This is a genomic window from Stenotrophomonas sp. Steno-Z1, assembly GCF_056393175.1.
Window position 1 is genome coordinate 1 of sequence record NZ_JBWJPB010000001.1, and the last position, 56,816, is coordinate 56,816.

General features: G+C 68.2%; 49 protein-coding genes and 1 riboswitch (1 of these 50 running past the window's edge). Of the genes, 26 read left to right on the forward strand and 23 right to left on the reverse strand.

Features of this window, described 5'->3' with window-relative positions:
• Positions 1-432 precede the first annotated feature (432 nt).
• The 9 genes from leuB to ilvC form a co-directional block, all read right to left on the reverse strand.
• On the reverse strand, positions 433-1,497 hold the full coding sequence (leuB, locus tag AC06FD_RS00005; protein WP_478076693.1) for a 3-isopropylmalate dehydrogenase: 1,065 nt from the start codon (positions 1,495-1,497) through the stop codon (positions 433-435).
• Positions 1,487-2,065, reverse strand: coding sequence for a 3-isopropylmalate dehydratase small subunit (gene leuD / locus AC06FD_RS00010; protein WP_394164597.1), 579 nt, complete (start codon positions 2,063-2,065; stop codon positions 1,487-1,489). Before leuD ends, leuB begins: the two co-directional genes overlap by 11 nt.
• A complete protein-coding gene (gene leuC, locus AC06FD_RS00015; protein ID WP_478076694.1) occupies positions 2,065-3,486 on the reverse strand; it encodes a 3-isopropylmalate dehydratase large subunit in 1,422 nt (473 codons plus the stop codon). Before leuC ends, leuD begins: the two co-directional genes overlap by 1 nt.
• A gap of 34 nt (positions 3,487-3,520) precedes the next feature.
• On the reverse strand, positions 3,521-4,303 hold the full coding sequence (locus AC06FD_RS00020) for a methyltransferase domain-containing protein (protein ID WP_478076695.1): 783 nt from the start codon (positions 4,301-4,303) through the stop codon (positions 3,521-3,523).
• A gap of 9 nt (positions 4,304-4,312) precedes the next feature.
• Positions 4,313-5,866, reverse strand: a complete 1,554-nt coding sequence (locus AC06FD_RS00025; RefSeq protein WP_478047322.1) for a 2-isopropylmalate synthase — start codon at positions 5,864-5,866, stop codon at positions 4,313-4,315.
• Positions 5,863-6,960, reverse strand: a complete 1,098-nt coding sequence (locus AC06FD_RS00030; RefSeq protein ID WP_259207807.1) for a threonine dehydratase — start codon at positions 6,958-6,960, stop codon at positions 5,863-5,865. The genes AC06FD_RS00025 and AC06FD_RS00030 overlap by 4 nt, the downstream gene beginning before the upstream one ends.
• 156 nt (positions 6,961-7,116) lie before the next feature.
• Complete coding sequence (locus tag AC06FD_RS00035) at positions 7,117-7,377, reverse strand: ACT domain-containing protein (RefSeq protein WP_128095641.1); 261 nt, start codon at positions 7,375-7,377, stop codon at positions 7,117-7,119.
• Positions 7,361-9,094 (reverse strand): acetolactate synthase 2 catalytic subunit, encoded by a 1,734-nt coding sequence (gene ilvG / locus AC06FD_RS00040; RefSeq protein WP_394164594.1) that lies wholly within the window; start codon positions 9,092-9,094, stop codon positions 7,361-7,363. The genes AC06FD_RS00035 and ilvG overlap by 17 nt, the downstream gene beginning before the upstream one ends.
• 39 nt (positions 9,095-9,133) lie before the next feature.
• Positions 9,134-10,108, reverse strand: a complete 975-nt coding sequence (ilvC, locus tag AC06FD_RS00045) for a ketol-acid reductoisomerase (RefSeq protein ID WP_394164593.1) — start codon at positions 10,106-10,108, stop codon at positions 9,134-9,136.
• 655 nt (positions 10,109-10,763) lie between these two features.
• On the opposite strand from ilvC, the gene ggt reads away from it, so the two are divergent.
• The gene (gene ggt, locus AC06FD_RS00050; RefSeq protein WP_478076696.1) at positions 10,764-12,482 is read left to right on the forward strand and encodes a gamma-glutamyltransferase; all 1,719 of its coding nucleotides are present in this window, start codon (positions 10,764-10,766) and stop codon (positions 12,480-12,482) included.
• 523 nt (positions 12,483-13,005) lie between these two features.
• Here the strand turns inward: ggt and AC06FD_RS00055 are convergent.
• Positions 13,006-14,574, reverse strand: coding sequence for a BCCT family transporter (locus tag AC06FD_RS00055; RefSeq protein ID WP_478076697.1), 1,569 nt, complete (start codon positions 14,572-14,574; stop codon positions 13,006-13,008).
• Positions 14,575-14,819: 245 nt separating this feature from the next.
• Positions 14,820-14,921, forward strand: a riboswitch (TPP riboswitch).
• 113 nt (positions 14,922-15,034) lie between these two features.
• Between AC06FD_RS00055 and thiC the strand changes: the two genes are divergently transcribed.
• The 6 genes from thiC to AC06FD_RS00085 all read left to right on the forward strand — a co-directional run bounded on the left by thiC (position 15,035) and on the right by AC06FD_RS00085 (position 24,586).
• A complete protein-coding gene (gene thiC, locus AC06FD_RS00060) occupies positions 15,035-16,912 on the forward strand; it encodes a phosphomethylpyrimidine synthase ThiC (protein ID WP_259207567.1) in 1,878 nt (625 codons plus the stop codon).
• Between the two features lie 104 nt (positions 16,913-17,016).
• Positions 17,017-17,694: an ion channel gene (locus AC06FD_RS00065; protein WP_259207565.1), complete on the forward strand. Its 678-nt coding sequence runs from the start codon at positions 17,017-17,019 to the stop codon at positions 17,692-17,694.
• Between the two features lie 251 nt (positions 17,695-17,945).
• Positions 17,946-20,255 carry a winged helix-turn-helix domain-containing protein gene (locus AC06FD_RS00070; protein WP_478076698.1) on the forward strand — a complete coding sequence of 770 codons (2,310 nt, stop codon included), beginning with the start codon at positions 17,946-17,948 and terminating at the stop codon, positions 20,253-20,255.
• Between the two features lie 121 nt (positions 20,256-20,376).
• On the forward strand, positions 20,377-21,258 hold the full coding sequence (locus AC06FD_RS00075; protein ID WP_478076699.1) for a helix-turn-helix transcriptional regulator: 882 nt from the start codon (positions 20,377-20,379) through the stop codon (positions 21,256-21,258).
• 68 nt (positions 21,259-21,326) lie between these two features.
• Complete coding sequence (locus AC06FD_RS00080) at positions 21,327-24,203, forward strand: TonB-dependent receptor plug domain-containing protein (RefSeq protein ID WP_394164589.1); 2,877 nt, start codon at positions 21,327-21,329, stop codon at positions 24,201-24,203.
• 179 nt (positions 24,204-24,382) lie between these two features.
• Positions 24,383-24,586 carry a hypothetical protein gene (locus tag AC06FD_RS00085; RefSeq protein ID WP_394164588.1) on the forward strand — a complete coding sequence of 68 codons (204 nt, stop codon included), beginning with the start codon at positions 24,383-24,385 and terminating at the stop codon, positions 24,584-24,586.
• Positions 24,587-24,646: 60 nt separating this feature from the next.
• Here AC06FD_RS00085 and AC06FD_RS00090 read toward each other — a convergent pair whose 3' ends face one another.
• Positions 24,647-25,765 carry an HDOD domain-containing protein gene (locus AC06FD_RS00090; protein WP_259207556.1) on the reverse strand — a complete coding sequence of 373 codons (1,119 nt, stop codon included), beginning with the start codon at positions 25,763-25,765 and terminating at the stop codon, positions 24,647-24,649.
• Between the two features lie 152 nt (positions 25,766-25,917).
• Positions 25,918-26,454, reverse strand: a complete 537-nt coding sequence (gene ppa, locus AC06FD_RS00095) for an inorganic diphosphatase (RefSeq protein ID WP_259207554.1) — start codon at positions 26,452-26,454, stop codon at positions 25,918-25,920.
• A 220-nt stretch (positions 26,455-26,674) separates the two neighbouring features.
• On the opposite strand from ppa, the gene AC06FD_RS00100 reads away from it, so the two are divergent.
• From AC06FD_RS00100 to AC06FD_RS00120, 5 genes are all read left to right on the forward strand, one after another.
• Positions 26,675-27,151, forward strand: a complete 477-nt coding sequence (locus AC06FD_RS00100; RefSeq protein ID WP_394164586.1) for a hypothetical protein — start codon at positions 26,675-26,677, stop codon at positions 27,149-27,151.
• A gap of 44 nt (positions 27,152-27,195) precedes the next feature.
• The gene (locus tag AC06FD_RS00105; RefSeq protein ID WP_478076700.1) at positions 27,196-27,696 is read left to right on the forward strand and encodes a hypothetical protein; all 501 of its coding nucleotides are present in this window, start codon (positions 27,196-27,198) and stop codon (positions 27,694-27,696) included.
• A gap of 229 nt (positions 27,697-27,925) precedes the next feature.
• Positions 27,926-28,426, forward strand: coding sequence for an RNA polymerase sigma factor (locus AC06FD_RS00110; protein ID WP_449335936.1), 501 nt, complete (start codon positions 27,926-27,928; stop codon positions 28,424-28,426).
• 120 nt (positions 28,427-28,546) lie between these two features.
• The gene (locus AC06FD_RS00115) at positions 28,547-29,515 is read left to right on the forward strand and encodes a FecR family protein (RefSeq protein WP_478076701.1); all 969 of its coding nucleotides are present in this window, start codon (positions 28,547-28,549) and stop codon (positions 29,513-29,515) included.
• Positions 29,516-29,685: 170 nt separating this feature from the next.
• Complete coding sequence (locus AC06FD_RS00120) at positions 29,686-32,610, forward strand: TonB-dependent receptor (protein WP_478076702.1); 2,925 nt, start codon at positions 29,686-29,688, stop codon at positions 32,608-32,610.
• A gap of 92 nt (positions 32,611-32,702) precedes the next feature.
• On the opposite strand, the gene AC06FD_RS00125 is transcribed toward AC06FD_RS00120, so the two are convergent.
• Positions 32,703-32,960: a DUF2789 domain-containing protein gene (locus AC06FD_RS00125; protein ID WP_259207541.1), complete on the reverse strand. Its 258-nt coding sequence runs from the start codon at positions 32,958-32,960 to the stop codon at positions 32,703-32,705.
• 165 nt (positions 32,961-33,125) lie between these two features.
• Between AC06FD_RS00125 and AC06FD_RS00130 the strand changes: the two genes are divergently transcribed.
• Entirely contained in the window at positions 33,126-33,719 is a 594-nt protein-coding gene (locus tag AC06FD_RS00130) for a biliverdin-producing heme oxygenase (RefSeq protein WP_478047312.1), read from the forward strand.
• Complete coding sequence (locus tag AC06FD_RS00135; RefSeq protein WP_478076703.1) at positions 33,719-34,096, forward strand: YbaN family protein; 378 nt, start codon at positions 33,719-33,721, stop codon at positions 34,094-34,096. The genes AC06FD_RS00130 and AC06FD_RS00135 overlap by 1 nt, the downstream gene beginning before the upstream one ends.
• 120 nt (positions 34,097-34,216) lie before the next feature.
• On the opposite strand, the gene AC06FD_RS00140 is transcribed toward AC06FD_RS00135, so the two are convergent.
• Positions 34,217-34,444: a hypothetical protein gene (locus AC06FD_RS00140; protein ID WP_478076704.1), complete on the reverse strand. Its 228-nt coding sequence runs from the start codon at positions 34,442-34,444 to the stop codon at positions 34,217-34,219.
• Between the two features lie 41 nt (positions 34,445-34,485).
• On the opposite strand from AC06FD_RS00140, the gene AC06FD_RS00145 reads away from it, so the two are divergent.
• Positions 34,486-34,800, forward strand: a complete 315-nt coding sequence (locus tag AC06FD_RS00145) for a hypothetical protein (protein WP_449335932.1) — start codon at positions 34,486-34,488, stop codon at positions 34,798-34,800.
• 74 nt (positions 34,801-34,874) lie between these two features.
• Here AC06FD_RS00145 and AC06FD_RS00150 read toward each other — a convergent pair whose 3' ends face one another.
• Positions 34,875-36,902 carry a sodium-translocating pyrophosphatase gene (locus AC06FD_RS00150; protein WP_259207531.1) on the reverse strand — a complete coding sequence of 676 codons (2,028 nt, stop codon included), beginning with the start codon at positions 36,900-36,902 and terminating at the stop codon, positions 34,875-34,877.
• Between the two features lie 640 nt (positions 36,903-37,542).
• Here AC06FD_RS00150 and AC06FD_RS00155 point away from each other — a divergent pair.
• Entirely contained in the window at positions 37,543-38,046 is a 504-nt protein-coding gene (locus AC06FD_RS00155) for a hypothetical protein (RefSeq protein WP_259207529.1), read from the forward strand.
• Positions 38,047-38,140: 94 nt separating this feature from the next.
• Here AC06FD_RS00155 and AC06FD_RS00160 read toward each other — a convergent pair whose 3' ends face one another.
• Both AC06FD_RS00160 and AC06FD_RS00165 read right to left on the reverse strand, forming a co-directional pair.
• Positions 38,141-38,938: a hypothetical protein gene (locus tag AC06FD_RS00160; protein ID WP_259207527.1), complete on the reverse strand. Its 798-nt coding sequence runs from the start codon at positions 38,936-38,938 to the stop codon at positions 38,141-38,143.
• Between the two features lie 170 nt (positions 38,939-39,108).
• On the reverse strand, positions 39,109-40,368 hold the full coding sequence (locus tag AC06FD_RS00165; RefSeq protein ID WP_259207523.1) for a 6-phosphofructokinase: 1,260 nt from the start codon (positions 40,366-40,368) through the stop codon (positions 39,109-39,111).
• Positions 40,369-40,509: 141 nt separating this feature from the next.
• Between AC06FD_RS00165 and AC06FD_RS00170 the strand changes: the two genes are divergently transcribed.
• From AC06FD_RS00170 to AC06FD_RS00180, 3 genes are all read left to right on the forward strand, one after another.
• On the forward strand, positions 40,510-41,073 hold the full coding sequence (locus AC06FD_RS00170; protein ID WP_259207520.1) for an adenylate kinase: 564 nt from the start codon (positions 40,510-40,512) through the stop codon (positions 41,071-41,073).
• 326 nt (positions 41,074-41,399) lie between these two features.
• Complete coding sequence (gene mpl, locus AC06FD_RS00175; RefSeq protein ID WP_478076705.1) at positions 41,400-42,764, forward strand: UDP-N-acetylmuramate:L-alanyl-gamma-D-glutamyl-meso-diaminopimelate ligase; 1,365 nt, start codon at positions 41,400-41,402, stop codon at positions 42,762-42,764.
• A gap of 13 nt (positions 42,765-42,777) precedes the next feature.
• Positions 42,778-43,356, forward strand: coding sequence for an LON peptidase substrate-binding domain-containing protein (locus tag AC06FD_RS00180; protein WP_259207516.1), 579 nt, complete (start codon positions 42,778-42,780; stop codon positions 43,354-43,356).
• A gap of 102 nt (positions 43,357-43,458) precedes the next feature.
• Here AC06FD_RS00180 and AC06FD_RS00185 read toward each other — a convergent pair whose 3' ends face one another.
• Positions 43,459-45,459, reverse strand: coding sequence for a bifunctional DedA family/phosphatase PAP2 family protein (locus AC06FD_RS00185; RefSeq protein WP_259207514.1), 2,001 nt, complete (start codon positions 45,457-45,459; stop codon positions 43,459-43,461).
• Between the two features lie 102 nt (positions 45,460-45,561).
• On the opposite strand from AC06FD_RS00185, the gene AC06FD_RS00190 reads away from it, so the two are divergent.
• Entirely contained in the window at positions 45,562-46,224 is a 663-nt protein-coding gene (locus AC06FD_RS00190) for a protein kinase family protein (RefSeq protein ID WP_478047310.1), read from the forward strand.
• On the forward strand, positions 46,221-46,739 hold the full coding sequence (locus AC06FD_RS00195; RefSeq protein ID WP_478076706.1) for a DUF2867 domain-containing protein: 519 nt from the start codon (positions 46,221-46,223) through the stop codon (positions 46,737-46,739). Before AC06FD_RS00190 ends, AC06FD_RS00195 begins: the two co-directional genes overlap by 4 nt.
• A gap of 31 nt (positions 46,740-46,770) precedes the next feature.
• Here the strand turns inward: AC06FD_RS00195 and AC06FD_RS00200 are convergent, their stop codons facing one another.
• A complete protein-coding gene (locus AC06FD_RS00200; RefSeq protein WP_394164572.1) occupies positions 46,771-47,460 on the reverse strand; it encodes a hypothetical protein in 690 nt (229 codons plus the stop codon).
• Positions 47,461-47,569: 109 nt separating this feature from the next.
• On the opposite strand from AC06FD_RS00200, the gene AC06FD_RS00205 reads away from it, so the two are divergent.
• The 3 genes from AC06FD_RS00205 (at position 47,570) to AC06FD_RS00215 (ending at position 50,766) form a co-directional block, all read left to right on the forward strand.
• Entirely contained in the window at positions 47,570-48,388 is an 819-nt protein-coding gene (locus AC06FD_RS00205; RefSeq protein ID WP_449335924.1) for an SDR family oxidoreductase, read from the forward strand.
• A gap of 89 nt (positions 48,389-48,477) precedes the next feature.
• Complete coding sequence (locus AC06FD_RS00210; protein ID WP_478076707.1) at positions 48,478-49,428, forward strand: YiiG family protein; 951 nt, start codon at positions 48,478-48,480, stop codon at positions 49,426-49,428.
• A 345-nt stretch (positions 49,429-49,773) separates the two neighbouring features.
• Positions 49,774-50,766 (forward strand): YiiG family protein, encoded by a 993-nt coding sequence (locus AC06FD_RS00215; protein ID WP_259207502.1) that lies wholly within the window; start codon positions 49,774-49,776, stop codon positions 50,764-50,766.
• 51 nt (positions 50,767-50,817) lie between these two features.
• Here AC06FD_RS00215 and AC06FD_RS00220 read toward each other — a convergent pair whose 3' ends face one another.
• The gene (locus tag AC06FD_RS00220; protein ID WP_259207500.1) at positions 50,818-51,690 is read right to left on the reverse strand and encodes an ion transporter; all 873 of its coding nucleotides are present in this window, start codon (positions 51,688-51,690) and stop codon (positions 50,818-50,820) included.
• A 65-nt stretch (positions 51,691-51,755) separates the two neighbouring features.
• Here AC06FD_RS00220 and AC06FD_RS00225 point away from each other — a divergent pair, with 65 nt between their 5' ends.
• The gene (locus tag AC06FD_RS00225) at positions 51,756-52,985 is read left to right on the forward strand and encodes an acetylornithine transaminase (protein WP_259207498.1); all 1,230 of its coding nucleotides are present in this window, start codon (positions 51,756-51,758) and stop codon (positions 52,983-52,985) included.
• 60 nt (positions 52,986-53,045) lie between these two features.
• Here the strand turns inward: AC06FD_RS00225 and AC06FD_RS00230 are convergent, their stop codons facing one another.
• The gene (locus tag AC06FD_RS00230) at positions 53,046-53,657 is read right to left on the reverse strand and encodes an HAD-IA family hydrolase (RefSeq protein ID WP_478076708.1); all 612 of its coding nucleotides are present in this window, start codon (positions 53,655-53,657) and stop codon (positions 53,046-53,048) included.
• Positions 53,658-53,817: 160 nt separating this feature from the next.
• On the opposite strand from AC06FD_RS00230, the gene azu reads away from it, so the two are divergent.
• The gene (gene azu / locus AC06FD_RS00235; RefSeq protein WP_259207804.1) at positions 53,818-54,228 is read left to right on the forward strand and encodes an azurin; all 411 of its coding nucleotides are present in this window, start codon (positions 53,818-53,820) and stop codon (positions 54,226-54,228) included.
• A gap of 980 nt (positions 54,229-55,208) precedes the next feature.
• Here azu and hemL read toward each other — a convergent pair.
• Positions 55,209-56,498: a glutamate-1-semialdehyde 2,1-aminomutase gene (hemL, locus tag AC06FD_RS00240; protein WP_259207493.1), complete on the reverse strand. Its 1,290-nt coding sequence runs from the start codon at positions 56,496-56,498 to the stop codon at positions 55,209-55,211.
• A gap of 15 nt (positions 56,499-56,513) precedes the next feature.
• Positions 56,514-56,816 carry the 3' portion of a thiamine phosphate synthase gene (gene thiE, locus AC06FD_RS00245; RefSeq protein WP_449336481.1) on the reverse strand. The gene runs 333 nt beyond the window's last position, so 303 of the gene's 636 nt are visible here — the last part of the coding sequence; its start codon lies beyond the right edge, outside the window; the stop codon is at positions 56,514-56,516.

Below are 56,816 nucleotides of genomic sequence, written 5' to 3' on the forward strand. Positions count from 1 at the left end.
TCTACGGGCGTGGCTGCTTTTCAGCCGCGCAGGCGTGCCAGCACCGCGTCGGTGGCCTGCGTGGTGCTCACCGCCAGGTCTGAAGTAGAGCCGACCGTTGGTCGGCTGCACCGATACATCCCGTAGAGCCGACCGTTGGTCGGCTGCACCGATGCATCCCGTAGAGCCGACCGTTGGTCGGCTGCGCCGAGGCATCCCGTAGAACCGACCGTTGGTCGGCTGCGCTCAATCCCTGCGCGGAGAGCAGCCGACCAACGGTCGGCTCTACAGGCGAGGCCGCTTTTCAGCCGCGCAGGCGTGCCAGCACCGCGTCGGTGGCCTGCGTGGTGCTTGCCGCCAGGTCTGAAGTAGAACCGACCGTTGGTCGGCTGCGCTCAATCCCGGCGCGGAGAGCAGCCGACCAACGGTCGGCTCTACGGGCGTGGCTGCTTTTCAGCCGCGCAGGCGCGCCAGCACCGCGTCGGTGGCCTGCGTGGTGCTCACCGCCTGGCCCTTGGCAGCCAGGTCTGCAGTGAACACGCCGGCATCCAGCGCCGCATGCACGGCCGCTTCCACCGCGGCGGCTTCGTCCTCCAACCCCAACGAATGGCGCAGCAGCATCGCGGCGCTGAAGATGGTGGCGTAGGGGTTGGCAATGCCCTTGCCGGCGATGTCCGGGGCCGAGCCGTGGATCGGCTCGTAGATGCCCACCGCGCCCGGCTCGCCCAGCGAGGCCGACGGCAGCAGACCCAGCGAACCGGCCAGCATCGAGGCTTCGTCGGTGAGGATGTCGCCGAACATGTTCTCGGTGACGATCACGTCGTACTCGCGCGGCTTGGCCAGCAGGTGCATGGCCATCGAATCGACCAGCTGGTGCTCCAGCGCAACGTCCGGGAACTCGTCGCGGCCGATGCGCGCGGCCACGTCACGCCACAGGCGCGAGGTTTCCAGCACGTTGGCCTTGTCCACCGACGTGACCTTGCCGCGGCGGGTCTGCGCCAGGCGGAAGGCGCTGCGCAGCACGCGCTCGATCTCGCCCACGCTGTAGCTGCACAGGTCGCTGGCGGTATCGGCGGTGCGGGTCTTCTCGCCGAAATAGATGCCGCCGGTCAGTTCACGCACCACCACGAAGTCCACGCCCTTCAGCAGCTCGGCCTTGATCGGCGACGCGTCCAGTGCGGCTTCATGGGTGCGCACCGGGCGCAGGTTGGCGTACAGGCCCAGCGCCTTGCGGATCGCCAGCAGGCCCTGCTCCGGGCGGACCTTGGCATTCGGGTCGGACCACTTCGGGCCGCCCACCGCGCCGAGCAGAATCGCCTGGGCGTTGCGGCAGGCGTCCAGCGTGGCGGCCGGCAGCGGCTCGCCATGGCGGTCGATGGCGATGCCCCCGATGTCGTGTTCGCTGAAGTTGAAGGTGTGGCCAAAGCGGTCGGCAACGGCGCCCAGCACCGCGACGGCGGCGGCGGCGACTTCCGGACCAATGCCGTCACCCGGCAGTACGACGATCTCAGCGTGCATGTTCACTCTCGTAACGTTCGATTTCAGACGTGCGGCCCAACAGATAGCCCAACTGGTCCACGCCCTCCAGCAGGCAGGTCTGCGAGAAGCCGTCCAGCGGGAAGGGGTAGACGCGGCCATCGGGCGTGCGCAGCTCGCGCGCGGCGATGTCGATGGTCAATGTGTCGTCCGGGCGCTGCATCAGCGTCTGCACGTCGGCCTCGTCCAGCACGATCGGCAGCAGCCCGTTCTTCAGGGAATTGCCGCGGAAGATGTCGGCGATTTCGCTGCTGACGATCGCGCGCAGGCCCAGGTCGGTCAGCGCCCACGGCGCGTGTTCGCGCGAGGAGCCGCAGCCGAAGTTGCGCCCGGCCAGCAGGATGCTGCGACCGGCGTTGTGCGGCTGGTTGAAGGCAAAGCCCGGGTTGGGCGTGCCGTCGGCCTGCCAGCGCCAGTCGTTGAAGGCGTGCTTGCCCAGGCCGGCGCGCTCGGTGGTGGACAGGAACCGCGCCGGGATGATCTGGTCGGTGTCGATATTGGTCTCGCGCAGTACCACGCTGGTCGAGGTCAGGGTACGGAAGCCGCTCATCAGGCCACCTCCTGGGCGGCATACAGGTCACGCGGGTCGGACACCCGCCCGTTCACCGCTGCCCAGGCCGCGGTCATCGGCGAGGCCAGCAGTGTGCGCGAGCCCGGGCCCTGGCGGCCTTCGAAGTTGCGGTTGCTGGTGCTCACCGCCAGCTGGCCGGGTGCCACCAGATCGCCGTTCATGGCGATGCACATCGAGCAGCCCGGCTCGCGCCACTCGGCCCCGGCGGCGCGCACGATGGCGTGGATGCCTTCGGCCTCGGCCTGCCGCTTGACGATCTCCGAGCCCGGCACCACCAGCATGCGCACGCCCTCGGCGACGCGGCGGCCCTGCAGCACCTGCGCCACTTCGCGCATGTCGCTCAGGCGGCCGTTGGTGCACGAGCCGACGAACACCACGTCCACCGGCGTGCCGGCCAGGGTCTGCCCGGCGTGGAAATGCATGTAGTCCAGGCCCTTCTGGTCGGCGGCATCGTTGGCCGCCGGGATCGGCTGGTCCACGGCGATGGCGGTGCCGGGGTGGGTGCCCCAGGTCAGCGTGGGGCGGATGTCGGCGGCCTCGATGTGGACCTCCGCATCGAAGCGTGCGCCGGCATCGCTGCGCAGCTGCGACCAGGCCGCCACGGCGGCGTCGAAGTCGGCGCCCTTGGGCCCGCGCGGGGTGTTGGCCACCCAGTCGAAGGTGGTCTGGTCCGGGGCCACCATGCCGGCGCGTGCACCGGCCTCGATCGACATGTTGCACAACGTCATGCGCTGCTCCATGTCCATCGCCTCGATGGCGCTGCCGCGGAATTCCAGCACGTGGCCGGTGCCGCCATTGACGCCGATCACGCCGATGATGTGCAGCACCACGTCCTTGGCGCCCACGCCCACCGGCAGCACGCCGTCGACCGTAATGGCCATGGTCTTCGCCTTGCGCTGCAGCAGGCACTGGGTAGCCAGCACGTGGCCCACTTCGCTGGTGCCGATGCCGAAGGCCAGGGCGCCGAACGCACCGTGGGTGGAGGTGTGGCTGTCGCCGCAGACGATGGTCATGCCCGGCTGGGTGAAACCCTGCTCGGGCGCGATCACGTGCACGATGCCGCGGTTGGCCGACTGCAGGTCGAACAGCTCGATGCCGTGCTCGGCACAGTTGCGCGCCAGCATGGCCACCTGGGCTTCGGAGGCGGCGCTGGCGTAGGGCAGCTTGCCGTCGGGGCCGGCCGGCAGGGTCGGGGTGGAGTGGTCCATGGTGGCCTTGGTCCGATCCGGCCGGCGCGGTGCCAGGCCGCGCTCGCGCAGTTCGGTGAAGGCCTGTGGCGAGGTCACTTCGTGGATCAGGTGCAGGTCGATGTACAGCACGGCGGGCGCGCTGTCCGATTCGGGCACGACGATGTGGGCGTCCCACAGTTTGTCGTACAGGGTGCGGGGAGCTGGGGTCATGGAATGGCCTTGCTGTGTTCGTGTCAAAGATAGGTCAAACGGTGCGCAGGCGCGCATCGAAGCGCAGCCGCACGTAATCGGCGGTCCACTGGCCGCGCGCGTCGCACTGGGTGGGCTCGAGCAGCGCGACCGCGTCGTCGATGACGCGCTGGCGCTGTGTAGCGTCCAGGCCGGTCAGGAACGGCGAGGCAAAGGTGCGCAGCCAGCCGCGCATGCCGGTGGGCAATGCGGTGGGACGGGCCTGCATCTCGATGTAACGCACCTGGAAGCCGTGCGCGCGCAGGCGCTCGGCGTAGTCGTCGGCGGTGGGGAAGTGCCACGGGAACGCCGGCACTGCGTGGCCGTTGCTGCACAGGGCGGCCTGCAGCGCGCTGGTGATGGCCACCACGTTGCCGTGCCCGCCCATCTCGGCCACGAAGCGGCCGCCCGGCTTCAGCGCACGGGCAACGCCGGCGATCACCTGGTCGGCACCGCGCATCCAGTGCAGGGCGGCGTTGCTGAACACTGCATCGAACTGGCGGGTGAAGGTCAGGGCATGGGCATCCATGACATGTGCCTCGATGCCACGTGCGCGCGCGCCGCCGACCAGCTCCGGCGAGGCGTCCACGCCGGTGATGTGCGCGCCGCTGAGCGCCAGGTCGACGCTCAACACGCCGTCGCCGCAACCCAGGTCGAGGATGCGTTCACCGCGCTGCGGATCGAGCAGCCGCGCGACCGCACCGCCGAGCACGGGCACGAAGCCGGCGTCGATGGCGTAGTCGTGCGCGTTCCACTGCTGGCCGGCGTCGGGGGTGGTGTGGCTGTCGAAGGCGCTCATGCAGACTCCTCAGGCGGCGGCGCTGGCCGCGGGTTGTTCGGCGGTGGCGTTGCGCTGGCGCAGCAGGCGGTTGGCCACGTCCAGCCAGGCCAGGGCGGAGGCTTCGATGATGTCGCGGCTGGTGCCGGTGCCTTCGTACTCCACGCCGTCGTGGCGCACGCTCAGGTTGGCTTCGCCGCGTGCATCGGCGCCGATGCCCACGCTGTGCACGTGGTAGCTGTCCAGCATCAGCTGCACGCCGGTGGCGGCCGACAGCGCGCCGAACAGCGCATCCACCGGGCCATCGCCCTGCGAGGTCTCGGCCACGCGGTTGCCGTCCGGGTCGGACAGCTCGACCAGCGCATTGGCGCGGCTGCCCACGTCACTGATGGTCATCGAGGCCAGGCGGTAGCCGTTCTGGGTGGCGCTGCCCTGCATCAGCACCTGCAGGTCGGCATCGGTGACCACGCGCTGCTGCTCGCACAGCGCCTTGAACTGCTCGAACACGTGCTTCAGTTCTTCCTCGTCCAGCCAGAAGCCCAGCGCACGCAGGCGCTGCTCGACCGCCGCGCGGCCGCTATGGCGGCCCAGCACCATCTGCGAGGACTCCCAGCCCACGTCTTCCGGGCGCATGATCTCGTAGGTGCCGCGGTGGCGCAGCATGCCGTGCTGGTGGATGCCCGACTCGTGCGCGAACGCGTTGGCACCGACGATCGCCTTGTTGCGCTGTACCGGCATGCCGACCAGGCGCTGCAGTAGCTGCGAGGTGGAGACGATGCGCGGGGTATTGATGCGGGTGTCTTCCTCGTAGAAGGCGTTGCGGACCTTCAGCACCATGGCGATCTCTTCCAGCGAGCAGTTGCCGGCCCGCTCGCCGATGCCGTTGATGGTGCATTCCACTTGGCGTGCGCCGCCTTCGATGGCAGCCAGCGAGTTGGCCACGGCCAGGCCCAGGTCGTTGTGGCAATGGGCACTGAAGATGATGCGGTCGCTGTCGGGCACCCCGGCGATGACGCGCTGGAACATGCCGCGGATCTCTTCGGGCGTGGTGAAGCCGACCGTGTCGGGCAGGTTGATGGTGGTGGCGCCGGCGGCCACGGCCACGCGCGCCACCTCGATCAGGAAGTCTTCCTCGGTGCGGGTGGCGTCCTCGGCGGAAAACTCCACGTCATCGATGTAGCTGCGCGCCAGGCTGACGTGCTTGTGTACCGATTCCAGTACCTGCTCGCGGCTCATCCGCAGCTTGTGCTCGCGGTGCAGCGGGCTGGTGGACAGGAACACGTGCAGGCGCGCGTTGGCCGCGGCTTCCAGGGCCTTGGCCGAGGTTTCGATATCGGCGGCCAGGCAGCGCGACAGCACCGCCAGCGTCGGCCGGCGCACTTCGCGGCCGATCATCGCCATCGCTTCGCGGTCGGACTGCGAGCTGGCCGGGAAGCCGGTTTCGATGATGTCCACGCCCAGCTCGTCCAGCGCACGGGCCATCACCAGTTTCTGCTGCGGGCTCATGCTGCAGCCGGGCGATTGCTCGCCGTCACGCAGGGTGGTGTCGAAAATTCTAATGCGGGGGGAGTTGGGCGTGGTCACCAGGAGGTCTCCTCGACAGCGATGTCGGATGGGGTCACAAAGGAAGGGGAAGCAGCGGGAATCTTGGGTGGGGCGAGCGCGGTCGGCAGGGATAGTCGCGTTCGCTCGCTGGCGCGGCGGCGGGGTTTGCGCGGCGGGCGGGGGCGGATGTCGGCCAGCAACTGGGCCAGCACCATCGCGTCGATGTTGCCGCCGCTGACCACCGCGCACTTGCGCTTGCCGGCCACGCGGCGCCCGGCTGCCAGGGCCAGGGCACCGGCGCCCTCGGCGATGACATGTTCTTCCAGCGCCAGCCGCACCAGGGTTTCGCGCAGCTCGGCTTCGCGCACGATCACCACATCGTCCAGCAGCGCGCTGCACAGCTTGCGGGTCAGGAAGCCGGGGATCTTGACCTTGACCCCGTCGGCCAGCGTGGCCACCGGGGCGATTTCGCGGACATCACCGCGGATCGCGCGGGCCATCGAATCGACGCCCTCGACCTGTGCGCCGACGATGCGCACGCCCTGCGATTTCAGCGCCAGCGCCACGCCGGAGGCCAGGCCACCGCCGCCGATCGGCACGATCACCACGTCCGGCGCATGCGGCGCCAGCTCGATGCCCAGCGTGCCTTGCCCGGCGATCACGTCGGGGTCGTCGAATGCGGACAGGAACCGGTAGCCGTGCTGGTCGGCCAGCGCACGCGCGAAGGCGTACGCCTCGTCGTAGCTGGTGCCGTGCTGGCGCACGGTGGCGCCCCAGTGGGCCACGCCCGCGATCTTGGTGGCCGGTGCGCCGTGCGGCATCACCGTGATCGCCGGGATGTCCAGGCGATACGCTGCCCAGGCCACGCCCTGGGCGTGGTTGCCGGCCGAGGCGCAGATCACCGGGCGGTCGTCACCGCGCTCGCGCCCGGCCAGCAGCGCGTTCAACGCGCCGCGCACCTTGTACGAGCCGGTGCGCTGCAGGTTCTCCAGCTTCAGCCACACGCCGAAGCGCTCGGCGTAATGCAGCGGGGTGGGTGGCAGATAGCGACGCAGCCGCGCCTGCGCGGCCAGCACGTCGGCGACGCTTACCTCGCCTACGTCCGGTTCCTGCGGGGCACCGCTAGTGGGCATTTCGCCCCCGGCCACGGTGATCGCCGGCATGCGCTGCGCGGTGCCACGACGCCCCTGCGTGGTGCGACGCCATGCATCCTGCACGCGCACCACGTGTACATCCCCGTGCTTCGAGAAGAGACCTCCGTACCGGCACCGTGGAAACGGTGCGGGCGTTCATACCGATACTCCGGTACCGGGTTCCAGCGCGCTGATGCGCACCGAGACACAGTCGTAGATCTTCTCGATCTGGCGGCACAGGGTCTCCGGCGGACGGCTGCTGTCCACCACCATCTGCAGGTGCCAGCGGCCGTTGTCGGCCGCATTGGGCGCACCGGCGATCGCGCGCGGCGCGAAGCCGCGGCGTTCGGCCATGCCGATCACGCGCAGCAGCGCGCCCTCGGCGGGAACCAGCACCAGGTCAAGCCGGTATTGCATTGGGGAACTCCTGGGACTGATGGGCTGGATTGCTTTCCAGCATGGTGCTGTTGGCGTTGTTGGGCGGCACCAGCGGCCACACGTTGGCGCGGGCATCGATGGCCACGTGCAGCAGCGCCGGGCCCGGCTGGGCCAGCAGCGCGGCCAGGCCGCCCTCGACGTCGTCGCGGGCCTCGATGCGGGTGGCGGGAATGCCGAACACCTGGGCCAGCGCGGCGAAGTCCGGGTTGTCGGACAGGTCGATCTCGCTGTAACGCTCGGCGAAGAACAGTTCCTGCCACTGGCGCACCATGCCCAGCGAACTGTTGTCCAGCAGCACGATCTTCACCGGCAGGCGGCAGCGGGCGATGGTGGCCAGCTCCTGCACGTTCATCATGAAGCTGCCATCGCCGGACACCAGCACCACGGTGCGGTCGGGGCAGGCGAACTGCGCACCCATCGCCGCCGGCAGGCCGAAGCCCATGGTGCCCAGCGCGCCGCTGGTCAGGTGGTTGCGCGGGTGGTTGAAGCGGCAGTGCTGGGCCACCCACATCTGGTGCTGGCCCACGTCGCAGGCAATGATCGCATCGCTCGGGGCCAGCTCGCTCAGGCGCTTCAGCAGCGCCGGGGCGTAGATGTGCTTGCCCGGGGCGTCGTAGCGCGCGGCGAAGCGCTCGCGATGGGTGCCGCACCGCTTGCGCCAGGCCTCCTGCGAGGCCGGCGCGGTGGCAGCGGCGGTCAGCGCACGCAGCGCGCCGCCCACGTTGCCCGGCACGGCGATGTCGGCACTGCGCAGCTTGGAGATCTCATACGCATCGGCGTCGATGTGGATGACCCGCGCGAACGGGGCGAACTCGTTCAACTTGCCGGTGGCGCGGTCGTCGAAGCGCGCGCCCACCACCACCAGCAGATCGCTCTCCTGCACGGCCATGTTGGCCGCGCGGGTGCCGTGCATGCCCAGCATGCCCAGGTAGTGCGGGTGCTGTGGCGGCAGCGCGCCCAGCCCACGCAGGGTCAGCACGGTGGGGATGGCGCTGGCCTCCACGAACGCGCGGAAGTCCTCCACCGCATCGCCCAGCGCCACGCCACCGCCGGCGTAGACCACCGGCTTCTCGGCGGCGGCGATCGCGGCAATGGCCTGGGCCACTGCGTCGTCCTGCGGTGCCGGCGGCGGGCTCACCGTGGCCGGGGTGTGCGCCGGCAGGTGCGAGGCATCGGCGATCTGCACGTCCTTGGGCAGGTCGATCAGGACCGGACCGGGGCGGCCTTCGCGCGCAATGCGGAACGCTTCACGGACCACGCGCGGCAGGTCGTCCACCGAGCGCACCAGCCAGCTGTGCTTGACGATCGGCATGGTCAGCCCGAATACGTCCAGTTCCTGGAACGCGTCGGTGCCCAGCAGCGGGGTGGCGACCTGGCCGGTGATGCAGACCATCGGCACCGAATCCAGCATCGCATCGGCGATGCCGGTAACCAGGTTGGAGGCGCCCGGGCCGGAGGTGGCGACACAGACGCCGACCTGGCCGCTGGCACGGGCATAACCGTTGGCGGCCAGTGCCGCGCCTTGTTCGTGGCGGACCAGGATGTGCTTCAGCCCCGAATCCACCAGGGCGTCGTAGAACGGCATGATGGTGCCGCCGGGGTAGCCGAACAGCGTGTGCACGCCCTCGGCTTCCAGGGCCTGCGTCAACCAGCGTGCGCCGTTGCGGGGCGCGGTGCTGTGTGCGGAGGTGTTCATGCGTTGACCTTTACGAAAGCGGGTGGGGGAGCCGCGCGGTTACGCGGCTTGACTTTGCAACCAGACCATCTTGGCGCGCAGTTCCTTGCCTACCTTTTCGATCGGATGCTCCAGGTCGGCCTGCTTGAACTTGGTGTAGTTGGGCAGGCCCGCCTCGTACTCGGCCACCCAGTTCTTGGTGAAGGTGCCGTTCTGGATGTCGGTCAGTACGTCCTTCATGCGCGCCTTGGTACCGGCGTCGATGACGCGCGGGCCGCTGACGTAGTCGCCGTACTGCGCGGTTTCGGAGATGAACTCCAGCATGCGGGTGATGCCGCCTTCGTAGAACAGGTCCACGATCAGCTTCAGTTCGTGCAGCACTTCGTAGTAGGCGATTTCCGGCTGGTAACCGGCTTCCACCAGCGTTTCGAAACCGGCCTGGACCAGCGCCGAGGCACCGCCGCACAGCACCGCCTGCTCGCCGAACAGATCGGTCTCGGTCTCTTCCTTGAAGGTGGTCTGGATCAGGTTGGCGCGTGCGCCGCCCAGGCCGGTGGCGTAGGCCAGCGCGTAGTCGGCGGCCTTGCCGCTCCTGTCCTGGTAGACCGCCCAGATGCACGGCACGCCGCGGCCGATCTCGTACTCACGGCGCACCAGCGCACCCGGGCCCTTCGGCGCGACCAGCACCACGTCCAGGTCGTCGCGCGGCTTGATCATGTCGAAATGCACGTTCAAGCCATGCGCGAACAACAGCACCGCGCCCTGTTTCATGTTGGGGGCGAGCACGTCCTCGTAGAGCTTCTTCTGCACCATGTCCGGGGTCAGCACGGCCACCAGGTCGGCCTCCTTGACCGCCTCGGCCGGGGCCTTGACGGTGAAGCCGTCGGCCTGTGCCTTGACCTCGGTGGGACCGCCCGGGCGCAGCCCGATGACGACGTCGAAGCCGGATTCGCGCAGGTTCAGCGCGTGCGCGCGGCCCTGGCTGCCGTAGCCGACAACAGCGATCTTGATCTGGGGCAGGTCGTTGGTGCTCATGGGGGAGATCCTTTGGCGGAAAGAAAAAAATGGCCGACGGTCAGGGACACGTCGGCCAGTCAGGGGAAGGGGTGGCGCGCGCCATGCCACCAACGCACGCCGCCGCCGGGCAGGCGGTGGGCGTGGAAGCGGTGCTGGCGGGCTGGCGGGTCATGGCGGCAAGGGCAGTCGAAAAGGGGGAGGGGAGGAATCGAGGGGCTCTGAAACGAAAAAACCCGCACCTGGGTGGGTGCGGGTTTTGATGGATACCTGGCAGTCTTGCTTACACGCCGGTCCGTCCCGCACCTGTTGGTTGGGTAATAAGTACGAGGACGAGAAGCGAACGGATCGAGGCCCCGCCGGTGTCGGCGTGCTGGATGGATTCGCGGGTGGCTGTGCGCTGCAACATGAGATCGAGAAAACCACAGCGGTTTTGGCGCTGTCAACCTTTGCCGGCACATTTCCAACGGTTTCGCCTGCATCCAGCGCAAAGGCCCGTCGCACAAGGATGGTTGCGGCTGAAAGCGTTGTGGTGAACCGGAATTCACTATTTTCAGGGCCGCTTCTGCGCGGATTCCGGTCCGTTTCCCGAGCAGCAGCATGACCATTGTCGGATGCCATGGACGGGCCACTGCCGCCACTATCGGTGGGGCTACCACCCCTCCAGGAACCTCCCGTGCCCCGACGTCTTGCCCGCGGCCTGCTTGCCGCCGCCGTGCTGTGTGCCCTCCCCATTGCCGGCATCGCCGCCGACCGCATCACCGGCCACACCTTCGCCACCCGCTCGGAAGTGATCGCCCCGCACGCGATGGCGGCCACCTCCCAACCGCTGGCCACCCAGATCGCGCTGGACGTGATGAAGGGCGGCGGCTCGGCCGTGGACGCGGCGATCGCGGCCAACGCAGCGCTGGGGTTGATGGAGCCCACCGGCAATGGCGTCGGCGGCGACCTGTTTGCCATCGTGTGGGACCCGAAGACGCAGAAGCTCTACGGCTACAACGGCTCGGGCCGGTCGCCGAAGTCGCTGACCCTGGCCGAGTTCCAGCGCCGCGGGCTGAAGGAGATCCCGGCCGCCGGTCCGTTGCCGGTATCGGTGCCCGGCGCCGTGGATGGCTGGTTCGCGCTGCATGAGCGCTTCGGCCGCAAGCCGATGGCCGACAATCTGGCCCCCGCCATCCGCTACGCGCGCGAGGGCCACCCGGTCGCCGAAGTGATCGCCTACTACTGGGACCGCTCGGTGCCCAAGCTGTCGCAGTACCCCGGCTTCAAGGAACAGTTCACCGTCAACGGGCATGCGCCGCGCAAGGGCGAGCTGTGGAAGAACCCGAACCTGGCCAACACCCTGGAACAGATCGCCCAAGGCGGCCGCGACGCGTTCTACAAGGGCGATATCGCCCGCACCATCGGCAGCTACTTCAAGGCCAATGGCGGCTACCTCAGCTACGAGGACATGGCCAGCCACCACGGCGAGTGGGTCGAGCCGGTGAGCAGCAATTACCGCGGCTATGACGTGTGGGAACTGCCGCCCAACAGCCAGGGCATTGCGGCGCTGCAGATCCTCAACGTGCTGGAGGGTTACGACTTCTCGAAGATCGCCTTTGGCTCACCCGAGCATGTGCACCTGTTCGTGGAGGCCAAGAAGCTGGCCTTCGCCGACCGCGCCCGGTTCTACAGCGACCCGGCGTTCCAGCCGGCGCCGGTGGCCAAGCTGGTGTCCAAGGGCTACGCCGCGGAGCGTCGCGCGCTGATCTCGATGGACAAGGCGCTGCGCGAAGTGCAGCCCGGCACGCCCAGGCAGCTGGAGGAGGGCGACACGATCTACATGACCGTGGCCGACGCGGACGGCATGATGGTGTCGCTGATCCAGTCCAACTACCGCGGCATGGGCAGCGGCATGGCCCCGCCGGGGCTGGGCTTCATCCTGCAGGATCGCGGCGAGATGTTCGTGCTGCGCAAGGACCATCCCAACGGCTATGCGCCGGGCAAGCGCCCGTTCCAGACCATCATCCCGGGCTTCGTGACCAAGGGCGGCAAACCCTGGATGAGCTTCGGCGTGATGGGCGGGGCGATGCAGCCGCAGGGTCATGCGCAGATCGTGATGAACATGGTCGACTTCGGGATGAACCTGCAGGAGGCTGGCGACGCACCGCGCATCCAGCACGAGGGCTCGACCGAACCGACCGGGCAGGCCACCGCGATGAGCGACGGCGGCGAGGTCAACCTGGAAACCGGCTTCCCGTACGAGACGGTGCGCGCACTGATGCGCAAGGGCCACCGGGTGGTATTCGCCGACGGCCCGTACGGCGGCTACCAGGCGATCCTGCGCGACCCGGACACCGGCGTGTATTACGGCGCATCGGAGAGCCGCAAGGATGGGCAGGCGGCGGGGTACTGACCACGCGAGGCAGAGCCACGCCATGCGTGGCTGCGCCTTCCGCGCTCATTGTCATGGGGGCCGTTGGCTGAGGAATGTTGCTGCCGAGCATGGCTCGGCACTACCAGTGCAACGTCAACCCCAGCCCACCGGCCGTCACCCATAAAGGTCGCGAAACGCCCACGCACCATCACCCCCAGCCCCGACAATCGCGACGCATCCCAGGTAGAGCCGAGCCACGCTCGGCTGCTCGCCCAACCGCCCAGCCATGTGTCCAAGGGCAGGGTGCACGGGATCGCGAAACGCCCACGCACCATCACCCCAACCCCGACAATCGCGACCCATCCCAGGTAGAGCCGAGCCACGCTCGGCTGCTGTCCCCAACCGCCCAGCCATCTCCCCGAGGGCAGGGTGCACGGGATCGCGAAACGCCCACCCACCATCCCCCCAGCCCCGACAATCGCAACCCATCCCAGGTAGAGCCGAGCCATGCTCGGCTGCTTTCCCCAACCCCGCCCCACGCACGGGCCTCACGGCCACACCACTAAGGTGCCCGCGCCGCCTCGTCGCGCGTTTCTTCCTGCGCGGCGATCTCGCGCTCGATCCACTCGTCCATCATCCGTCGCGCCCGCTGGGCGCGGCGGCGCTGCAGGGCGTACTCGGTATCGAGTACCCGGTACAGCGACCACATCACCAGCAGCATTAGCAGCGCAAACGGCAGCGCTGCGATCGTGATCATGCCCTGCAACGCGGTCAGGCCGCCGGCCAGCAGCAACACCCCGGCGATCAGCGCGATCGCCACGCCCCACACCATGCGCCGTGCCAGCGGCGGATCGCCGGCTTCCTCGGTGGACATCGTCGCCAGCACCAGCACCGCCGAATCGGCCGAGGTCACGAAGAAGATCATCAGCAGCACCAGCGCGATCACCGACAGCACCGTCGGCATCGGCAGGCTGTCGAACATGGTGAACAGCACCGTCTCGTAGCCGTTGCCCAGCGCCTGGGCCAGGTCCACGTGCCCGAAGATCTGCGACCACAGCGCGGTCCCGCCAAACACCGAGAACCACAGGAAGCCCAGCACGCTCGGCGCGATCACCACGCCCAGCACGAACTCGCGGATGCTGCGCCCGCGCGAGACCCGCGCAATGAACGAGCCCACGAACGGCGCCCATGCGATCCACCACGCCCAGTAGAAGATCGTCCAGTCGGCCACCCACGTACTGCCGGAGAACGGCGACATGCGCAGGCTCATCGTCACCAGCGAATTGAGGTACGAGCCGATGGTGGTGGTGAACGTATCGAAGATGAAGCCGGTGGGCCCCAGCACCAGCACCAGGGCCAGCAGCATCGCAGCCAGGCCGAGGTTGAAATTGGACAGCCACTTGATGCCGCGGTTGACCCCGCTGGTGGTGGAGGCCATGTACAGCACGAAGGCCACCGCGATGATGGTCAGCTGCACCGGGATCGAATCGCGGATGCCGAACACCCGCTGCAGCCCCGCGGCGATCTGGATCGTGCCGAAGCCCAGCGTGGTGGCCACGCCGATGGCCGTTGCCACCACGGCCGCCACGTTGACCACCGTGCCGATCCAGCCACGGTGGTGGGCGCCGATCAGCGGCTGCAGCAGGTCGCTGATCAAGCCGCGGCCGTTGCGGTTGAACTGGAACCAGGCCATCGCCAGCCCGATCAGCGCATAGATCGCCCACGGATGCAGGCCCCAGTGGAAGAACGCATAGCGCATCGAGGCACGGGCGGCCTCCATGCTCTGCGGCGCCAATCCTTCCGGCGGCTTGATGAAGTGCGAGATCGGTTCGGCGGCCCCCCAGAACACCAGGCCAATGCCCATGCCCGCGGCAAACAGCATCGACATCCAGCTCGCGTTGGAGAAGTCCGGCTCGGCATCTTCGCCGCCGATGCGCAGCGAACCCAGCCGGCCGAACGCCAGGTACATCAGGAACGACAGGGTGATGAACACCACCAGCAGGTACAGCCAGCCGGTGCTGCGGATGATGTGGCCCAGGCCACTCTGCACCACGTCGTTGAAGGGGCCGGGCGCGAGGCCGGCGATCAGCACCAGGATGACGATCAGTGCGATGGAAATGCGAAACACCATGCGGGGAGTTTCTCCGTACGAATGAGGCGAGCCAATGCCTGCCGTCTCCAGCGCGACAACACCCGCTGGGGCGATTCAAGCCGGTCGATGCCGGGCGATGCGGAACTCCGCTGCGGACGGGAGAGGCCCTGCCGCGCCGCAGCATTCTAGGCCATGCACTGTCAGCGCATTGTTCACGTTCAAACCGGCGCCGCCGAGGCGCTCGTCGGGGATGCGCCAATCGCGTCGGTGTTGTGGTCTAATTCGCCCCGAAGCGGGGGTACCGCGGCCCAACGGCCACGGTTGAGATAGTCCCTTCGAACCTGATCCGGTTGACACCGGCGTAGGGATGCTTCGCAACAGGTGACGCATTGCGCCATCGGACCCCCGTCCGACGGCGGCCCGTGATGCGTCCGCCGTGCGCCGCCGCTTCGTCCCTTCCGCCACGTCCCGTGCGGAAACCGATCCAGGACGAAGCCAGATGAACGCACCGCACCCCACCTTGCAGCAGCAAGCCCAGCAACTCTCCACGTCGGTCACCCGGCCGATCCCGGGGTCGCGCAAGATCCACGTGCCCGGATCGCGCAGCGACGTGCAGGTCCCCATGCGCGAGATCGTGCTGACCCGCACCCCGACGCTGTTCGGCGGCGAAGAGAACGCACCGGTCACCGTGTACGACACCTCCGGCCCGTACACCGACCCGCAGGCCGCCATCGACCTTGCCGCCGGGCTGCCGGCGTTGCGCGCAGGCTGGGTGGCCGAGCGCGGCGATACCGAGCCGCTGGCCCGCTTGAGCTCCGCGTTCGGGCGTTCGCGCGCGCTCGACGCGCGCCTGGATGCGGTGCGCTTCCCGTCGCGCACCCAGCCGCGTCGCGCGCTGGCCGGCGCCAACGTCACCCAGATGCACTACGCGCGCCGCGGCATCATCACCCCGGAGATGGAGTTCGTCGCCATCCGCGAAAACCAGCGGCTGGAGGCGGTCCGCGAGGCGGCGCTGCTGCGGCAGCATCCCGGCGAGGCGTTCGGCGCCTCGATTCCGGCGCTGATCACCCCGGCGTTCGTCCGCGACGAGATCGCCCGTGGTCGTGCCGTGCTGCCCAACAACATCAACCACCCCGAAAGCGAGCCGATGATCATCGGCCGCAACTTCCTCACCAAGATCAACGCCAACATCGGCAACAGCGCGGTGTCCTCGGGCATCGCCGAGGAGGTGGAAAAGCTGGTGTGGGCGATCCGCTGGGGCGGTGACACCGTGATGGACCTGTCCACCGGCAAGCACATCCATGAAACGCGCGAGTGGATCATCCGCAACTCGCCGGTCGCCATCGGCACGGTGCCGATCTACCAGGCGCTGGAGAAGGTGGATGGGCGTGCCGAAGACCTGAGCTGGCCGATCTTCCGCGACACCCTGATCGAGCAGGCCGAGCAGGGCGTGGACTACTTCACCATCCACGCCGGGGTGCTGCTGCGCTACGTCCCGCTCACCGCCCGACGGGTGACGGGCATCGTCTCGCGCGGGGGCTCGATCATGGCCAAGTGGTGCCTGGCCCACCACAAGGAGAATTTCCTCTACACGCACTTCGAGGATATCTGCGAGATCATGAAGGCCTACGACGTGACCTTCTCGCTGGGCGATGGCCTGCGCCCGGGCTGCATCGCCGACGCCAACGACGCAGCGCAGTTCGGCGAGCTGGAAACCCTCGGTGAATTGACCAAGGTGGCGTGGAAGCACGACGTGCAGACCATGATCGAGGGCCCCGGCCACGTGCCGATGCAGCTGATCAAGGAAAACATGGACAAGCAGCTGCGCGAGTGCGGTGAAGCGCCGTTCTACACGCTCGGCCCGCTCACCACCGACATCGCGCCTGGCTACGACCACATCACCAGCGCGATCGGCGCGGCGATGATCGGCTGGTACGGCACGGCGATGCTCTGCTATGTCACCCCGAAGGAACACCTGGGGCTACCCAACCGCCAGGACGTGCGCGACGGCATCATGGCCTACCGCATCGCCGCGCATGCCGCCGACCTGGCCAAGGGCCATCCGGGCGCGCAGGTGCGCGACAACGCGCTGAGCAAGGCGCGCTTCGAGTTCCGCTGGGAGGACCAGTTCCACCTCGGCCTGGATCCGGAGAAGGCCAAGGAGTTCCACGACGAGACCCTGCCCAAGGACGCGCACAAGCTGGCGCACTTCTGTTCGATGTGCGGCCCGCACTTCTGTTCGATGAAGATCACCCAGGACGTGCGCGACTATGCCGCCGAGCATGGCTTGGGCGAACAGGACGCGCTGCAGGACGGAATGGCCGGCAAATCGGCGGAGTTCCGCGCGTTGGGCGCGGACGTGTACCGGCAGGCGTGATGGGCCGTGCCGGGGCGGCGCGCTCGTCGTCCCGGCACGCTCATGCGACCACCGCGGGCAACGCGCTAAGCTCGGCGGCAACCGGGGCAGGGAAGGGATCTGGCATGGCCATCGCACGCACCACCAAATGGCTGGCCATCGCCCGCCGGCATCCGTCGGCCTGGCTGCTCGGTGTCCAGTTGCTGGGCGTGCTGCTGTACCCGGCGATGGACGAGGCCGGGGCCAGCCGCGCGGTGTTCGGCGCGTTCGGCATTGCCGTGCTCGGCCTGGCGTTGTGGGTGGTGCGGCGCAGCCCGCTGGGCATGTGGCTGGCGTTGCTGCTGGCGATTCCCTCGGTGGTGTTTTCCATCAGCGGCGCCCTGTTGGGCCGGCCCGCACTCACCACCACCGCGCAACTGCTGGAATGCCTGCTGTACTTCTATACCGCCGGCAGCCTCACCGCCTACATGCTGCAGGACCACAAGGTCACCCGCGACGAGCTGTTTGCGGCCGGGGCGACATTCACCCTGCTCGCCTGGGCATTCGCGTTCGCCTTCTCGGTTTGCCAACAGTGGTACCCGGGCAGTTTCCTGGCCACCAGCGAAACCGAATTGCGCACCTGGATGGAGCTGCTTTATCTCAGCTTCAGCTTGCTGTCCGGGGTCGGTTTGAGCGACGTCGTGCCGGTGCATCCGCAGGCCCGGGCACTGGTCATGCTGGAGCAGTTTGCAGGCGTGATGTACGTGGCTTTGGTGGTTTCCAGGCTGGTCGGATTGACCATGCTTCGGCGTGGACGAAACTGAATCGCAGATAAAAAATTCGCGCCCGAAGGCGCGAATACTGAAGCGATTTATGTGAATTCGTCGGCGAGAGAGAGCCTGATGTTGTCCACGCGCACAGGCGCAGTTAACCGGCATAGGCTAGTATTCGCGCGCTTCAGTTTTTTTGCGGTTTGCGCTGATGGCATGTGCGGAATCTGGCGGTTCGTTCGATCGGTGTTCGGTTGCGATGGATGCTGCGTTCCTGTTGTTCTGCATTCACTCGTAGCACCGGAATGATCAGCCCCACTAGCGAGTCTCCCCCAGTCGATGTGATCAGGATCGGCGATTGCACCGTGACGTTGTCCTCCCGTGAGGTCAGCGTGCCGGGCGCGCGCCGTCCACGTCGGCTGACGCCCAAGGCATTGGGCGTGCTGAAGGCGTTGATGCGCTCGCCGGGGGCGGTGGTCACCCGCGATGAACTGTTCGCCGAGGTGTGGCCCGATACGCTGCCGACCAACGATGTGCTCACCCAGGCCGTCACCCAGTTGCGCAAGGCGTTCAGCAGTGACGATGTCACCGGCACGCCGTACATCGAGACCATCGCCAAGACCGGTTATCGCCTGCTCGTGCCCGTCACCGTGCAGGATGCCGTCGCGGCGCCCGCGCCGGACGCACTCGAAAGTTCCGCCGACGTGGTGCTTTCGAGTGCGCCGGGCGCGATCGATGGCGCCGCCTCGTCGCCGCGCAGTCGCTGGCGACGGATGCGGCGTTACGTGCTGCTCGCGCTGGGCATCGCCATGCTGATCGCGCTGTTGGTGATGACCGCGCTGCTGCTGCAACGGCCTGCGCCGGCCTCCGCCGGCAGCGGCGTGCTCGAGGATGGCAGTCGCGTGGTCGGCAGCCCGCAGCGGCCGTATCGACTGATCACCGCCACCGCCGGCTTCGAGACCTATCCCACGCTTTCCCCGGATGGCTCGCAGGTGGCCTACGAGGCCGACAGCAGCGCACGCCAGGGCAGCACGATCAAGGTGCAGACCTCCGGCAACGCCCCCGCGCGGCTGCTTGCCGATACGCCGGACGGTTACTCGGACCGCTTTCCGAACTGGTCGCCGAACGGGCGCGAGATCGCCTTTGCGCGCTTCGGTCCCGATGCCGGCTGTGAGGTGCTGATCGCCAGTGCCACCGGCGGCGCGGTGCGCCACGTCACCCGCTGCGACGGCACCGAACTGCTCAGCTTCGACTGGACCCCGGATGGCCGTGGGCTGGTGTTCGGCTCGCTGGCCGGCCGCTTCGCTCACCGTGGCATCCGCGTGCTGGATATCGCCAGCGGGCGCTGGACGCCGCTGGACTACCAGGTCGCCGAGGACAGCTTCGACTACGCCCCGCGCTACTCGCCGGATGGACGCTGGATCGTTTTCGTGCGCAACCCGCAGATCGGCGACCTCTGGCGCCTGCCTGCCGCCGGCGGGGTGCCCGAGCAGCTCACCGACGATTCGGCCGAGATCCGTGGCTGGGCCTGGCGCAGCGACAGCCGCCACATCGTGTTCGGCCGGCGCGTGGACAGCGAATCGCGGTTGTACGAGCTGGACGTGGAGACCCGCACGCTGCGCGATGTCGGCATCGACGATGCGCAGTCGCCGGCAGTGGCGCGCAACAGCGAAATGCTCGCCTTCGTCCACCGCAAGGCCCAGTTCGGCCTGTTCCGCGTGCCGCTCACCGACGGCCGACCGGGCCAGCCCGAGCGCCTGTTCGCCTCCAACGGCCGCGATGGCCAGCCCATGCTCGCGCCCGATGGCCGGCAACTGGTGTTCACCTCCGACCGCTCCGGCAACTACGGCCTGTGGTGGGCCGACCTGGGCCGCCCGGAATCGCTGCGCCCGGTCGAGGGATTGCGCCCGGAGACCCGGCAGGCCGCCGACTGGTCGCCGGACAGCACCCATCTGCTCGTGTCCGGCCGCGACGCGCAGGCCAATCCGATCATCTATGAGGTGTCCCCGCGCGACGAACAGGTGGTGGCGCTGCCGGTGCCGGTCGCGCAACCGCTGCAGGCCTTGTATGCCGCCGATGCCCAGCACCTGCTGGTGGTCGATCGCGACGAGCACGAGCGCATGCGGCTGTCCCTGTTCGACCGCCGCAGTACGCCGTGGAAACTGCTGGGCAGCATCGACGGGGTCTCGCAGGCGCGCTTCGATCCCTCCACCCGGCGCGTGCTGTTCACCCGGCTGTCGGCGGGCGGGCTGTGGTCGGCCGATGCGCAGCTCACTGCCGACAGCATCCAGCAGGTCAGCGATGACCGGCCATCGCGCTGGCGCTACCGCACTTGGACCGTGGCCCCCCATGGCAGCGTCGATTACCTGTCCAACCGCGCCGATTGCGCCACGCTGTTCTCGCGCATCACGGCCGGCGCGCCGGGCGTCGAGTACTGCCTGGACGGCGAGCGCCTGAGCGCCGGCAACGGCTTCAGTGCGCAGCGCGATGGCAGCGCCCTGTACGTGGCCCTGGCGGTCGCCGATGGCGCCGATATCGGCGTGATGACGCTGCCCGATGCGCCTGCCCCGGTGTTTTCCGCCATCTCCAACGCCTTGTTGCCAAAGGGAAAATAGTCTTCGTGATTCCTTCGTATCGGCCTCGTGTCGAATTCGGATGAATCTCGTTGAACCTTCCTGACCGCGCCGGCCTGATTTGGCAAAACGTTTGCCCAGTAACGGCAAACACGGTGCAGTCATGCGTCAGCTCTCCCTGGCCGATCGCGGCCAATCGCTTTCCCTGGACAAGATCGTCGACGACGGCGCGCTGCCCACCTGCCTGGGCGTGGCCCGGCTCGGCAGCCTGCAGACCGCCGGCACCACCTTCACCGTGTGGATGCAGCTGCGTGGCAGCGCCTGGGTGGAATCCAAGGAAGGCCGCTTCCGCCTGCGCCAGCGCGAGTGGATCGCCTTCGAGAAGGAATCCCGGCCAATGATCCAGGCCGGTCGCGACGGGCTGTGCATCGGGCTGAGCCTGACCCCGGATGCGCTGCGCGCGCTGGGCCAGCTGGACGACTGCAGCCTGTACGCCGGCCGCGGCAGCATGAGCCGCAGCGAAGTCCGCGTGGCCCTGCGCCTGTGGCGCGACGCGCTGGCCAGCGGGCAGCCGGCCCAGGCCCTGCGCCCGGTGCTGCTGCACCTGGCGTCGCTGCAGCGCGTGCTGGCCACCGGCGTGCAGCGTTGCCCGGGCCGCTCGCGCGTGCGCAAGCGCCAGGTGTTCGGCCGCATGCAGCGTGCGCGCCTGTTCCTGGAGGGCAACAGTCACCGCGTGGTGCGCATCGGCGAACTGGCCGAGCTGACCAACTTCTCCAGTTGGTACCTGTCCAAGACCTTCCAGAGCCTGTACGAGGAAAGCCCGCAGTCGCTGTCGGCGCGCCTGCGCCTGGAGCGTGCGGCCGACCTGCTGCGTGATACCGACATGATGATCGGCGAAGTGGCGGCCGCGAGTGGATTTGACAACTGCTGCAGCTTCGCACGGGCGTTTCGCGCGCGTTACGGGCAGTCTGCGTCAGGCTTCCGCGAGAGCGTGGGAATGCTGTCGCCAAAGTCGGCAAAGTCTCCGGTGGCATCCCGCAAATAATTAACCGTAACGCAGTCGTAACTTTCCGAGGCGTTTTAACACGCTACTAACGTACCTCGGAGAGATAAATGAATTTTCGTACTCCCGCAGTGCGGCTGGGCCTTCTGCCCGCCGGCATTGCGCTGGCGCTGGCGCCGAGCTTTGCCTCGGCGCAGGAAGCTGCCTCCGGCACCACTGACCTCGACCGCATCTCGGTCACCGGCTCGCGCATCCGCGGCGCCAACATGGAGACGCAGCAGCCGATCCTGACGATGACCCGTGAGACCCTGGAAAAGCAGGGCTTCTCGAGCGTCGCGGACGTGCTGAACAACCTGACCTCGGCCGGTTCGCCGGCCATCTCGCGTTCGGAGTCGCTGGCATCGGGCGAGAACGTCGGCGGTTACTACGTCGACATCCGCAACCTGGGCGCCGAGCGCACCCTGGTGCTGATGAACGGCAAGCGCCTGGGCGCTTCCACCGCAGGCCTGCAGGACCTGAGCCAGATCCCGATGTCGGCCGTTGAGCGCATCGAGATCCTGAAGGACGGCGCCTCGGCCATCTACGGGTCCGACGCCATCGCCGGCGTGGTCAACGTGATCACCCGCAAGAACGTGGAAGGCGGCGAAGCCAGCGTCTACGTGGGCCAGTACGGCAACGGCGACGGTGACAGCCAGCAGTACTCGATGACCCTGGGTGCCAAGGGCGAGCGCGGCAGCCTGACCCTGTCGGCCGAATACTCCAAGCAGGACCCGGTGTGGGCCAAGGACCGCTGGTACAGCCGTGACGGCGCACTGGGCCCGAACTCCACCAGTGAAGACTGGAGCCCGATCAGCCAGAACAGCACCTGGTGCAACCCGCTGCTGTTCGATTGCTCGCGCACGTCCAAGACGGCGGTGTGGCAGACCCTCAACCAGGGCGGCAACCCGACCAATCCGAACGACTACCACGAGCTGACCCCGGACGAGTACTCCAACGCCAATGAGCAGATGACCCTGCTGACCGGCGTCAAGCGCAAGTCGGTCTACATCAACGGTACGTACGACTTCACCGATTCGATCAGCCTGAACACCGACCTGCTCTACAACGAGCGTCAGACGTTCCAGCAGATCGCCGGCTACCCGTACCAGTCCAACTCGACCACCATCAACACCCCGCTGTCCGGTTCGAGCGTGTTCAACCCGACCGCCGTCAATGGCGTGGGTGGCCAGGACGTCAGCTTCCGCCGTCGCCTGTGGGAAGTGCCGCGCACCACCGACAGCCAGCTGAAGACCCTGCGCTTCGCACCGACCGTCAGCGGCTTCTTCGAGCTGGGCGGCAAGTCGTTCGATTGGGACGTCGGCGCCCTGTGGAATCGCAATGAGTCGATCAAGACCCAGCGCGGCGACATGAGCCTGATCGCGGCGCGCCAGGCGCTGGGCCCGTCGTTCATCGACGGCACCGGCGTTGCCCGTTGCGGCACGGCCGCCAACCCGATCCTGGGCGATTGCCGCCCGTGGAACCCGCTGCTGCCGTACGGCGTCTCGGGCCAGGGTTCGCTGGCTGACCAGGAGCTGCAGGACTTCCTGTTCCCGACCTTCACCACCCGCGGCATCACCAAGACCACCAGCTTCACCGCGAACCTGGCCGGGTCGATCGTGACCCTGCCGGCCGGTGACCTGGGCTTCGCCATGGGCGTCGAGCACCGCAAGGAAGAAGGCAGCTACACCCCGGATGCCTTCGCGCAGTCGGGCCAGTCCACCGGCCTGGGCCAGAAGCCGACCCGCGGCGCGTACGATCTGAACGAGGTCTACCTCGAGCTGAACGTGCCGATCCTGGCGGACATGGCGTTCGCCAAGGAGCTGACCCTGAACATGGCCAGCCGCTACTCGGACTACAGCAACTTCGGTGGCACCACCAACAGCAAGTTCGGCCTGACCTGGCGTCCGATGGACGAGCTGCTGGTCCGCGGCACCTACGCCGAGGGCTTCCGTGCGCCGACCATCTCCGATCTGTACGGTGGCCTGAGCTCGAGCTTCGAGTCCTACATCGATCCGTGCGGCACCACCGCACCGGGCAGCGTCGCCGGCAACGGTCCGTGCTCGGCGGCGGGCGTTCCGGCCGACTACGTGCAGCTGGGCCAGGGCAACAAGGTCTGCTCGACCCTGCCGTGCCAGTCCGGTGACCAGTTCGTCTCCGGTGCCAACCCGAACCTGAAGCCGGAAACCTCCAAGAGCACGACCGCCGGTCTGGTCTGGAGCCCGCGTTGGGTGCAGGGCCTGGACATCTCGCTGGATTGGTACAAGTACGAAATCAGCGACATGATCATCGCTGACAGCGTCGACCGCATCCTGCGCGACTGCTACGTGCTCGGCAATTCGGCCCGTTGCGAAGGCGTCGTCCGTGCCAGCGATGGCCACGTCAGCGCGCTGACCTACGGCACCGCCAACCTCGGCAAGATGGAAACCGAAGGTTACGACCTGGGCATCAAGTACCGCCTGCCGGAACTGGCCATCGGTCAGTTCTCGATCGACTGGCAGACCAGCTACCTGTCCAAGTATGACGAGCAGGGCCAGAACGCCGCCGGTCAGAACATCATGATCGGGCGCGTCGGCGAAGCCGGCCTGTTCCGCGTGCGTTCGAACGTGGGCATCAACTGGGCGATGGGCGACTTCGGTGTCAACTACACCGCGCGCTACTACTCCGGCATGAAGGAAGACTGCATCGACACCGGCGAGTTCTGGTGCAATGCCCCGAACCACATGGCCAACGGCGAAGCCGAACCGCTGCGCAAGACCGGCTCCAACACCTTCCACGACCTGCAGGTCAGCTGGAAGGCGCCGTGGGATGCCACCATTGCCGTCGGTGCGAACAACCTGTTCGACCACAAGGGTCCGCTGATGTACTCGGCACCGAACTCGAGCTTCGCCTACTACGGCGGTTTCGATATCGGTCGCTTCCTGTACATGAAGTACACCCAGCGCTTCTGATCCATCGACGCTGTGTAGCACTACACGGAGGGCGGACCGCAAGGTCCGCCCTCTCTGCGTTCAGGGGGTCAGGAAATTCTGAGTTTGCTCTTACGGTGATCGCAATCACGTTCTGCGCGGATCGTCAGTTGATACGGTCAATCGGTCCAATGACGGACGATTGAGAGATCGATATGAAAATGACGTTCGCTCAGAAACTCGCCGCCGTGTTCCTTGGCACCATCGCCATCGCCGGCAGCGCCTCGGCCGGCCTCATCGTGTGCCAGGGTGGCCGCTACTGCGAACAGCTCCGCCAGGAGTGCATCGCCTCGGGCCAGCATCTGCCGGCGTATTGCGAGGCGCTGTGGCGCGACTGCGTGCTGGACGCCTGTCCGCAGCGCTGAAACGACGATGGCGCGCCATCACGGCGCGCCATCCTGTGCCATCCCTGCCTGTCGCCAGGCTCAGGCCTCGGCAGCCACCAGCCCCATCAGTCCATTGGCATGGTCGCGCCACTGCGGCAGCTTCTGCAGCACGCCGGCCCGCTGCAGGTAATCCTCGTCCACCGGATCGCCGTTGATCAGCGCCAGCGCCACGTGCACCGCGCCCGTCACCCAGAAGCTGCGGGTGTTGGACTTCTGCGGCTGCAGGTGGAAGGCGACCGCCTCGATGATCGGCATCGGCAAGCCCCACAGGCCCAGCAGGTAGGCACCTGCCTCGGCATGCCCAGGGCGATCATCGCCGGGCTCGGCCGGCAGGCGCTCGTTGCGCACGCCCGGCAGCAGCAGGCCGATGTCGGCCAGCAGCGCTGCGGTGGCGCCCAGCTCGGCGCTGGAGTCCGGCAGCAGCTTGGCCGCCAGTCGCGACGCCAGCAGCGCGCGCTGCTGCAGCGAGTTGCGCTCGGCGCCGGACAGCGGTGGCGCGGAGAACACTTCGCTGGCCAGCACCAGGTCGCGCAGCGTGGACAGGCCCAGCCGGGTGACCGCGGTGCGCAGGTCGGAAATGGTCCGGCCACTGTTGAAGAACGCCGAATTGGACAGCTGCAGCACCTTGGCCGCGATGGCCGGGTCGGCCGCCACCAGCTTGGACACGTCGGCGGTGTTGGTGTCGTCGTCGTGTTCCAGCGCCTGGGTCAGGCTCAGGTACAGGTGCGGCGGCGAGGGCAGCTTTTCGATACGGCCGATCGCGCTGCGCAGGCGCGCGCTGTCCAGCAGTTCGCGCAGCTCTTCCAGGCTGGTGAGCGCTTCGAGCAGCACTTCCGGTGCCAGCGGCATCGGCAGGAAGCGGTGGGCCACGCCAATCAGGCGCGCCGGCGGCGGCCGGTTGCCTTGGGCCGCTTCCACCAGCGCGATGCGGATCGTCTCCGGACGCAGCGTCCGGATCTGGCCCAGCAGCGTGGTGGCGTTGAGATCGGGCAGGGTAGGGCAGGCGATCACCGCGTCGATCGGACCGGCGGCGACGATGTTCATGGCCGCCTGGCCATCGGATGCGGTCAACGGTTGCCACTCTTCCCCAAGATCGGCAATGAAATCCATCAGCTCAGCCGAGAGGCTGGCTTGGTCCCCAACAAGCAGAATACGCACGACACAGTCCCCTGGCTGACCACGGTGAAACGCACCGTGGACGGTGTGAAGACGCAATGTACCCAATCCGGCACAAATAGTGATGTGCCGCATTCAAAAAACGTGATGTTCATCGCTCCAGCGCACCTGCGCCGGAGCGATGCCGTTCAGTCTCAGGCGATGTTGCCCAGGTAGCGCTGGTGCGCGTCAACCAGGATCTGCTTGGCCTCGGCCGCGCCGCCCCACCCGTCCAGCTTGACCCACTTGCCCTTTTCCAGGTCCTTGTAGTGCTCGAAGAAGTGGCCAATGCGCTCCAGCCAGTGGCTGGACACCTGCTCGATGTCTTCCACGTGGGCGTAGCCACTGAACACCTTGGAGATCGGCACGGCCAGGATCTTCTCGTCGCTGCCGGCCTCATCGCTCATCTTGAGCACGCCGACCGGACGGCAACGCACCACCGAGCCCGGCACCAGCGGCAGCGGCAGCACCACCAGCACGTCGGCCGGATCGCCGTCGCCGCACAGGGTGCTCGGCACGTAGCCATAGTTGCAGGGGTAACGCATCGGGGTGGACAGGATGCGGTCGACGAAGATCGCGCCGGTTTCCTTGTCCACTTCGTACTTCACCGGCTCGGAATCCTTCGGGATTTCGATGATGACGTTGATTTCTTCCGGCGGGTTCTTGCCGGGCGAGACGAGTTCCAGACCCATGGGTTTACTCCGAGAGGGGGTAGGGGCGCAAAGTCCGACATTTTAGGCCCTTTGCCGGTCCTCGTGCAGCGATCCGGTGGCGTCGTCGTCGCCCCCGCCTCCGCAGGGGGTCGCCCGGACCCGCCATGGCAGCGCCTTCTGACCCCGCGGCAGGGTCTGTACCGATGGGCCGCGTCGACAGCGGCATAGACGATGGATGCTCTGCCCCTGGAGCCACCCGATGCGCACCCGCCTGTTTCTCCTGCCTGCCCTGGTGCTGGCCACGTGCGCGCCGCCGGGCGTGGCCCGTGCCGGCGATTACGTCGATCTGGTCGACTTCCCCGCGCAGGAAGCCAACTGGGACCGCTTCTATGCGTTGGAGGGGCGCCTCATGCAGGCCTTCGACGCGGTCTGTGCCGACACGTTCTGCGAGGGCGCCTACAGCGACTACCGCGTGCTGCAGTTCCGCTGCTCGGTGCACGCCGGGCGCGGCCACGTGCAGGCCTGCGTCTGGGTGCTGGCCGCCAGCAACCTGGCGGTGGACCCCGTCAGCGGTCGGGTCGACGTGGACAACGGCCGCTGGACCTGCCGGGTGCCGCTGGCGCCGGGCACATCGGTGGAGGCGTTCCATGCGGCCCTGCAGGGGCCGGAGGTGCTGCGCCGTCGCCTGCCGGGCACGGACCGCAGCCTGTACGACGGCCTGATGGACTGCCTGTGAGCCGCCCCCTTGCCCGCGGCGCGGGCGCCCCTGGAGTGATCCGCATGACCCAGCCCTTCCGATATGCCCGCCCCGCTGCCCTCCAGCGGATCGCCCTGATCGCGGCAGTGCTGCTGCCCGTCGCGCCGGCACTGGCGGCAGACCGCTATGTGGACGCCCGCGAGTTTCCGGACCAGGTCGCCGGCTGGGAGCGCTTCCGCCGGGTGGAGGCGGCGCTGGTACGCGGTTTCGACGGCGTCTGTGGCGACACCTTCTGCGAGGGCGAGTACGCCAACCTGCAGCCGCAGCGCTTCCGCTGTTCGGTGCAGGCCAGCAGCGGCACCGTGCACGAGTGCATCTGGACCTTCGCCGGCAGTACCGCGCGGGTGGACGCCCAGACCGGCGAGGTGGTGGTGGATGCCCGGTCCTGGGCGTGCCGGGTGCCGCTCGCCGACCACACTCCGCTGGCCCTGCTGCTGGCGACGCTGGAAGGCCCGCAGCCCATCGATGCCGTGCTGCCGGGCACCCGCCTCACCGTGTATGACGGCCTGACCGCGTGCCTGTGAGCGTCCGGGCGAGCCGCGCGATCGTGGCGGCGCTTGGCGCGCGGCGCGCCAGGTGGCGATGGGTGACCTCTTCGCCGCCCCTCGTACCTGCCGGTGGTGATGCCAGGCCGTCCGGGCGGCGACCGCGAACGATAATCCCTGCGGTCTAAACGTGACGCATTCTCATTTGAGGCGTAGGATGGCGCGCCTTCCTCCCCCGGGTCCCCGCGCTCGCCCTGCGCCTGCCTGCATGTCCAGCAACGCCTCCACCCTGACGGACCTGTTGATCCGCGAACGCCCGGCGCTGCTGCGCCTGGTGCAGCGGATCCTGGGCAACGATGGCGGTGCCGAGGACGTGATCCAGGCGATCTGGTTCAAGGCCCGCGGCGTGGACGGCGGCCAGGCGATCGACAACCCGCGCGCCTACCTGTACCGGTTGGCGACCAACCTGGCCACCGACCATGGGCGCGAACGCACCCGCCGCGCGCGCCTGTTGGCCGACCATTACCTGTGGGGCCCGGACGAAGTGCTGTCCACTGAGGAACAGGCCATGGCCCAGGATGAACTGCAGCGTGTCCTGGCGGCGGCCGCGCACCTGCCCGAGCCCACCCGCACGATCTTCCGGCTCAACCGCCTGCAGGGCCTGACCCAGGCCGAGGTGGCCAGGCGCCTGAAGGTGTCGGTGACCACGGTGGAGAACCACGTGCGCAACGCGCTGCAGCGCCTGGCCTGGGCGCGCAACGGACGCTGAGGAGGCTGCGTGGCGGCGATCACGTTGGGGAACTGCCCGCGTCGTTCGTCTTGATCATACCGGTGCGATTTCTGCGTACCTTCTTCCTTCCCTGCGTTGCACCGCGACCTTCCGCCAGCCATGAGCCCGCCTCCCATCGACCCGGCCACGCCGCCGTCCGTTTCGTCCGAGCCCGTTGCCGTCCAGGCCCGGGCCTGGCTTGCGTGGCTGGCATCCGGCGCGGTGGAGGAGGCCGGCATGCAGGCGTTCGAACACTGGCTGGCGCGGCCAGGGCATCGACGCGCATTCGAATACGAGCGCCAACTCTGGCGCAGCGTGGGCCCGCGTCCCGCGGGGGCGGTAGTCGGCGCGCCGCGGCGCCCGCGGCAACGCGTGGCGCGCTGGTCGTTGGCCGCCGCGGCCGTGCTGGCCCTGGCCTGGGTAGCGCCGGAGACATGGCTGCGCCTGCAGTCCGACCACCGCACCCTCAACACCATCGCGCAGGTCACCCTGCCCGATGGCAGCCGTGCGGTGCTGGATGCGGACTCGGCCATCGCCGTGCACTTCGACGGCACCCGGCGGCGGATCGATCTGCTGCGCGGCCGCGCCTGGTTCGAGGTGGCACCGGGCCAACCGCAGCGCTTCGAGGTGGCGGCGGCGGGGGGCGTGGTCGAAGACATTTCCACCGCCTTCGTGGTGTCCCGCGAGGCGGGCGGGGTGCAGGCCGAGGTCGAGCAGGGCAGGGTGCGCGTGGCCGCCCGCGAAGGTGGGCGTTGGACCTGGCTGCAGGCCGGCCAGCGCGCCGCCTTCGTGCCGGGCGGACCGGTGCAGCGCCTGGACGACATCGCCACCGATCGGATCGCCGCGTGGCGCCAGGGCGAACTGCTGCTGGATGCGGCGGGCGTGGCCGATGCGGTGCAGCGCATCGGCCGCTATCGGCGCGGGCCCACCTTCGTGCGCGGCGACCTCTCGCAGTTGCCGAGGGTCAACGCCGCCTTCCGCACCGATCGCCCGGAACAGGCGCTGGACGCGCTGGCCGGCAGCGCCGGGCTGCGCGTTACCCGGTTGCCGATGGGCGTGGCGATCGTGCAGGTTGCGGCCACGCCGTAGCCGCGCCACGCGCCAACCCGCTACTGCCGCGTGAATTGATCTTGGGGGTGTGGCCACCCCGTTCGTCTCACCTCCCGAACGTACCCGCCGCCGCCACGTACGTCGCAGCGCCCGCACGCCTCGTGCGGGGACGCCGCTCCGGCGGTCTCGCCTTTTCGACAGGTTCCATCATGCGCCTCAACTCCCACCCGGGCCGTACCCTGCGCGCGTCCCGTCTGTGCATCGCCTTGTTGGCCGCGGGCCTGGCCGTTGTGCCGGCACTGCCGGTGCTGGCCCAGTCCGCTGTTGTCGGGGCTGCCACCCCGCATCGCTTCGACATCCCCGCGCAACCCCTGGCCGAGGCGTTGCGGGTGTACATGCGCCAGTCCGGCGTGCAGGTGGCGTGGCCGGCCGCGCTTACCGACGGCCTGCGCTCCAGTGCGGTCAGTGGCGAGCTCGATGCGCAGGTGGCGCTGCAGCAGATGCTGCGTGGCAGTGGCCTGGCGATGCGCGCGGTGGGCACCGATGCGGTGACCCTGGAGCGCGCCCCGACGGCCAGCCGCGAGGACGGGGTGATCGTCACCGCGGCGCTGCGCGTGGCCGGCGAGCAGGCGGCGGATGGCGACAGCAATGAAGCGCGGGCACTGGATGCGTACCGTACCTCCGGCTCCAGCGTGTTCGTGCCGCGCGCCACCATCGAACGCTTCCGCGGCACCTCCACCGCCGACATCGTCAAGGGCGTGGTCGGCGTGACCGCCGGCGATCCGCGCACCGCCAATGCGCTCGACCTCAACATCCGCGGCATCCAGGGCCAGAGCCGCATTCCGGTGATCATCGACGGAGGCCAGTCCACCATGGATACCTACCGCGGCTATGCCGGCCAATCGCAGCGCACCTACCTGGACCCGGATCTGGTGTCGACGCTGACCGTCACCAAGGGCCCCAGCCTGGGCGTCAACGCCTCCGGCGGCATTGGGGGCGTGGTCGAGATGGAAACGCTCAAGATCGGTGACGTGCTGCGCGAGGGCCAGGATCTGGGCCTGCGCGTGCGCACCGGCGTCTCCAACGGCAGCGCGCGCGACGTGCCGGCCTACGATGCGGCACCCCGCACCGACCGCAACAGCCTGGGCGGGCGATTCGCCAACATCGCCGGTGGCAAGCACTGGGACCGGTTCGACCTGATGGCCGCCTACGCCTGGCGCGACACCGGCAACTACTACGCGGGTAAGCACGGCTATGACGACTTCCCGCAGACCCGCCGCACCCTGGCACCGTTGAACCCGCCCAACACCGAAGTGTTCAACACCTCCTCCAAATCCAACTCGGTGCTGGTCAAGGGCACCTGGCGGATCGATGACAGCCAGACCCTGGAAGCCGGCTACCGCCACTACAGTGGCCACCAGGGCGAGATCATGGCCTCGCAGATCATCCGCGTGGACCGCGACCGCGTGCCGCAGTGGTCGCCGGGCAGCGTGGACCTGGATGCCTACAACCTGCGCTACCGGTTCGACCCGGGCAACGACCTCGTCGACCTCAAGGCCAACCTCTCGTACACCCAGGCCGACAGCCTGATGTACAACGGCCTGACCGGCATCACCCCGTGGTACTTCGATCGGCGCACCGCGTGGTATGACGGCCCGACGTTCAACACCGACCCGGGCTACAAGGACGCCTACCGCAACGACATGACCCAGGAGCGGCTGGGGCTGGACGTGTCCAACACCACCCATCTGCTCACCGATGGCGGCGGCCTGTTCACCTTCGACTACGGCCTGTCCTTCAGCAACGAGGACGTCGGCCCGGGCAAGGGCGCGCCGATCAAGCATGACGACCTGATCAACAACCGCTTCCTGCGCAACGCCGAGCGCAAGGAATACAGCGCCGTGGCGTCCATGAAGTGGCAGCCCGACGAACACTGGGAAGTACTGCTGGGCGGGCGCTTCAACCGGGTCGGCATCCACGACCGCAACCGCCTGGCCACGGTGGAGGAGGAGTCGGTGATCGGCCAGTACCGCTACACCCAGCTGCTCAACGGCGACCCGAGGCGGCCGGCGTACCTGGCCAAGCGCATCGCCATGCTCAACTGGTATCCCGATGCCAACGGCCAGTTCACCGAGGCCTCGCTGCTGGCGTCGCCGTACAAGAAGGGCACCGTGGCCGACATTACCGGCTGGAATTTCCATGACCTGACCAAGGCGCAGGACCTGATCGTGCCGACCCGCTGGACCTGGTCGCAGCCGATCCGCCGCACCGACCACGCCTTCATGCCCACCGCCAGCGTCACCTACCGCTTCGACGAAGACAGCATGGTGTACATCAAGTACGCCGAGGGCGTGAAGCTGCCCAGCCTGTTCGAAAGCACGCTCGGCCTGTTCACCGCGGCCAAGCCGGTCGGCGGCGAGCTCAAGCCCGAGCGTGCCGGCACCTGGGAAGCGGGCGCGAGCACGGTCAGGCAGGGCATGTTCACCGAAGGCGATACCGCCGCCTTCAAGTTGGCCTACTTCAACACCCGCATCGATGACCTGATCACCCGCGACTACCGCACGCTGTCGGCCGGCTACATCCGCAATATCGAGCGCTTCAAGGTATCCGGCCTGGAGTTCCAGTCCAGCTACGACGCCGGCAAGGTATTCGCCGACCTGTCGGCGCATTACTACATCGAGGCCAAGACCTGCGCCCCGGACATCGCCGCCGAGCGACGCGCCTATGGCGTACAGCGCAGGATCGCCGAACTCGCCGCTACCCCGGACTGCGTGGATGGCGGCTTCGAAGGGTCGTACAGCAATACGCAGAACCCGCCGCGCTACACGGTCAACCTGACCCTGGGCTCGCGCCTGTTCGACCAGCGCCTGAGCGTCGGCACGCGGGTCATCCACAACGGCGGCCCGATCAGCAAGCTGGACAAGGAGTGGAACGTGGGCCTGTCGGCGATCCAGCAGCTGTACCGCCCGGCGACGGTGGTGGACCTGTTTGCCAGCTGGCAGGCCAGCGAGCAGTTCGCGGTCGACCTCAACGTGGACAACCTGACCGACCGCTACTACCTGGACCCGCTGGCGCTGGGCGTGATGCCGGCACCGGGCCGGATCGTGCGGCTGGCGCTGACCTACCGCTACTGATGCCCGGACACGACAGGGGCCGGCATTGCCGGCCCCTGCGTGCATCCGGCCGGCACCTGCGGCGTCGGCCGGCATCAGATGCCCGTGATCGCTCAGCCGGCGTTGGCCTGCGCGGTTGCATCCGCGTGCAGGGCTTCGCTGAGCTCATCGACCACGATCGCCCACTCCGCATCCGAGCGCAGCTGCTCGGTCAGGAACTGGCGCTGCCCGTCATTCCAGTACGGCGCTTCGATCAGGCGGATCTCGTTGGACAGCTGGTGGTCGCGGATGAAGGCGGCGATCGCCTCGTCGCTGGCGTCCAGCCCGAGCTGCAGGAACAGATTGGTCATGCGGGGTTCGGTGGTGATCATCGTGTCATTCCAGTGGCAGGGCGTGGCCCGTATTATCGGGGCAAGGCCGTGACGGTGGCATGTGAGGGACGCAGCGCTCCCCACGCGACAATGGGCTTGGGGTTGCAGCCGTGACAGACGTCTTCAACAGAGAACCGCGCCCCACTTCCCCATCCAAGCATCGCCATGATCGTCATCGATACTCCCCAAGCCACCCGCAGCCAACGCCTCAAGGCCGCCACCCGTGAGAGCCACGGCGCGCTGGACAAGCGCATCATGGCTGGCGACATCTTCGCCAGCCGCGGCCAGTTCGCCCGTTTCCTGCGCGTGCAGTACCGCTTCCACCGCGACATCGACGCGCTGTATGCCAACGCCGCGCTGGATGCGCTGCTGCCGGACCTGGAGGCGCGCCGCCGCCTGCCGTTGATCGCGCGCGACCTGGCCGACCTCGAACAGATCCTGCCCGCACCGGTGCCGTTGCGGCTGGACCCCGACCTCGCCCTGCCGGCGGCACTGGGCTGGCTGTACGTGGCCGAAGGCTCCAACCTCGGCGGCACCATCCTCTACAAAATGGCCGCCAGGCTGGGCCTGGACGCCGGTTTTGGCGCCCGCCACCTGGCCGCGCACCCGGACGGTGCCGCGCGCCACTGGCGCGAGTTCACCGCGGCGCTGGATGGCGTGGTCCTGGATGACGCACAGGAGCAGCAGGTCATCCAGGCTGCCGATACCGCGTTCCGCAGCGTGCACGGCCATGTCGAACTCGAGTTCGACCAGCGCTGATGCGCGCGCTCTGGTTCTGCCTGGGCTGGGTGATGGTGACGCTGGGGGTGATCGGTGCGCTGCTGCCGGTGATGCCGACCACCATCTTCCTGATCCTGGCCGTGGGCTGTTTCGCGCGCAGTTCCCCGCGCTTCGAACGCACGCTCCTGGCGCACCCGCACTATGGCCCGGCCCTGCGCCTGTGGCGCGAGCAGGGCGCCGTCAGCCGCAAGGGCAAGGCATTCGCGGCCGGCGGCATGGCCGTCGGCTTTGCGATGTTCTGCTGGGGCGCGCATCCCTCGTGGATCCTGCTGCTGGGGGTGGGCCTGTTCTTCCTCGCCAGCGCGGCTTACGTGGTGTCGCGCCCGTCGCCGCGGCTGGGCGCCGGCAATCGCTGAGCATCCGTGCCTTCCGGTGACACGCCGCGGCGGCGGTGCCCCCCGCGGCTGAGGCCCGGCACGGGGCGGCCGATGCAATATGCATCGCACTGCGCATGCAGTAGCTTCGCGACATCGTCTTCAACGGAATGAGAGGGGAGCATGATCCAGCAGGAGCAAGCGGTTGCAGATGCGTTCAACCGCAATTTCCATAGCCTTTTGTTGCTGGGAGGGCAGCACCGTGATGCGGCCGACGACTGCCTCTCTTCTGGTCCGCAATCCCGGGACCTGTTTCATGGCCCGGTTGGAATCGGTCGCGGCGGCGTACGACGGGATGCGGGAAATGTTCCCTTCGTCCAGCCTGCGCATGCAGGGTGCGCAATGCAGTGCCACGATCGGGAGAACAGCGGATGACCCACGTCAATATCGTCCGCATGGCATGGAGCGCCGTGGTGAGCGCGTTGGTGGTGGCGTTGCTGTCGCTTGCGCCGTTCGTCGGGGCGATCACGCTCACCGGTGCGCTGGTACCGCTCTTCGCTTATACGGCATGGCGCGGTGCCTGGCTGCCCAGCGGCATGGGGCTGCTCCTCTGCGCGGCGGCCTTCATCGGCAGTCCGTTGCCGCGCGACGACGTTCCGGACCTGCTGCTGGCCATGGCCGCGATGTGGGGAGTGGCGGGCAGCATCCTGCTGTTATGGCGGATGCTGCGCCCCCGACGCTCGTAGGCCACGCGCCTGCCGCGATCAAAACCAACGAACACGCCCCGGCGTAGCACCGGGGCGTGTTTGCAGCACTTGCCCTACAACAGCGGCACCAGCAGCAGCGCCACGATGTTGATGATCTTGATCAGGGGGTTGATCGCCGGGCCGGCGGTGTCCTTGTAGGGATCGCCGACGGTATCGCCGGTCACCGCGGCCTTGTGCGCGTCGCTGCCCTTGCCACCGAAGTGGCCGTCCTCAATGTACTTCTTGGCATTGTCCCAGGCACCGCCGCCGGTGGTCATCGAGATCGCCACGAACAGGCCGGTCACGATGGTGCCGATCAACAGGCCGCCCAGCGCACGCGGTCCCAGCAGCAGGCCGACCACCACCGGCACGGCCACCGGCAGCAGCGAGGGCACGATCATCTCGCGGATCGCCGAGCGGGTCAGCATGTCCACCGCGCGGTCGTACTGCGGCTTGCCGGTGCCTTCCATGATCCCGGGGATCTCGCGGAACTGGCGGCGCACTTCCTCCACCACCGCACCGGCCGCGCGGCCCACCGCCTCCATCGCCATCGCGCCGAACAGGTAGGGGATCAGGCCGCCGATCAGCAGGCCGATGATCACCGTGTGGTCGGACAGGTCGAAGGCGAACACCTCCCCGGGGTTGGCGGCCTGCAGGTTGTGGGTGTAATCGGCGAACAACACCAGCGCGGCCAGCGCCGCCGAGCCGATCGCATAGCCCTTGGTGACCGCCTTGGTGGTGTTGCCGACCGCATCCAGCGGGTCGGTGATGTCGCGGATCTCCGAGGGCAGCTCGGCCATTTCGGCGATGCCGCCGGCGTTGTCGGTGATCGGGCCGTAAGCGTCGAGCGCCACGATCATGCCGGCCATCGACAGCATCGCGGTGGCGGCGATGGCGATGCCGTACAGGCCACCGAAATGGTGCGCCAGCCAGATCGCCGCGCACACCGCGATCACCGGCAGGGCGGTCGACTTCATCGACACGCCGAGGCCGGCGATGATGTTGGTCCCGTGCCCGGTGGTGGAGGCCTGCGCCACGTGCTGCACCGGCTTGTACTGGGTACCGGTGTAGTACTCGGTGATCCACACGATCAGTCCGGTCAGCACCAGCCCGATCAACGCGCAGACATAGAGGTTCAGCGCGCCGTGCGCGTTGTCCGGCATCAGCTGCGTGGTGATCGGGTAGAACGCGATCGCCGCCAGCACGCCGGACACGATCACGCCCTTGTACAGCGCGCCCATGATCGAGCCGCCCGGCTTCACCTTGACGAACAGCGCGCCCACGATCGAGGCGATGATCGAGACCCCGCCCAGCACCAGCGGATACAGGATCGCGTTGCGGCCTGCCTCGGCGATCATCAGGCTGCCCAGCAGCATGGTGGCGATCACGGTGACCGCGTAGGTCTCGAACAGGTCGGCGGCCATGCCGGCGCAGTCGCCGACGTTGTCGCCCACGTTGTCGGCGATCACCGCCGGGTTGCGCGGATCGTCCTCGGGAATGCCGGCCTCGACCTTGCCGACCAGGTCCGCGCCGACGTCGGCGCCCTTGGTGAAGATGCCTCCCCCGAGGCGGGCGAAGATCGAGATCAGCGAGGAGCCGAACGCCAGCCCGACCAGTGCATGCAGCGCGGTGGCGGTATCGAGCCCCATCCGCAACAGCAGCGCGTAGTAGCCGGCCACGCCCAGCAGGCCCAGCCCGACCACCAGCATTCCGGTGATGGCGCCTCCGCGGAAGGCCACGTCCATGGCCGCACTCAGGCCATGGCGCGCGGCCTCGGCGGTGCGCACGTTGGCGCGCACCGAGACGTTCATGCCGATGTAGCCGGCCGCGCCGGAAAGCACCGCACCGATCGCGAAACCGGCGGCGGTGTACCAGCTGAGGAACACCCCGACCAGCACGAACAGGATGACCCCGGCGATGCCGATGGTGAGGTATTGACGGTTGAGGTAGGCGCGCGCGCCTTCCTGGATGGCGGCGGCGATTTCCTGCATGCGGGCATTGCCAGCCGGTTGCCGGAGGATCCAGCGTGCCGACACGATGCCGTAGAGAATCGCGAGAATGGCGCAGAACAGCGCCAGAGAAAGCCCATAACGTTCCAGCATGTCCCCTCCCGGGTGATGGAATGGCATCCAGTGAACGGATGAACCTCTCCACGCGGGGGCACAACGGGCTGCAACCTTGGACCAACCCGTTCAGACCGTGCCCGGTCATCAAGCGTGTGGCGGTGTTCAGCAATCCCTGGTGGCCGCGAGTATGCGGGCATTCGCCCGCAGACCGGTAGTGCCCATCCACGCCCGCCAGCACGCCCCCAGACGTGTAGTGCCGAGCCATGCGCGGCAGCACAGCCCGCAGACCGGTAGTGCCCAGCCACGCCCGCCAGCACGCGCCCAGACGTGTAGTGCCGAGCCATGCTCGGCAGCACGCTCGCAGGCCGGTATTGCCCAGCCACGCCCGGCAGCACAGCCCGCATACCCGGTAGTGCCGAGCCATGCTCGGCAGCACGCTCGCAGGCCGGTATTGCCCAGCCACGCCCGGCAGCACAGCCCGCATACCGGTAGTGACGAGCCACGCTCGGCAGCACAGCCCGCAGACCCGTAGTGCCCAGCCACGCCCGCCAGCACGCCCCAGACTTGTAGTGCCGAGCCACGCTCGGCAGCCCGCCCATCAAGACCGCACGCCTTGCCACGCCGTTCAGCCATCCGCTGGCAGCCTCGCTCCATCCCCAGCTCCCGGAGTCCTGCCATGTCCACCCGTCACCTGCTCTGGCTGGCGCTGCTGCCCGCCGTCGCGGCCAGTGCCGCCGAAACCCCCGAGCTGCAACGCGCGGCCGGCGCGCCACAGGCGGTGGGGGCGGCGCACACGCTGCGCCAGATCCCCGAAGCCTGCGCACGCCTGGAAGGCATGTTCACCACCAACGCCGCCCAGCCGTACACGTTCGCGGTGGTGCGTACCAGCGAGCAATGCCAGCCGCGCGCGCGCTTCGTCGATTTCGCCAAGGCGCAGCCGAGCGAAGCCAAGGGCTGGAAGCTCAATGACGTGATCCGCGTGCCCAATGCCAGCTGCCCGGCGCAGCAGGCGGTGGTGCGCGTGTGGCGCCTGCCGGTGGCCCAGAAAGCCGAGCTGGACGGGCAGGGCCAGTCGCGCATCTACCTGGAAGAAGCCAAGCAGCAGGCCGCCGCCGGCAAGATCGCGCAGATCCCGATGTTTGCCGCGCAGATGGCGGTGGAAGGCAAGGCCTGCCGATAATCCGTTCCGCCCAGGGCCGTTACCGGCACAAGCACGAAAAAGCCCGGATGGCAGTGCCGATCCGGGCTTGGGTGTCATCCGCGACGGGCCAGACTCAGTTGCCCTTGCAGTCCTTCAGCCACAGCACCCGGCCGATCTGGTCGTAATGGTCCACCACGCCGACCAGGGTGACCTTCTCCTTCGGGCGCAGCGCCAGCGCGAAGGCGGCCTGGCTCGGGGCGAAGGCGCAGGTGATGGCCACGCTCTCGAAATCGATGCCGCTCGAACCGCTCGGCAGTTCGAAGCCGGTGTTGTAGGTGCCACCGCTCTTCAGCACGCCGTTGACCCGCCCGGTGATCGAGTACACCTTGCCCTTGTAGCGCGGCTCGATCGCGGCCGGGTTGTCCTTGTTCTGCGTACGCAGCTGGAAGCCGAAATCGCTGGCCGAAATGTTCACCGTCGAGGCCTTCGGCGCGGATGCCGCCAGCTGGTCGCCGGCCTTGCCCGGCTTGACCTGGGTCAGCATCTTGCACATCTCGGCGCGGACCGCGTCGGCCTTGGCGAAGGCGCCCGGATTGAGCTTGACCGTCATCGCCACGGTGCCGGTGCGGCCTTCGCTGGTGGCGCTGATGATGATCGGAATGGTCTTGTGCATCGCCGTCTGCGGATCTTCGATCAGCATCGCGCCGTTCTCGGCATCCAGGCTCAACACGTCCATGTTGTTGCCCTTGGCGATCACGTTCATCTGCCCGATCGCGCTCTTCACGGTCAGGTCGGGCACGGTCACCGAGGCGGTGTAGGTGGTGCCCGAAAGGGGATTGCCCTTCTTCTGGAAGCTGCTTTCGCACGTATCGGCGAAGGCGGGAGCCGCGGCGGCGAGCAGCAGCACGGAAAACAGGGTTTGGCGCTTCATCGGTACAGTCCTTGTCATCGCACGCAAGTGCGGAGGTGGGTCGCGGGTGCGAAGGCCGGCATGTCCTGCCGGCTGGGCGCGATTGTATGAGGCGTCCGGGTGCGCCGCAATTGCCGATCGGCGCGGTTCGGCGGTGGCATGCCCGCAGGCGTGCCACCGTCCGCCGCGGCTCAGCCGTCCTGCCAGGCCGGCAGTTTCTTCTTCACGCCCACGTTCTTGAGCGTGACGTACTTCGGCAAGCCGTCGGCGCCATAGGGCAGCGGTGCCTCGCCCTTGATCAGCGGCGACAGGTAGGCGCGGGCCTTGGCGGTGATGCCGAAGCCATCCTTGCGGATGAAACCGGCCGGCATCTTCTTCTCGTGGTTGGCCACCTTGTGCAGCGGCGCCGCCTCGATCTTCCAGCGGTACGGCGCGTCGCTGCCGCGCACGATCACCGGCATCACCGCGTTCTGGCCCTTCAGCGCGAACTGCACCGCGGCCTTGCCTACCGCCTGCGCCTGTTCCCAGTCGGTCCTGGAGGCGATGTGCCGCGCCGAGCGCTGCAGGTAGTCGGGCAGGGTCCAATGCACCTTGTAGCCGAGCGCGTCCTTGACCCGGGCCGCCAGCTGCGAGGCCACCCCGCCCAGCTGGGTATGTCCGAACGAATCCTTGCCGCCGCCGGCATCGGCGACGAAGCGGCCATCGGCGGTCTGGATGCCCTCCGAGGCCACTACCACGCAGTGGCCGACGCGCTCGACCACCTGCTTGACCTTGGCCAGGAAGGCGGCCTCGTCATAGGCCCGCTCGGGCAGCAGGATGATGTGCGGTGCATCGTCGGGGCCTTCCCCGGCCAGCCCGGCGGCCGCGGCCAGCCAGCCGGCGTGGCGGCCCATCGCCTCGTAGACGAACACCTTGGTGGAGGTCTCGGCCATCGCGGCCACGTCCAGCGCCGCCTCGCGCACCGACACCGCGGTGTACTTGGCTGCCGAGCCGAAGCCGGGGCAGGTATCGGTGACCGCCAGGTCGTTGTCGATGGTCTTGGGTACGCCGATGCAGGTCAGGTCGTAGTCGAAGGCCTTGGCCAACTGGGAGACCTTCCATGCGGTGTCGGCCGAATCGTTGCCACCGTTGTAGAGGAACCAGCGCACGTCGTGGGCGCGCAGCACCTCCAGCAGGCGCTCGTAGCGGGCCCGGTCGGCCTCCAGCGACTTGAGCTTGTAGCGGCACGAGCCGAAGGCCCCGCCCGGGGTATGGGCCAGCGCGGCGATGGCGGCAGCCGTCTCCCGGCTGGTGTCGATCAGGTCTTCACGGAGCGCGCCCAGGATGCCGTTGCGCGCGGCCAAGACCTTGATTCCCTTGGCCCGGGCGGTGCTGATGACCGCCGAGGCGGTGGCGTTGATGACGGCGGTGACGCCGCCTGACTGGGCGTAGAGCAGGGTACCTTTGGACATGGGTCGACCTTGGTCTGGGGGAAGGACATTGCAGAGACATTACCGGTATGGGGTAAAGTGCGCGTATTGCGGTGCAGCGTGATTGTGGACAATCCCGGGGCGCGCGCCCTTCCATTTTTTTACCAAGTTGGAGTCAGGTTGATGCGATTGGTTCTGTTGGGACCGCCCGGTTCGGGCAAGGGGACACAGGCGACGCGCCTGAAGGAACACCTGTCGATTGCGCATATTTCCACCGGCGACCTGCTGCGTGCCGAAGTGGCCGCAGGCACCGAGCTGGGCACGCAGGCCAAGGCGGTGATGGATGCCGGCAACCTGGTGTCCGATGACATCCTGCTGGGCATGCTGGAATCGCGCCTGGGCCAGGCCGACGTGGCCAACGGCTTCATCCTCGACGGTTACCCGCGCAACGTGGCCCAGGCCAATGCGCTGGACACCCTGCTGGCGAAGATCGGCCAGCCGCTGGATGCCGTCGTGCAGCTGGACGTGCCGACCGAACTGCTGGTCGAGCGCATCGCCGGCCGTGCCGCCGAACAGGGCCGCGCCGATGACAACCCCGAGTCGGTGCGTCAGCGCCTGCAGGTCTACAACGATCAGACTGCCCCGGTGGTGGATTTCTACGCCGGTCGCGGCACGCTGGCACGCGTGGATGGCGTGGGCGAGCTGGACGACGTGGAAGCGCGCATCCGCGCCGCGATCCACGGCTGAGCCCGCGGCGGCGCTGCCTCGGCAGCGCTGCTGTTCGGCCAGGCCGCATAAACACACACGCCCGGCCCCCGAAAGGGCCAGGCGTGCGGTTTAGGTGCCAGCGAACGGGCTTGCTCAGAGCCCCGCAGCATGAGCTCCCCTGGGGATGGCCTCTTGGGGAGTAGGACCAATGGGGTACCACGGCTGGCCAGCGCAATTGTGTCCGTATTCACACTAGCTCGCTATCGGGGATTCCCCGACACCCCGCGAAATTCTTCCTATGATCGATTGAGGAATTGTCTGACGACAATGGCCGACGACGCAGGGGATCGGCGACAATCCGACGCATGAGCACGATTCACATCCTTGGTATTGCCGGCACCTTCATGGGCGGCGTGGCCGCGTTGGCGCGGGAACTGGGCCAGACGGTCCGTGGCAGCGATCAGGCGATCTATCCGCCGATGTCCACCCAGCTGGAACAGCTGGGGATCGCGTTGGATCCCGGCTACCGGGCCGACAGCGTCGCCGCCGACTGCGACGCGGTGATCGTCGGCAATGCGTTGTCGCGCGGCAACCCGGCGGTGGAAGCGGTACTCGATGCCGGCCAGCGCTATATTTCCGGCGCGCAATGGTTGTCCGAACAGGTGCTGCCCGGCCGCGACACGCTCGCGGTGGCCGGCACCCACGGCAAGACCACCACCACCACCATCCTGACCTGGCTGCTGCAGGCCGCCGGCCGTGAGCCGGGCTTCCTGATCGGTGGCGTCGCCGAAGACTTCGGCGTGTCCGCGCGCCTGGGCCAGGGCCGTGAGTTCGTGGTCGAGGCCGACGAGTACGACACCGCCTTCTTCGACAAGCGCAGCAAGTTCGTGCACTACCGCCCGCTGGTGGCGATCCTCAACAACCTCGAATACGACCACGCCGACATCTTCCCGGACGTGGCGGCGATCCAGCGCCAGTTCCATCATCTGATCCGCACCGTGCCGGCGCGCGGGCGGTTGATCGTCAACGGCGAGGATGCCTACCTGTCCGAGGTGCTGGCGATGGGCTGCTGGACGCCGGTGGAACGGTTCGGCTTCGATCCGGGTCTGGAATGGCATGCCGAACTGGTCAGCGCCGATGGCAGTGCCTTCGTGGTGCATCATCGCGGCGCGCGCGTGGGTGAAGTGCGCTGGTCGCTGCTGGGCCGGCACAACGTGCTCAACGGTCTGGCCGCGCTGGCCGCCGCACATGCGGTGGGCGTGGACCTGGCGACAGTGATCCCGGCGCTGGCCGGCTTCCGCAGCGTCAAGCGCCGCATGGAAGTGATCGGCCAGGCGCACGACATCACCATCTACGACGATTTCGCCCACCACCCCACCGCCATCCACACCACCCTGCAAGGCCTGCGCGCCAAGGTCGGCGATGCGCGGATCGTGGTGGCCATGGAGCCGCGCAGCAACTCGATGCGGCTTGGCGCGCATGCGCAGGCGCTGGCGCCGTCGCTGGCGCTCGCCGATGCGGTGGTGTTCCTGCACCGGCCGGAGCTCGCCTGGGACGCGGCCGGGGTGATCGCCGCCGTGCGCGGAGACGCCCACGCGGTGCCCGACACCGACGCACTGCTCGCCCGCCTCGGCGGGATCGCGCAGCCGGGCGACCACGTGGTGTTCATGTCCAACGGCGGCTTCGACGGCGCGCCGCGCCGTTTCCTGGCGCAGTTGCAGGCGTCCTGAGCCGGCGCATGGCATGACCGAGACCGTCTCCCTGCCGTTGTTCCCGCTGCATGCGGTGCTGCTGCCCGGCGCTGCGTTGGGCCTGCGGGTGTTCGAGCGTCGTTACCTGGACATGCTGCGCGAGTGCAGCCGCCAGGAAAGCAACTTCGGCATCTGCCTGATCCTGGAGGGCGAGGAAGTGGGGGCACCGGCATCGCCGGCCGCCTACGGGGTGGAGGCGCGGATCGAGGATTTCGACGTCGGCGCCGACGGCGTGCTGATGCTGCGCCTGCGCGGCCAGCGCCGCTTCCACGTGCTGCGCACGCGGGTGCGCGACAACGGGCTGATCCTGGCCGACGTGCAGTGGAGCACGCCCGACCACGACGACGAACTGCGGCCCGAGCATGCGCTGCTGGCGACCGTGCTCGAGCACATCATCGAGCAGGCCGGCAGCGCGTTCGCACCCAGCCACCCGGCCCAGCTTGAGCAGGCGGCCTGGGTCGGCTGGCGGCTGGCCGAGCTGCTGCCGCTGGACGAGCCACAGCGCCTGCAACTGCTGCAGCACGACGACCCGCACCAGCGCCTGGAAGACCTGCTGGGCTGGATGCCGTAAGGCCCGACCGGCGCACACCGGGCGATCCCCCGGTACGGGCGCGCCCCTATCACCCGCTGTTTACCTGCGCACCGTCCATGCATGGCATGAACGGCGCGAGGATCACTCCGCTGCCGGCGTCCGCACCCGCAGCACCGGCATCTGCGTGTCCGGATGCGTATCGACCTGCTGCGGCAGGCCATCCAGTGCCTCGCGCACCGCCGACAGCGACGGGTCGATGCCGCGCATCGGCCGCCACATCCCGATCAGGTGGACATGCTGCTGGTAGTGCAGCGTCTGCGCGCTGCCCAGCCACAGCGGCTGGTTGCCCGGTTGCAGGCGCGTCGGCGCCGGCCACAGGCGCAGCGCGAAGATCTCGTTGGGCGCATTGCCCGGGCGCAGCATCAGCAGCGATTCCACCTGGGTATCCAGCGTGGCCGGCAGCACCGGCACGTCCTCCGGCGTGGCCGACTTGTCCAGCATCAGCAGCGCCTGCTCCCATCCCGCCTGCGGCTGCACGCGCCAGCCCTGGCTCTCCAGGCGGCGCTGTAGCGGCGCCAGCGGCCCGGCCACCTGCACGTCCAGCGGCCAGCGCTGGTCGTCATCGAACTCATTGCGGCGCGAGGGAAGCTGTTTCCATTCCGCCTGCCACCACGCAGCGGCGGCCACGTCCACCGGTGCCGGCTGGGCCGGTTCGAAGCGGGCGAGCTTGAGCGGGATGTTGCGCGGCGCGTACCACAGCGCAGCCACCGCGAAGGTGCCGTAGAACAACCACGCCACCGGCTTGACCCAGAACGAGCGGTTGAAGCGGCGGCGGTAGGCGATGCCCAGCACCAGCAGCCAGAAGATGCCGAACAGCATCCCGCCGATCACATCGCTCAGCCAGTGAGCGCCCAGGTACAGGCGCGCGAAGCCGATCAGGCTGACCACGATGCCCGACAGCAGGTACGGCCACACGCGGGTGCGGCCGGGCAGTTCGCGTGCGATCAGCACGGCGAAGAAGCCGAAGATGATGGTGGCCATGGTCACCGACACCGACGGGAAGCCGAAGCCGCTGCTGGCATCCGGTGGGCGCACCACGTGGACGGTCGCACCCAGCAGCTTGCACAGGGCCAGGCCGAAGGCCAGCGCCGCCAGCCAATGCGCCGCCGCCATCCAGCGCCGGCGCCAGACCAGGTAGCCCATGCCCACCGCGGTTGCCGGCAGCAGTACCTGCCAGGCACCCAGCGAGGCCAGGGCGGCCATCGGGTAGTCGGCCAGCGGGTTGCGCAGCGCCAGCATCGCGTCGTGCACGGCCAGGTCCAGGCGCAACGGCTCGCCGTGTGCGACCACGGCCATGAGCAGTGCGAACCAGCACCAGCCCAGCAACAACAGCATCAAGGCCAGCATCGCCAGTGGCACCGACTCGCGCCGCTGCGGATCGAACACCGAGACCGAATAACGGCCCAGCGTGGGGTGGCGCTGCGACCAGCGCAGCAGCGCGGCCAGCCAGCTGTCCATGCGCGAGGCCGACCAGCGGTAGCTGTACAGCACGATCGCCCAGACCGCGCCCATCACCACCGCGACCAGCCCCAGCACCATCACCAGCCGCCCGGCCACCGCCGCGACGGCGTCGTAGGCCTCGCCCAGCACCCAGCCGGGGGCAAGGAACAACACCGCCCAGGACAGGGCGGCAACGCCACTGGCCTGCACATAGCGCGACAGCGGCATCTTCATCATGCCGGCGATGGCCGGCACGAACGGCCGGATCGCGCCGACGTAGCGCGCCACCAGGATGCTCTTGAAGGCATTGCGGCGGAACATCGTCTCGCCGCGGTCCAGCAGTTGCGGGTACTTGCTGAAGGGCCAGAAGCCGCGCAGCCGATCACCCCAGCGCCGGCCAATCCAATAGCTGATGCCGTCGCCGGCAAACGCGCCCAGCGCCGCGCAGGCCACCGCATAGGGGCCGGAAATCTGGCCCAGGCCGATGAACACGCCGACCGCGAACAACAGCGGCAACGCCGGCACGATCGCGCCCAGCACGATGACCGCATCGCAGAAGGCAATGAGGAAAATGACCGCGCCGGCAAGCACGGGGTGAGCTGAGATCCACGCAAGCGTGGCATCGATCCATGACGAGTCCATCACGCGATTATAGGGGGCGGAAGGTGACTGACTGCCGGCCAGCAGGGGCCAACGCGCGACATCTACAGTGAATGAACGCGATCGCCCGCCTAGAATGAGCCGATGAAGCCCGCCCCCGATCCCGCTCCCCATGCCCTCAAGGCCGACAGCTTCGGCCGCATCCTGCTGGTCGAGCAGGACGGCCAGCGTTTCGTGCGCCGCGACCTGGAGGCGACCCCGTGGTGGCTGCGACTGCCGGCCTGGTGGCTGGCCCGGCGCGAGGCGCGCGCGCTGGCGCACCTGGACGGCATGGCCGACACCCCGGCATTGCTGGCCTGGAACGGGCGCTGGCTGGACCGCAGCTTCATGCCCGGCGATGCGATGTACCAGCGCCCGCCACGCGGCGACCTGGCCTACTTCCGCGCCGCGCGCCGGCTGCTGCAGCGCGTGCACCGGCACGGCATCGCGCACAACGACCTGGCCAAGGAAGCCAACTGGCTGGTGCGCGAGGACGGCTCGCCGGCGCTGATCGATTTCCAGCTGGCGGTGATCGGCAACCCGCGCTCGCGCTGGATGCGCCTGCTGGCGCGCGAAGACCTGCGCCACCTGCTCAAGCACAAGCGCATGTATTGCCGCGAGTCGCTCACCCCGGTGGAGAAGCGCCTGCTCAAGCGCACCTCGTGGGTACGTGATCTGTGGTTCCGCACCGGCAAGCCGGTGTACCGGTTCGTCACCCGGAAAATCCTGCACTGGGAAGACAACGAAGGGCAGGGACCGAAGCCGTGAGCGCGCCGCGCGTTGCGGTGGTGCCGCTTGGCGCCGGCAGCGTATTGCATGCGCAGTTGCCCGGCGCCGACTTCGCGCACGCCTGCCAGGCGGCCGTGGCGCGCGAGGGGCGCTCGGCGTTGCAGGCCTACACGGACATGGCGGCCACGGTGCCGGGCTGGTTCGATGGCTTGATGGCGCTGCGCAATCGGGGCATGCGCCTGCTCGGCATGAAGGACCTGGGCTCGCTGCGCGCGGTGCAGGAGAGCGTCGATCCACGGCCGGGCGACCGGCTCGGCATCTTCACCCTGCAGCAGTGCACGTCCGATGCGATCGTGCTGGAAGATGACGACCGCCATCTGCGCGTGCAGCTGGCGCTGCAATGGCGCGGTGATCTGCTGGAGATCGCCACCGTGGTGCACACCCATAACGCGTTTGGCCGGCTGTACATGCTGCCGGTGGCGCCGGTGCATCGCTGGATCGTGCCGCGTCTGTTGCGGCGGCAGGTGCTGCGATACGCGTCAAGCGCGCCATGATGGACGGCTGCGGGCAGCCGGCCCGGCCGGATCACGGTGCGGGTGTCGGCACCACATGCTGCCCGACGAAGTGCCGCGTGGCGTCGAAGTCGTAACCGATCTGTAGTTGGCCCACGTCCGCGCACGCGTGGCACTCGCGCAGCGGCGTGCGGTACACCAGACGCACTCCGCCGCCTTCCAGCGGCGTGCCGCCCGCCGCCCGTGCCGGCGCAAACGGCGTTGCCTGGGGATGGGCGTTGAGCAGCGCCTGCACGCCGGGATCGGCGCGCAGCGTGTCGTCCAGCTGTACGGTGTCCACGTCGATGCGCTTGCCGCCGGCGTCGATCAGCCGCGTGCCTTCGTTGGTATTGGCGCGGAACGGGTAGGCCACCGTGGCCACGCCGATGCCGTCCTGTTCATGCCACGCGGTCACATACGCCAGTTCGCCGGCGCTGGACAACTGCCCGGCGGCGGTAACCGCATCGGCGCTGGCGCCGCCGGCCTGCATCGCCTTGGTCAGACAATCGCGGGTGGCCGCAGCCTCGCCCTGGCGACAACTGTTCAGGTCGCCGCTCCACACGACTGCGGGACTCCAGCGCAGCGCACTGTCGGCGGCCATGCGCGCCGTGCCGGTGGCTGGCCCGGGCGTCGTGGCGCGGGGCGGCTCGGACGACCCGCCCTGGCAGGCGGTGGTGATCAGCAGCAGGCCAACGGCGGGCAGCAGGCAACGGGAACGGCGCATGGCAGGAACCTCGCAGCGGTAACCGGAGCGTCACTATCGTCAAGGGGCGGTTAATTACGCGTGGTCGCGGCATACTGGGCCGATCACCGATTTCGCCGGAGCACGCGACATGGCCAGTCTGCAAGGCAAGACCCTCTTCATCACCGGCGCCTCGCGCGGCATCGGCCTGGCCATCGCCCTGCGCGCGGCGCAGGATGGCGCGAACGTCGCCATCGCGGCCAAGTCGGCCGTGCCCAATCCGAAGTTGCCCGGGACCATCCACAGTGCCGTCGAGGCGGTCACCGCCGCCGGTGGTCAGGGCCTGGCGCTCAAGTGCGACATCCGCGAGGAAGACCAGGTACGCGCGGCGGTGGCCGCGACGGTGGACACCTTCGGCGGCATCGACATCCTGGTCAACAACGCCAGCGCGATCTGGCTGCGTGGCACGCTGGACACCCCGATGAAGCGCTTCGACCTGATGCAGCAGGTCAATTCGCGCGGCAGTTTCCTGTGCGCGCAGGCCTGCCTGCCCTACCTGCTGCAGGCGCCCAACCCGCATATCCTCACCCTGGCGCCGCCGCCGAGCCTGGACCCCAAATGGTGGGGGCCGCATACCGGCTACACGCTGGCCAAGATGGGCATGAGCTTTGTCACCCTGGGCCTGGCCGCCGAGTTCGGGCCGCAGGGCGTGGCGGTCAACGCCTTGTGGCCGCGCACGATCATCGCCACCGACGCGGTCAACATGATTCCCGGCGTGGACATCAACGGCTGCCGCACGCCGCAGATCCTGGCCGATGCCGCGCATGCGGTGTTGACCCGCGATGCGGCCGGTTTCAGCGGGCAGTTCCTGCTTGACGACGAGGTGCTGGCGCAGGCCGGTATCACCGACCTGAGCGGCTATGCGGTGGATCCGTCGCAGCCGTTGCTGCCGGATCTGTTCCTGGATTGAGGCCCCGATCGCGTCGCCCGCTGACAGTGTCGACACAGGCTGCACGCCCGGCTGCTACTGTGCGTGCCCGCTTTTGTCTGGTCCATTGAATGTCCCATCGCAAGCCAAGTGCATCGCTCGCCGCCGCCATCGCCGTCATCGGCCTGCTCGGTGCCTGCAGCAAAGGCCCCTCGCATGCCGTCGATACGGAAGGCGTTGAGAAGGTGAATGCCTACATCGCGTGTTTCAACGCGGTGGAGCAGCCCATCCATGAAGGCTTCCAGCAGTACACCGGCTGGATGCAGGATCCGAAGGCAGGCCCGACCGGCAAGGAGGCGCACGTGCGCGGACCGGGCATGGTGCTGTCGCACCGCGTCGCGCTGTGCAATGAACCGATGGTGGCGGCATTGGCGATGACCCCGGCCGATGCGGCGCTGGACCCGCCTGCGCGCACCTACCAGCAACGCTTCGTTGACCTGTACGCGCTGATCGAACAGACCGACCGCTACTACACCCGCGAGGACTACCTGCGCGACGACCACGCGGGCATGCGCACCCAGCACGGCCCGCTGATGCAGGCCTACATGGCGTTCTTCGAGGCCAGCGATGCGCTGGATGCGGCGCTGGAGACGCGCGAGGATGAGCGTCGTCGCGCCCAGTTGAAGGAGATCGAAGCGGCCGAAGGGCGCTCTGCGTCCTACTACCAGCTCCGGATCGTGGGCGACGCCAAGCAGCTGGTGGCGCTGTTGACGGCCGAGACGCCGGACCTGGCCGTGGCCCGCACCCAGCTGGCCGCCTTCCAGGCCCTGCTGAAGCAGGCCCAGGACGACAAGATCGGCAGGGGTGATGCCATGTGGGGCCACCTCGAGCGCGCTGCCGACGGGCTGGCCCGGGACGCGGGTCGTCGCGTGGACCGCCTGCAGGAAAACAAGCCGCTGACCCGCAGCGAGCAGATCCTGATGCAGGGCGGCGGCCGCATCGGCAACCCGCAGGGCTCGGCCGAAGCGGTGACCGACAGCTACAACGATCTGGTCGACGCCAGCAACCAGTTGTCGCGCTGAGGCGCAGCGCCACGTCGCTGTCGGCGACGACAGCGTCAACGCGGCGGGGCGGCGCACGCCCTGCCGCGTGCCCGCCTTCAGGGCTCCGGCGTTGGACACCGGCGGCCGTTTCTCGCCGCAGTGGCGGCAACGCAGCGCATCGGGCGCGCGCCCGTCCAGCCCACCGTGCGGACCGCCGCGGGCATCGCGCGTGCTTGGCGTCGCGCACGGTGATGGCCAACTACAACGACCTGGTGGAGATGCGCAACCGCATGGCCCGGTTGAGTGGCGCGCGCTGCGGTCGGCAGCGCCGGTGGGCTTGGGTACAATGCGCGGCTGAAATCGTTTCCAACAAGGATGTCACGCATGATCCGTACGCTTCCCGTCGCCCCGCTGGCTGTAGCGCTGTCGCTGCTGCTCACCGCCTGTGGCGGCAAGAGCCCGGGCGCCGCCCCCGATGCGGTGACCCAGGCCGGCAAGGCGGCCGATACCGCTGCGCAGGATGCCGAGCAGGCACTGACCGCCAAGCTCAACAGCTACATCGACTGCTACAACGATGTCGATTCGGGCATCCATCGCGGCATCGGCTATTACACGGGCTGGATGAAGGATCCCAAGGTCGGTCCGAGCGGTCGCGAAGAACGTCCGATCGGACCGCCGGACCTGGACGCCGACGACCTCAAGACCTGCGATGCCGCCATTCCCACCGCGATCGCTGCCGCGCCGGCGCTGCCGGAGCTGGACAAGGCGGCCAAGGTTTACCTGGACAGCCTGCACGCCCTGCAGCCGCTCACCCACGCGGCCTACGACTACTACAAGCGCGAAGACTTCGAAGACGACGGCTACGCGCGCGGCAAGGCGATGCATGCCCCGCTGATGGACGCGCTGGCCGCCTTCGTGCAGGCCAGCGAAGTGTTCAGCACCGCGCTGGAGGCCGAGAACGACCGCGCCCAGCAGGCCCAGCTGCAGGCGTTGGAAAAGCAGGAAGGCCGCACCCGCACGTACTACCGCCTGGCCATCATGCTGGAGGCCAAGTCGCTGATGGACCTGATGGCCGAAGATGACTTCGACGTCGTGCAGGGGCGCGCCCGACTGGACGCGTTCAACACCATCGCCGACGAAGCGCACGCCAAGGTGGCCGACCAGGAACCGGGCAAGATGGACTGGAACAGCTTCGAGACCGCCGCGGAGAATTTCCGTCGCGAGGGCAAGGAGCGCATCAAGCGCGTGGCCGACAAGACCCCGTACAGCGACTTCGAGCAGCGCATGCTGGATTCGCCGTCGCATGCGCCGCAAGGCTCGGCCGGGCGCCTGTTGAACGAATACAACAGCCTGGTGTTCCAGAGCAACCGCCAGTAAGCGGCAGTGCGATCCACCCCGGGGCGTGCAGCGCGCCGGGGTGGATCGAAGTTACGTATTGAAGGTATCGGGCAATGCGTCGCCGCACCGGCGGCAATGCCGGGCATCCGGTTCGTGGCCTTCCAGCCCGCAGTGCGCGCAGCCACGTGCATCGCGGCGCGCGGCGAGGTCGGCGTCGCGCATGGTGCTGGCCAGCTCGGCGGTGTAGATGCCGGTGGGCACGGCGATGATGCTGTAGCCGATCAGGATCAGCACCGAGGTGACGAAGCGGCCGAGCACGGTCTGCGGCACGATGTCGCCGAAGCCGACCGTGGCCATGGTCACCACCGCCCAGTACATGCTGCTGGGGATGCTGGTGAAGCCGTGGTTGGGGCCTTCGATCACGTACATGAGGGTGCCGGCGATGATCGTGATGGTCACCACCGTGAACAGGAACAGCAGGATCTTGCGCCGGCTGCGCCACAGCGACTCCATCAGCACGCCGCTTTCTTCGATGTAGCGGGTCAGCTTGAGGATGCGGAACACGCGCAGGATGCGCAGCGCGCGGACCACCAGCAGGCTCTGTGCGCCGGGAATGAACAGGGACAGGTAGGTCGGCAGGATCGAGGCCAGGTCGATGATGCCCCAGATGCTGAATGCGTACCGCAGCGGACGTCGGACTACCACCAGCCGCAGCAGGTACTCGGCGGTGAACAGCACCGTGAAGCCCCATTCCAGTACGTACAGCCAGCTGGCGTGGGCGATGTGGAAGCGCTGCACGCTATCGAACATGACCACCAGCACGCTGGCGATGATGGCGTAGACCAGCAGCAGGTCGAAATTGCGCGATGGCCGGGTGTCGTGCCGGTAGATGATGTCGAACCAGGTCCGGCGCCAGCCGGTCTCGGTGGCGGGGTTGAGCTGGGGGGCGGTGAACGGTCGCATGGGCTGCATTGTGCCCCACCGGCCCAAAGCGCGAGAATGGGACTTTCCCGCACCCTCTGACCGCCATGACCGCCGCTGCCACCGATCCGCTGTTGTCCCTGTCGCATTACTACCTGCCGGTCTATAAACCGCGCCAGGTGGTGCTCGAACGCGGCCAGGGCGCGCGCGTCTGGGACACCCGGGGCCGCGAGTTCATCGACCTGGCCGCCGGCATCGCCGTGTGCGGGCTGGGCCATAACGACCCGGACCTGACCGCCGCGCTGGTCGAGCAGGCCGGCAAGCTCTGGCACACCAGCAACGTGTTCTACAGCGAGCCGCCGCTGCGCCTGGCCGAAGAACTGGTCACCTCCTCGCGTTTCGCCGAGCGGGTGTTCCTGTGCAACTCCGGCGCCGAAGCCAATGAAGTGGCGATCAAGCTGGTGCGCAAGTGGGCTTCCTCGCTGGGCCGCCCCGCCCATCAGCGGGTGATCGTGACCTTCCGTGGCAGCTTCCATGGCCGCACCCTGGCCGCGGTGACCGCCACCGCCCAGCCGAAGTACCAGGAAGGCTACGAGCCGTTGCCCGGTGGCTTCCGCTACGTCGATTTCAACGATGAGACGCAGCTGGAAACCGCGATGGCGGCCGGCGACGTGGCCGCGGTGATGCTGGAGCCGATCCAGGGCGAGGGCGGGGTGATGCCGGCCAAGCCGGGCTTCATGCAGCGCATCCGCGAACTGTGCGACCAGCACAACGCGCTGATGGTGCTCGATGAGATCCAGGCTGGCATGGGCCGCACCGGCACGCTGTTCGCGCACTGGCAGGACGGCATCAAGCCGGACATCGTCACCCTGGCCAAGGCCCTGGGCGGCGGTTTCCCGATCGGCGCGATGCTGGCCGGGCCGAAGGTGGCCGAGGTGATGCAGTTCGGTGCGCACGGTACCACCTTCGGCGGCAACCCCCTCGCGGCGGCCGTGGCGCGCGTGGCGCTGCGCAAGCTGTCTTCGCCGGAGATCGCGCACAACGTGAGCCGCCAGTCGCAGGCGCTGCGCGATGGCCTGGGCAGGATCAACGACGAGTTCAAGGTGTTCAGCCAGGTGCGCGGCCGCGGCCTGATGCTGGGTGCGGTGCTGGACCGGGATTTCGCCGGCCAGGCCGGTGCCATCCTCGACCATGCCGCCGAGCACGGTCTGTTGACCTTGCAGGCGGGTCCGGACGTGTTGCGCTTCGTGCCCTCGTTGAACATCACCGATGAAGAAATCGCCGAAGGCCTGAAGCGGCTGCACGCCGCGATCGCCGGGTTCATCGCGTCGCGGTAGCGCCGACCGAGGGTCGGCTGCTGTTGTCTTGGGGCGAACACAGCCGACCCACGGTCGGCTCTACGCCACGCCGTAGCGCTTGAACACCTTGCCGATACTGCGGCTGTCGCTCGCCGTCTCCGCCTGCAATCCCGCCTGCCGCGCGCCGCGCACGTTGACGAACAGGTCATCGATGAACAGCGTGCGCTCGGCGCGCGTGCCAAGCAGCGTCACGGCCTGCACGAACACGGCCGGGTCCGGTTTGCGTCTACCGAGTGCACCGCTGCACAGGATGCGCCCGCTCAGGGCCTCGGCCAGGGTAGGGAGGATGCGCGGGATGGTCTGGGCCATGAGCGCGCCGTTGTTGGTCAAGATGGCGATCGGCAGATCACGCGCGATGCGTTCGACGCGTTCGATCACCCCGTCCTGCGGCGATGACGCGGCAATGCGCGCGTCCTGCCATTGCGCGATGCTCACCGGGGTGCCCAATGCAGTGCCCAACTGCTGCAGGTACAGCGCGCTGTCCAGCCCGGCGTCATGCCGTTGCTCCAGGCCGCTGTCGAACAGCGCGGCCTGCACCTGTGCGGCGCTGCGGCGGGTGCTGGCGGCGAGGTGACGCACGCGCACGTGGCGCGCATGGCGCACCAGCACGCCATCAAAATCCAGCAGCAGGCAGTCCACGGCAACCAGCATCGGCAACGTTCGTCCAGGTCCAGTGCCGACCGTACCTTACTCCGGGTGCGTGCTGCGACATCGCGTCGCAGGTGGGCGGGCAAGCGGCTGTCTAGAATCTCCGGACTGAGTGTTGGAGATCGCCGTGAACCTGCTTGCCCCCGTACTGCTCGCCGGCCTGATGCTGGCCCCGGCTGCCCATGCCCGCGTGTGCGCGGTCACCATCGACAGCACCGACCAGATGAGCTTCAGCCAGAAGGAGATCAAGGTCGGCGCGGACTGCACGCAGGTGAAGCTGACCCTGCGCCACACCGGCAAACTGGCCGCCACCGCGATGGGCCACAACTGGGTGCTCACCCGCAGCGCCGATTACCAGCCGGTGGCGATGGCGGGCATGCGCATGACCCTGGCCGACAGCTACCTGCCCAAGGCCGATGCACGAGTGCTGGCCCATACGGCGGTGATCGGCGGCGGCCAGAGCACCAGCGTCACCTTCGCCACGGCCAAGTTGGCCAAGGGCGGCGACTACACGTTCTTCTGCTCGTTCCCGGGCCACTTCGCGATGATGAAGGGCCGATTCGTTTTCGGCTGACGCGTAGCTGCCGTCGTGTGAGTGCACGCAATGCCTGATCGAACGGCAGCCACGCATGGCGTGGCTCTACGATGGTCGGATTGCGCGCGTAGAGCCACCCCATGGGTGGCTGCACGCAATGCCTGATCGAACGGCAGCCACGCATGGCGTGGCTCTACGTGTCGGATTGCACGCGTAGAGCCACCCCATGGGTGGCTGCACGTAATGCCTGATCGAACGGCAGCCACGCATGGCGTGGCTCTACGATGGTCGGATTGCACGCGTAGAGCCACCCCATGGGTGGCTGCGGCGAGCCATCCGCGTAGAGCCACCCCATGGGTGGCTGCACGCAATGCCTGATCGAATGGCAGCCACGCATGGCGTGGCTCTACGATGGTTGGATTGCACGTGTAGAGCCACCCCATGGGTGGCTGCACGCAATGCCTGATCGAACGGCAGCCACGCATGGCGTGGCTCTACGATGGTCGGATTGCACATGTAGAGCCACCCCATGGGTGGCTGCACGCAATGCCTGATCGAACAGCAGCCACGCATGGCGTGGCTCTACGTGTCGGATTGCACGTGTAGAGCCACCCCATGGGTGGCTGCACGTAATGCCTGATCGAACGGCAGCCACGCATGGCGTGGCTCTACGATGGTCGGATTGCACATGTAGAGCCACCCCATGGGTGGCTGCGGCGAGCCATCCGCGTAGAGCCACCCATGGGTGGCTGCACGCTATGCCTGATCGAACGGCAGCCACGCATGGCGTGGCTCTACGATGGTCGGATTGCACGCGTAGAGCCACCCCATGGGTGGCTGCACGCAATGCCTGATCGAACGGCAGCCACGCATGGCGTGGCTCTACGTGTCGGATTGCACGTGTAGAGCCACCCCATGGGTGGCTGCGGCGAGCCATTCGCGTAGAGCCACCCCATGGGTGGCTGCACGCAGCGCCTGATCGCAGGGCCGCCACGCAGGGCGTGGCGCCACGCGCCCGCTCAGCCCTTGACGACCTTGAACGCCTCGCGCGCCGCAGCGATCGTCGCATCGATCACGCCGTCATCGTGCGCGCTGGACATGAAGCCGGCTTCGTACGCCGACGGTGCCAGGAACACGCCGCGCTCGAGCATCGCGTGGAAGAAGGTGTTGAATGCGCTGATGTCGCAGGAGGTGGCCTGGGCGTAGGTCTCCACCTTCTGGTCGGTGAAGAACAGGCCGAACATCGCGCCCACCTGGTTGGTGGTCACGGCCACGCCCGCCTCGGCCGCGGCTGCCTCCAGCCCCGCGCACAGGCGCGCGCTGGCCGCGCCCAAGCGGTCGTGGAAACCCGGTGCCTGCACCAGGTCCAGCATCGCCAGGCCGGCGGCCATCGCCACCGGATTGCCGCTGAGCGTGCCGGCCTGGTAGATCGGGCCGGCCGGGGCGATCTGCTCCATCAGGTCCGCACGGCCACCGTAGGCGCCCACCGGCATGCCGCCGCCGATGATCTTGCCGAAGGTGGTCAGGTCCGGGGTAATGCCGTAGTGCGCCTGCGCACCGCCGAGGGCGACGCGGAACCCGGTCATCACCTCGTCGAAGATCAGCAGCGCGCCGTACTGGGTGCAGAGTGCGCGCAGGTGCTGCAGGTAACCCTCGCGCGGCGGAATGCAGTTGGCGTTGCCAACCACCGGTTCGATGATCAGCCCGGCGATGTGCTCGCCCTGCTCGGCAAACAGCGCGGTGGCCGCGTCGACATCGTTGTAGGGCAGGGTGAGGGTGAGTTCGCTCAGGCCGGCCGGCACGCCCGGCGAGGTCGGCACGCCCAGGGTCAGCATGCCGCTGCCGGCCTTGACCAGGAACGAGTCGCCGTGGCCGTGATAGCAGCCTTCGAACTTCACGATGCGGCTGCGCCCGGTGGCCCCGCGCGCCAGACGGATCGCAGACAGGGTGGCCTCGGTACCTGAGTTGACCATGCGCACCATCTCGCACGACGGCACCAGGCGGGTGAGCGTTTCGGCCATGGTCACTTCGGCTTCGCAGGGGGCGCCGAAGGACAGGCCGTTGTTGATCGCGTGCTTCACCGCCTGGCGTACGGCCGGGTGGTTGTGGCCGACGATCATCGGGCCCCACGAACCGACATAGTCGATGTAGCGGTTGCCGTCGACGTCGTACAGGTACGCGCCGTCGGCACGCTCGACGAAGAACGGCTCACCGCCGACCGACTTGAACGCGCGCACCGGCGAATTGACGCCGCCCGGCAGCAGCGTCCGGGCGCGGGTGAACAGGGCGTGGGACTGGTCGTGGTTCATGGGGGGTCCTGGGTATTACGGGAACTGGGCGAGGAAGGCGCGCTGGGTGGCGACCGGATCGGCGGCGGCGAACACGCTGCTGACCACGGCCACCAGATCGGCGCCGGCATCGATGATGGGACCGACATTGTCCGGGCTCAGCCCGCCGATCGCCACCCGCGGTACGCCGAGTGCGGCGCTTTGCCGCAGCAGGTCCGGCGTGGCGCGGCTGGTGGTGACCTTGGTGGTGGTGGGAAAGAACGCGCCGAAGGCCACGTAGCTGGCACCGGCGGCGACGGCACGCTCGGCGTTGGCCAACTGGTCGTAGCAGGACGCGCC

What these genes read in the sequence shown, in the direction of transcription:
- AC06FD_RS00065 (WP_259207565.1), top strand. Translation starts at nt 17,017, where the DNA reads ATGGCCATCGCACGCACCACCAAATGGCTGGCCATCGCCCGCCGGCAT.
- AC06FD_RS00150 (WP_259207531.1), bottom strand. Translation starts at nt 36,902, where the DNA reads ATGCTGGAACGTTATGGGCTTTCTCTGGCGCTGTTCTGCGCCATTCTC.
- ilvG (WP_394164594.1), bottom strand. Translation starts at nt 9,094, where the DNA reads ATGAACACCTCCGCACACAGCACCGCGCCCCGCAACGGCGCACGCTGG.
- hemL (WP_259207493.1), bottom strand. Translation starts at nt 56,498, where the DNA reads ATGAACCACGACCAGTCCCACGCCCTGTTCACCCGCGCCCGGACGCTG.
- AC06FD_RS00080 (WP_394164589.1), top strand. Translation starts at nt 21,327, where the DNA reads ATGAATTTTCGTACTCCCGCAGTGCGGCTGGGCCTTCTGCCCGCCGGC.
- AC06FD_RS00210 (WP_478076707.1), top strand. Translation starts at nt 48,478, where the DNA reads ATGTCCCATCGCAAGCCAAGTGCATCGCTCGCCGCCGCCATCGCCGTC.
- AC06FD_RS00085 (WP_394164588.1), top strand. Translation starts at nt 24,383, where the DNA reads ATGACGTTCGCTCAGAAACTCGCCGCCGTGTTCCTTGGCACCATCGCC.
- AC06FD_RS00170 (WP_259207520.1), top strand. Translation starts at nt 40,510, where the DNA reads ATGCGATTGGTTCTGTTGGGACCGCCCGGTTCGGGCAAGGGGACACAG.
- leuB (WP_478076693.1), bottom strand. Translation starts at nt 1,497, where the DNA reads ATGCACGCTGAGATCGTCGTACTGCCGGGTGACGGCATTGGTCCGGAA.
- AC06FD_RS00105 (WP_478076700.1), top strand. Translation starts at nt 27,196, where the DNA reads ATGACCCAGCCCTTCCGATATGCCCGCCCCGCTGCCCTCCAGCGGATC.
- AC06FD_RS00030 (WP_259207807.1), bottom strand. Translation starts at nt 6,960, where the DNA reads ATGCCCACTAGCGGTGCCCCGCAGGAACCGGACGTAGGCGAGGTAAGC.
- AC06FD_RS00205 (WP_449335924.1), top strand. Translation starts at nt 47,570, where the DNA reads ATGGCCAGTCTGCAAGGCAAGACCCTCTTCATCACCGGCGCCTCGCGC.
- AC06FD_RS00100 (WP_394164586.1), top strand. Translation starts at nt 26,675, where the DNA reads ATGCGCACCCGCCTGTTTCTCCTGCCTGCCCTGGTGCTGGCCACGTGC.
- AC06FD_RS00160 (WP_259207527.1), bottom strand. Translation starts at nt 38,938, where the DNA reads ATGAAGCGCCAAACCCTGTTTTCCGTGCTGCTGCTCGCCGCCGCGGCT.
- AC06FD_RS00130 (WP_478047312.1), top strand. Translation starts at nt 33,126, where the DNA reads ATGATCGTCATCGATACTCCCCAAGCCACCCGCAGCCAACGCCTCAAG.
- AC06FD_RS00110 (WP_449335936.1), top strand. Translation starts at nt 27,926, where the DNA reads ATGTCCAGCAACGCCTCCACCCTGACGGACCTGTTGATCCGCGAACGC.
- leuD (WP_394164597.1), bottom strand. Translation starts at nt 2,065, where the DNA reads ATGAGCGGCTTCCGTACCCTGACCTCGACCAGCGTGGTACTGCGCGAG.
- AC06FD_RS00125 (WP_259207541.1), bottom strand. Translation starts at nt 32,960, where the DNA reads ATGATCACCACCGAACCCCGCATGACCAATCTGTTCCTGCAGCTCGGG.
- AC06FD_RS00190 (WP_478047310.1), top strand. Translation starts at nt 45,562, where the DNA reads ATGAAGCCCGCCCCCGATCCCGCTCCCCATGCCCTCAAGGCCGACAGC.
- mpl (WP_478076705.1), top strand. Translation starts at nt 41,400, where the DNA reads ATGAGCACGATTCACATCCTTGGTATTGCCGGCACCTTCATGGGCGGC.
- ilvC (WP_394164593.1), bottom strand. Translation starts at nt 10,108, where the DNA reads ATGAGCACCAACGACCTGCCCCAGATCAAGATCGCTGTTGTCGGCTAC.
- AC06FD_RS00220 (WP_259207500.1), bottom strand. Translation starts at nt 51,690, where the DNA reads ATGCGACCGTTCACCGCCCCCCAGCTCAACCCCGCCACCGAGACCGGC.
- AC06FD_RS00200 (WP_394164572.1), bottom strand. Translation starts at nt 47,460, where the DNA reads ATGCGCCGTTCCCGTTGCCTGCTGCCCGCCGTTGGCCTGCTGCTGATC.
- AC06FD_RS00225 (WP_259207498.1), top strand. Translation starts at nt 51,756, where the DNA reads ATGACCGCCGCTGCCACCGATCCGCTGTTGTCCCTGTCGCATTACTAC.
- AC06FD_RS00185 (WP_259207514.1), bottom strand. Translation starts at nt 45,459, where the DNA reads ATGGACTCGTCATGGATCGATGCCACGCTTGCGTGGATCTCAGCTCAC.
- AC06FD_RS00165 (WP_259207523.1), bottom strand. Translation starts at nt 40,368, where the DNA reads ATGTCCAAAGGTACCCTGCTCTACGCCCAGTCAGGCGGCGTCACCGCC.
- AC06FD_RS00145 (WP_449335932.1), top strand. Translation starts at nt 34,486, where the DNA reads ATGACCCACGTCAATATCGTCCGCATGGCATGGAGCGCCGTGGTGAGC.
- thiC (WP_259207567.1), top strand. Translation starts at nt 15,035, where the DNA reads ATGAACGCACCGCACCCCACCTTGCAGCAGCAAGCCCAGCAACTCTCC.
- AC06FD_RS00035 (WP_128095641.1), bottom strand. Translation starts at nt 7,377, where the DNA reads ATGCAATACCGGCTTGACCTGGTGCTGGTTCCCGCCGAGGGCGCGCTG.
- leuC (WP_478076694.1), bottom strand. Translation starts at nt 3,486, where the DNA reads ATGACCCCAGCTCCCCGCACCCTGTACGACAAACTGTGGGACGCCCAC.
- AC06FD_RS00215 (WP_259207502.1), top strand. Translation starts at nt 49,774, where the DNA reads ATGATCCGTACGCTTCCCGTCGCCCCGCTGGCTGTAGCGCTGTCGCTG.
- AC06FD_RS00230 (WP_478076708.1), bottom strand. Translation starts at nt 53,657, where the DNA reads ATGCTGGTTGCCGTGGACTGCCTGCTGCTGGATTTTGATGGCGTGCTG.
- AC06FD_RS00115 (WP_478076701.1), top strand. Translation starts at nt 28,547, where the DNA reads ATGAGCCCGCCTCCCATCGACCCGGCCACGCCGCCGTCCGTTTCGTCC.
- AC06FD_RS00055 (WP_478076697.1), bottom strand. Translation starts at nt 14,574, where the DNA reads ATGGTGTTTCGCATTTCCATCGCACTGATCGTCATCCTGGTGCTGATC.
- AC06FD_RS00070 (WP_478076698.1), top strand. Translation starts at nt 17,946, where the DNA reads ATGATCAGCCCCACTAGCGAGTCTCCCCCAGTCGATGTGATCAGGATC.
- AC06FD_RS00020 (WP_478076695.1), bottom strand. Translation starts at nt 4,303, where the DNA reads ATGAGCGCCTTCGACAGCCACACCACCCCCGACGCCGGCCAGCAGTGG.
- AC06FD_RS00135 (WP_478076703.1), top strand. Translation starts at nt 33,719, where the DNA reads ATGCGCGCGCTCTGGTTCTGCCTGGGCTGGGTGATGGTGACGCTGGGG.
- AC06FD_RS00155 (WP_259207529.1), top strand. Translation starts at nt 37,543, where the DNA reads ATGTCCACCCGTCACCTGCTCTGGCTGGCGCTGCTGCCCGCCGTCGCG.
- AC06FD_RS00140 (WP_478076704.1), bottom strand. Translation starts at nt 34,444, where the DNA reads ATGCGCAGGCTGGACGAAGGGAACATTTCCCGCATCCCGTCGTACGCC.
- AC06FD_RS00180 (WP_259207516.1), top strand. Translation starts at nt 42,778, where the DNA reads ATGACCGAGACCGTCTCCCTGCCGTTGTTCCCGCTGCATGCGGTGCTG.
- AC06FD_RS00120 (WP_478076702.1), top strand. Translation starts at nt 29,686, where the DNA reads ATGCGCCTCAACTCCCACCCGGGCCGTACCCTGCGCGCGTCCCGTCTG.
- ppa (WP_259207554.1), bottom strand. Translation starts at nt 26,454, where the DNA reads ATGGGTCTGGAACTCGTCTCGCCCGGCAAGAACCCGCCGGAAGAAATC.
- AC06FD_RS00075 (WP_478076699.1), top strand. Translation starts at nt 20,377, where the DNA reads ATGCGTCAGCTCTCCCTGGCCGATCGCGGCCAATCGCTTTCCCTGGAC.
- azu (WP_259207804.1), top strand. Translation starts at nt 53,818, where the DNA reads ATGCTGGCCCCGGCTGCCCATGCCCGCGTGTGCGCGGTCACCATCGAC.